The organism is Sphingopyxis macrogoltabida, from assembly GCF_001307295.1.
In the GTDB taxonomy this organism is placed as follows: domain Bacteria; phylum Pseudomonadota; class Alphaproteobacteria; order Sphingomonadales; family Sphingomonadaceae; genus Sphingopyxis; species Sphingopyxis macrogoltabida_B.
In genome coordinates this window covers 288,240-342,814 of sequence record NZ_CP012700.1, presented here as the reverse complement: position 1 = coordinate 342,814, position 54,575 = coordinate 288,240, and the positions used below count along the sequence as shown (strand labels likewise).

59 protein-coding genes (2 of these 59 cut by a window edge) are annotated in these 54,575 nt (G+C 65.1%); 22 read left to right on the top strand and 37 right to left on the bottom strand.

Annotation, left to right across the window (positions count from 1 at the left end; all coding sequences use genetic code 11):
• Nucleotides 1-159, top strand: the end of a protein-coding gene (locus tag AN936_RS01715) for an esterase/lipase family protein (protein ID WP_054586633.1). Its footprint begins 618 nt before the window's first position; 159 of the gene's 777 nt are visible here — the last part of the coding sequence; its start codon lies beyond the left edge, outside the window; the stop codon is at nucleotides 157-159.
• On the opposite strand, the gene AN936_RS01710 is transcribed toward AN936_RS01715, so the two are convergent.
• A complete protein-coding gene (locus tag AN936_RS01710) occupies nucleotides 138-656 on the bottom strand; it encodes a GNAT family N-acetyltransferase (protein WP_054586632.1) in 519 nt (172 codons plus the stop codon). The genes AN936_RS01715 and AN936_RS01710 overlap by 22 nt on opposite strands.
• A gap of 256 nt (nucleotides 657-912) precedes the next feature.
• Here AN936_RS01710 and AN936_RS01705 point away from each other — a divergent pair, with 256 nt between their 5' ends.
• The 3 genes from AN936_RS01705 to AN936_RS01695 are packed head-to-tail and all read left to right on the top strand — an operon-like array spanning nucleotide 913 to nucleotide 2,727.
• Nucleotides 913-1,548 carry a class I SAM-dependent methyltransferase gene (locus tag AN936_RS01705; RefSeq protein WP_054586631.1) on the top strand — a complete coding sequence of 212 codons (636 nt, stop codon included), beginning with the start codon at nucleotides 913-915 and terminating at the stop codon, nucleotides 1,546-1,548.
• A 32-nt stretch (nucleotides 1,549-1,580) separates the two neighbouring features.
• Nucleotides 1,581-2,039 (top strand): RrF2 family transcriptional regulator, encoded by a 459-nt coding sequence (locus AN936_RS01700; protein WP_054586630.1) that lies wholly within the window; start codon nucleotides 1,581-1,583, stop codon nucleotides 2,037-2,039.
• Nucleotides 2,032-2,727, top strand: a complete 696-nt coding sequence (locus tag AN936_RS01695; protein WP_054586629.1) for a class I SAM-dependent methyltransferase — start codon at nucleotides 2,032-2,034, stop codon at nucleotides 2,725-2,727. The genes AN936_RS01700 and AN936_RS01695 overlap by 8 nt, the downstream gene beginning before the upstream one ends.
• A gap of 8 nt (nucleotides 2,728-2,735) precedes the next feature.
• On the opposite strand, the gene AN936_RS01690 is transcribed toward AN936_RS01695, so the two are convergent.
• Nucleotides 2,736-2,942: a hypothetical protein gene (locus AN936_RS01690; RefSeq protein ID WP_082395376.1), complete on the bottom strand. Its 207-nt coding sequence runs from the start codon at nucleotides 2,940-2,942 to the stop codon at nucleotides 2,736-2,738.
• 145 nt (nucleotides 2,943-3,087) lie between these two features.
• Between AN936_RS01690 and AN936_RS01685 the strand changes: the two genes are divergently transcribed.
• Nucleotides 3,088-3,420, top strand: a complete 333-nt coding sequence (locus AN936_RS01685) for a hypothetical protein (protein WP_054586628.1) — start codon at nucleotides 3,088-3,090, stop codon at nucleotides 3,418-3,420.
• A gap of 27 nt (nucleotides 3,421-3,447) precedes the next feature.
• Here AN936_RS01685 and AN936_RS01680 read toward each other — a convergent pair whose 3' ends face one another.
• A complete protein-coding gene (locus AN936_RS01680; protein ID WP_054586627.1) occupies nucleotides 3,448-3,843 on the bottom strand; it encodes an acyl-CoA thioesterase in 396 nt (131 codons plus the stop codon).
• Nucleotides 3,840-5,090 (bottom strand): threonine ammonia-lyase, encoded by a 1,251-nt coding sequence (locus AN936_RS01675; RefSeq protein ID WP_054586626.1) that lies wholly within the window; start codon nucleotides 5,088-5,090, stop codon nucleotides 3,840-3,842. The genes AN936_RS01680 and AN936_RS01675 overlap by 4 nt, the downstream gene beginning before the upstream one ends.
• A gap of 122 nt (nucleotides 5,091-5,212) precedes the next feature.
• Here AN936_RS01675 and AN936_RS01670 point away from each other — a divergent pair, with 122 nt between their 5' ends.
• From AN936_RS01670 to AN936_RS01650, 5 genes are read left to right on the top strand one after another with little or no spacing between them, the layout of a single operon-like run.
• Complete coding sequence (locus tag AN936_RS01670) at nucleotides 5,213-6,091, top strand: NAD(P)-dependent oxidoreductase (protein WP_084758607.1); 879 nt, start codon at nucleotides 5,213-5,215, stop codon at nucleotides 6,089-6,091.
• Entirely contained in the window at nucleotides 6,088-7,734 is a 1,647-nt protein-coding gene (locus AN936_RS01665) for an amidohydrolase (protein WP_054586625.1), read from the top strand. Before AN936_RS01670 ends, AN936_RS01665 begins: the two co-directional genes overlap by 4 nt.
• Nucleotides 7,735-7,738: 4 nt before the next feature.
• Nucleotides 7,739-8,560, top strand: a complete 822-nt coding sequence (locus AN936_RS01660) for a class I mannose-6-phosphate isomerase (protein ID WP_054586624.1) — start codon at nucleotides 7,739-7,741, stop codon at nucleotides 8,558-8,560.
• Entirely contained in the window at nucleotides 8,557-9,828 is a 1,272-nt protein-coding gene (locus AN936_RS01655; protein WP_054586623.1) for an NAD(P)/FAD-dependent oxidoreductase, read from the top strand. The genes AN936_RS01660 and AN936_RS01655 overlap by 4 nt, the downstream gene beginning before the upstream one ends.
• 19 nt (nucleotides 9,829-9,847) lie before the next feature.
• A complete protein-coding gene (locus tag AN936_RS01650; protein ID WP_054586622.1) occupies nucleotides 9,848-10,996 on the top strand; it encodes an alpha-hydroxy acid oxidase in 1,149 nt (382 codons plus the stop codon).
• 162 nt (nucleotides 10,997-11,158) lie between these two features.
• Here the strand turns inward: AN936_RS01650 and creD are convergent, their stop codons facing one another.
• Nucleotides 11,159-12,640 carry a cell envelope integrity protein CreD gene (creD, locus tag AN936_RS01645; protein ID WP_084758101.1) on the bottom strand — a complete coding sequence of 494 codons (1,482 nt, stop codon included), beginning with the start codon at nucleotides 12,638-12,640 and terminating at the stop codon, nucleotides 11,159-11,161.
• Between the two features lie 179 nt (nucleotides 12,641-12,819).
• Between creD and AN936_RS01640 the strand changes: the two genes are divergently transcribed.
• Nucleotides 12,820-14,385, top strand: a complete 1,566-nt coding sequence (locus AN936_RS01640) for a toll/interleukin-1 receptor domain-containing protein (RefSeq protein ID WP_054586621.1) — start codon at nucleotides 12,820-12,822, stop codon at nucleotides 14,383-14,385.
• A gap of 60 nt (nucleotides 14,386-14,445) precedes the next feature.
• Here AN936_RS01640 and AN936_RS01635 read toward each other — a convergent pair whose 3' ends face one another.
• The 8 genes from AN936_RS01635 to AN936_RS01600 form a co-directional block, all read right to left on the bottom strand.
• Complete coding sequence (locus tag AN936_RS01635; protein ID WP_054586620.1) at nucleotides 14,446-15,180, bottom strand: TorF family putative porin; 735 nt, start codon at nucleotides 15,178-15,180, stop codon at nucleotides 14,446-14,448.
• Nucleotides 15,181-15,392: 212 nt separating this feature from the next.
• A complete protein-coding gene (gene xth / locus AN936_RS01630; RefSeq protein WP_054586619.1) occupies nucleotides 15,393-16,163 on the bottom strand; it encodes an exodeoxyribonuclease III in 771 nt (256 codons plus the stop codon).
• Nucleotides 16,164-16,202: 39 nt separating this feature from the next.
• Complete coding sequence (gene erpA, locus AN936_RS01625; protein WP_054586618.1) at nucleotides 16,203-16,544, bottom strand: iron-sulfur cluster insertion protein ErpA; 342 nt, start codon at nucleotides 16,542-16,544, stop codon at nucleotides 16,203-16,205.
• Between the two features lie 88 nt (nucleotides 16,545-16,632).
• A complete protein-coding gene (locus AN936_RS01620; RefSeq protein ID WP_234715708.1) occupies nucleotides 16,633-17,307 on the bottom strand; it encodes a M23 family metallopeptidase in 675 nt (224 codons plus the stop codon).
• A gap of 141 nt (nucleotides 17,308-17,448) precedes the next feature.
• Entirely contained in the window at nucleotides 17,449-18,240 is a 792-nt protein-coding gene (locus AN936_RS01615; protein WP_054586616.1) for a ferritin-like domain-containing protein, read from the bottom strand.
• A gap of 1 nt (nucleotide 18,241) precedes the next feature.
• Complete coding sequence (locus AN936_RS01610; RefSeq protein ID WP_054586615.1) at nucleotides 18,242-18,709, bottom strand: peroxiredoxin; 468 nt, start codon at nucleotides 18,707-18,709, stop codon at nucleotides 18,242-18,244.
• The gene (locus AN936_RS01605) at nucleotides 18,706-21,423 is read right to left on the bottom strand and encodes a bifunctional [glutamine synthetase] adenylyltransferase/[glutamine synthetase]-adenylyl-L-tyrosine phosphorylase (protein ID WP_054586614.1); all 2,718 of its coding nucleotides are present in this window, start codon (nucleotides 21,421-21,423) and stop codon (nucleotides 18,706-18,708) included. Before AN936_RS01605 ends, AN936_RS01610 begins: the two co-directional genes overlap by 4 nt.
• Nucleotides 21,424-21,556: 133 nt before the next feature.
• Nucleotides 21,557-22,351: a response regulator gene (locus AN936_RS01600; RefSeq protein WP_054586613.1), complete on the bottom strand. Its 795-nt coding sequence runs from the start codon at nucleotides 22,349-22,351 to the stop codon at nucleotides 21,557-21,559.
• A 211-nt stretch (nucleotides 22,352-22,562) separates the two neighbouring features.
• Here AN936_RS01600 and AN936_RS24965 point away from each other — a divergent pair, with 211 nt between their 5' ends.
• Nucleotides 22,563-22,733, top strand: a complete 171-nt coding sequence (locus AN936_RS24965; protein ID WP_158500030.1) for a NepR family anti-sigma factor — start codon at nucleotides 22,563-22,565, stop codon at nucleotides 22,731-22,733.
• Nucleotides 22,734-22,735: 2 nt separating this feature from the next.
• Here AN936_RS24965 and tgt read toward each other — a convergent pair whose 3' ends face one another.
• The 13 genes from tgt to AN936_RS01540 form a co-directional block, all read right to left on the bottom strand.
• Complete coding sequence (gene tgt, locus AN936_RS01595) at nucleotides 22,736-23,860, bottom strand: tRNA guanosine(34) transglycosylase Tgt (RefSeq protein ID WP_054586612.1); 1,125 nt, start codon at nucleotides 23,858-23,860, stop codon at nucleotides 22,736-22,738.
• Nucleotides 23,861-23,904: 44 nt separating this feature from the next.
• Nucleotides 23,905-24,393 carry a hemerythrin domain-containing protein gene (locus AN936_RS01590; protein WP_054586611.1) on the bottom strand — a complete coding sequence of 163 codons (489 nt, stop codon included), beginning with the start codon at nucleotides 24,391-24,393 and terminating at the stop codon, nucleotides 23,905-23,907.
• A gap of 49 nt (nucleotides 24,394-24,442) precedes the next feature.
• Complete coding sequence (locus AN936_RS01585) at nucleotides 24,443-26,629, bottom strand: putative bifunctional diguanylate cyclase/phosphodiesterase (protein ID WP_054586610.1); 2,187 nt, start codon at nucleotides 26,627-26,629, stop codon at nucleotides 24,443-24,445.
• Between the two features lie 151 nt (nucleotides 26,630-26,780).
• A complete protein-coding gene (locus AN936_RS01580; protein WP_054586609.1) occupies nucleotides 26,781-27,782 on the bottom strand; it encodes a FecR family protein in 1,002 nt (333 codons plus the stop codon).
• Entirely contained in the window at nucleotides 27,779-28,282 is a 504-nt protein-coding gene (locus AN936_RS01575) for an RNA polymerase sigma factor (protein WP_054586608.1), read from the bottom strand. Before AN936_RS01575 ends, AN936_RS01580 begins: the two co-directional genes overlap by 4 nt.
• A 143-nt stretch (nucleotides 28,283-28,425) precedes the next feature.
• The gene (locus tag AN936_RS23915) at nucleotides 28,426-28,581 is read right to left on the bottom strand and encodes a hypothetical protein (RefSeq protein WP_201782957.1); all 156 of its coding nucleotides are present in this window, start codon (nucleotides 28,579-28,581) and stop codon (nucleotides 28,426-28,428) included.
• A 572-nt stretch (nucleotides 28,582-29,153) separates the two neighbouring features.
• Nucleotides 29,154-33,494, bottom strand: coding sequence for an RHS repeat domain-containing protein (locus AN936_RS01570; RefSeq protein WP_054586607.1), 4,341 nt, complete (start codon nucleotides 33,492-33,494; stop codon nucleotides 29,154-29,156).
• 47 nt (nucleotides 33,495-33,541) lie between these two features.
• Entirely contained in the window at nucleotides 33,542-33,766 is a 225-nt protein-coding gene (locus AN936_RS01565; RefSeq protein WP_234715707.1) for a hypothetical protein, read from the bottom strand.
• Between the two features lie 143 nt (nucleotides 33,767-33,909).
• Nucleotides 33,910-34,947, bottom strand: a complete 1,038-nt coding sequence (queA, locus tag AN936_RS01560; RefSeq protein WP_054586606.1) for a tRNA preQ1(34) S-adenosylmethionine ribosyltransferase-isomerase QueA — start codon at nucleotides 34,945-34,947, stop codon at nucleotides 33,910-33,912.
• A 36-nt stretch (nucleotides 34,948-34,983) separates the two neighbouring features.
• Nucleotides 34,984-35,775, bottom strand: a complete 792-nt coding sequence (locus tag AN936_RS01555) for a peptidylprolyl isomerase (RefSeq protein ID WP_084758605.1) — start codon at nucleotides 35,773-35,775, stop codon at nucleotides 34,984-34,986.
• Between the two features lie 122 nt (nucleotides 35,776-35,897).
• Complete coding sequence (coaD, locus tag AN936_RS01550; RefSeq protein ID WP_054586604.1) at nucleotides 35,898-36,404, bottom strand: pantetheine-phosphate adenylyltransferase; 507 nt, start codon at nucleotides 36,402-36,404, stop codon at nucleotides 35,898-35,900.
• The gene (locus AN936_RS01545; RefSeq protein ID WP_420496841.1) at nucleotides 36,404-37,258 is read right to left on the bottom strand and encodes a polyprenyl synthetase family protein; all 855 of its coding nucleotides are present in this window, start codon (nucleotides 37,256-37,258) and stop codon (nucleotides 36,404-36,406) included. The genes coaD and AN936_RS01545 overlap by 1 nt, the downstream gene beginning before the upstream one ends.
• A 66-nt stretch (nucleotides 37,259-37,324) precedes the next feature.
• A complete protein-coding gene (locus tag AN936_RS01540; protein ID WP_054586603.1) occupies nucleotides 37,325-37,588 on the bottom strand; it encodes an exodeoxyribonuclease VII small subunit in 264 nt (87 codons plus the stop codon).
• Nucleotides 37,589-37,671: 83 nt separating this feature from the next.
• Between AN936_RS01540 and AN936_RS01535 the strand changes: the two genes are divergently transcribed.
• The 5 genes from AN936_RS01535 (at nucleotide 37,672) to AN936_RS01515 (ending at nucleotide 42,334) form a co-directional block, all read left to right on the top strand.
• Nucleotides 37,672-38,331 (top strand): hypothetical protein, encoded by a 660-nt coding sequence (locus tag AN936_RS01535; RefSeq protein ID WP_054590030.1) that lies wholly within the window; start codon nucleotides 37,672-37,674, stop codon nucleotides 38,329-38,331.
• A gap of 132 nt (nucleotides 38,332-38,463) precedes the next feature.
• Entirely contained in the window at nucleotides 38,464-38,754 is a 291-nt protein-coding gene (locus tag AN936_RS01530; RefSeq protein ID WP_054586602.1) for a hypothetical protein, read from the top strand.
• 84 nt (nucleotides 38,755-38,838) lie between these two features.
• Nucleotides 38,839-41,094 (top strand): phosphoribosylformylglycinamidine synthase subunit PurL, encoded by a 2,256-nt coding sequence (gene purL, locus AN936_RS01525; protein ID WP_054586601.1) that lies wholly within the window; start codon nucleotides 38,839-38,841, stop codon nucleotides 41,092-41,094.
• A 98-nt stretch (nucleotides 41,095-41,192) separates the two neighbouring features.
• Nucleotides 41,193-41,927 carry a DUF72 domain-containing protein gene (locus tag AN936_RS01520; protein WP_054586600.1) on the top strand — a complete coding sequence of 245 codons (735 nt, stop codon included), beginning with the start codon at nucleotides 41,193-41,195 and terminating at the stop codon, nucleotides 41,925-41,927.
• Nucleotides 41,924-42,334: a hypothetical protein gene (locus AN936_RS01515; protein WP_054586599.1), complete on the top strand. Its 411-nt coding sequence runs from the start codon at nucleotides 41,924-41,926 to the stop codon at nucleotides 42,332-42,334. The genes AN936_RS01520 and AN936_RS01515 overlap by 4 nt, the downstream gene beginning before the upstream one ends.
• 63 nt (nucleotides 42,335-42,397) lie before the next feature.
• On the opposite strand, the gene AN936_RS01510 is transcribed toward AN936_RS01515, so the two are convergent.
• Entirely contained in the window at nucleotides 42,398-43,177 is a 780-nt protein-coding gene (locus tag AN936_RS01510; RefSeq protein ID WP_054586598.1) for a Coq4 family protein, read from the bottom strand.
• A 131-nt stretch (nucleotides 43,178-43,308) separates the two neighbouring features.
• Between AN936_RS01510 and AN936_RS01505 the strand changes: the two genes are divergently transcribed.
• Nucleotides 43,309-44,559, top strand: coding sequence for a DUF418 domain-containing protein (locus AN936_RS01505; protein WP_054586597.1), 1,251 nt, complete (start codon nucleotides 43,309-43,311; stop codon nucleotides 44,557-44,559).
• On the opposite strand, the gene AN936_RS01500 is transcribed toward AN936_RS01505, so the two are convergent.
• The 6 genes from AN936_RS01500 to panB form a co-directional block, all read right to left on the bottom strand.
• A complete protein-coding gene (locus AN936_RS01500) occupies nucleotides 44,553-44,957 on the bottom strand; it encodes an Hpt domain-containing protein (protein WP_173585637.1) in 405 nt (134 codons plus the stop codon). The two genes, AN936_RS01505 and AN936_RS01500, sit on opposite strands and share 7 nt — an antisense overlap.
• Nucleotides 44,958-45,073: 116 nt before the next feature.
• Entirely contained in the window at nucleotides 45,074-45,301 is a 228-nt protein-coding gene (locus AN936_RS01495; protein ID WP_054586596.1) for a sulfurtransferase TusA family protein, read from the bottom strand.
• Nucleotides 45,291-46,679 carry a ribosome biogenesis GTPase Der gene (der, locus tag AN936_RS01490; RefSeq protein ID WP_054586595.1) on the bottom strand — a complete coding sequence of 463 codons (1,389 nt, stop codon included), beginning with the start codon at nucleotides 46,677-46,679 and terminating at the stop codon, nucleotides 45,291-45,293. The genes AN936_RS01495 and der overlap by 11 nt, the downstream gene beginning before the upstream one ends.
• Before the next feature lie 47 nt (nucleotides 46,680-46,726).
• Nucleotides 46,727-48,061 (bottom strand): PQQ-binding-like beta-propeller repeat protein, encoded by a 1,335-nt coding sequence (locus tag AN936_RS01485; protein ID WP_054586594.1) that lies wholly within the window; start codon nucleotides 48,059-48,061, stop codon nucleotides 46,727-46,729.
• A gap of 1 nt (nucleotide 48,062) precedes the next feature.
• Nucleotides 48,063-48,881 carry a tetratricopeptide repeat protein gene (locus AN936_RS01480; RefSeq protein WP_084758098.1) on the bottom strand — a complete coding sequence of 273 codons (819 nt, stop codon included), beginning with the start codon at nucleotides 48,879-48,881 and terminating at the stop codon, nucleotides 48,063-48,065.
• Between the two features lie 111 nt (nucleotides 48,882-48,992).
• Nucleotides 48,993-49,856 carry a 3-methyl-2-oxobutanoate hydroxymethyltransferase gene (panB, locus tag AN936_RS01475; protein ID WP_054586593.1) on the bottom strand — a complete coding sequence of 288 codons (864 nt, stop codon included), beginning with the start codon at nucleotides 49,854-49,856 and terminating at the stop codon, nucleotides 48,993-48,995.
• Between the two features lie 203 nt (nucleotides 49,857-50,059).
• Between panB and AN936_RS25280 the strand changes: the two genes are divergently transcribed.
• From AN936_RS25280 to AN936_RS01465, 3 genes are read left to right on the top strand one after another with little or no spacing between them, the layout of a single operon-like run.
• Entirely contained in the window at nucleotides 50,060-50,389 is a 330-nt protein-coding gene (locus tag AN936_RS25280; RefSeq protein WP_201782956.1) for a hypothetical protein, read from the top strand.
• Between the two features lie 10 nt (nucleotides 50,390-50,399).
• Complete coding sequence (locus AN936_RS25275; protein ID WP_201782955.1) at nucleotides 50,400-50,546, top strand: hypothetical protein; 147 nt, start codon at nucleotides 50,400-50,402, stop codon at nucleotides 50,544-50,546.
• On the top strand, nucleotides 50,539-50,760 hold the full coding sequence (locus tag AN936_RS01465; RefSeq protein ID WP_054586592.1) for a helix-turn-helix transcriptional regulator: 222 nt from the start codon (nucleotides 50,539-50,541) through the stop codon (nucleotides 50,758-50,760). Before AN936_RS25275 ends, AN936_RS01465 begins: the two co-directional genes overlap by 8 nt.
• 68 nt (nucleotides 50,761-50,828) lie before the next feature.
• Here the strand turns inward: AN936_RS01465 and AN936_RS01460 are convergent, their stop codons facing one another.
• Genes AN936_RS01460 through AN936_RS01445 form a run of 4 tightly spaced genes read right to left on the bottom strand, consistent with a single transcriptional unit; the run spans nucleotide 50,829 to nucleotide 53,866 of the window.
• Nucleotides 50,829-51,764 (bottom strand): aldo/keto reductase, encoded by a 936-nt coding sequence (locus AN936_RS01460; protein WP_054586591.1) that lies wholly within the window; start codon nucleotides 51,762-51,764, stop codon nucleotides 50,829-50,831.
• Entirely contained in the window at nucleotides 51,761-52,837 is a 1,077-nt protein-coding gene (locus tag AN936_RS01455) for a glycerophosphodiester phosphodiesterase (protein WP_054586590.1), read from the bottom strand. The genes AN936_RS01460 and AN936_RS01455 overlap by 4 nt, the downstream gene beginning before the upstream one ends.
• A complete protein-coding gene (locus tag AN936_RS01450) occupies nucleotides 52,834-53,184 on the bottom strand; it encodes an ArsC family reductase (protein ID WP_054590028.1) in 351 nt (116 codons plus the stop codon). The genes AN936_RS01455 and AN936_RS01450 overlap by 4 nt, the downstream gene beginning before the upstream one ends.
• 4 nt (nucleotides 53,185-53,188) lie before the next feature.
• The gene (locus AN936_RS01445) at nucleotides 53,189-53,866 is read right to left on the bottom strand and encodes a Crp/Fnr family transcriptional regulator (RefSeq protein WP_054586589.1); all 678 of its coding nucleotides are present in this window, start codon (nucleotides 53,864-53,866) and stop codon (nucleotides 53,189-53,191) included.
• A gap of 262 nt (nucleotides 53,867-54,128) precedes the next feature.
• Here AN936_RS01445 and AN936_RS01440 point away from each other — a divergent pair, with 262 nt between their 5' ends.
• Nucleotides 54,129-54,575: the start of a class II 3-deoxy-7-phosphoheptulonate synthase gene (locus tag AN936_RS01440; protein WP_054586588.1), read on the top strand. Its footprint extends 927 nt past the window's final position; 447 of the gene's 1,374 nt are visible here — the first part of the coding sequence; the start codon lies at nucleotides 54,129-54,131; the stop codon falls past the right edge of the window.

Sequence of the window (54,575 nt, the reverse complement as noted above, 5' to 3'; positions counted from 1 at the left end):
GCACGCGGCCTGCCGCACGAAAGCGACCGGCAGGTCGAGGTCGATTGCGGCCATATGGGCTTTGCCTATGCGCCGAACTCGGTGGCGGCGATCGTCAAGGCACTGACCGAAGAGGTCGAGGCCCCGGACGCCTCGGCTCAGCACACATCGATGCGATAGGCGGGCGCAGCGCGCCACGACAGCAGCATCCGTCCCGGCCGCCGTCCCGCCCGCCCGGTCGAGACGAAACCGACCCGGCGCAGCAGGGCACGCGAGCGTTCGTTGTCGGGATGGCATTCAGCGACGATCGAACAGCCCGGCCGCGACGAGGCGAGCGCCTCGACGACCGCACGCACCGCCTCGGTCGCAACGCCCTTGCTCCGCACCCGCGCGGCGAACCAGTAGCCGATCTCATATTCCTGTCCCAGACGCCGGTGGACACCGATCACGCCGTTGAGGTCGAGGCCGCTTTCGTCGCGCACGGCGTGGAACACGTCGCCGCCGCCCGATCCGGCAATCAGTGCGCGGGCGTCGGCCTCGGTGAACGGCGCGGGCAGGAAATGGATTCGCGAGGTCACCGTTTCGTCGGTGATCGCGGCAAGCGCGCGCGCATCATCGGCGGTGAGCGGGGTGATGCGGCAATGGTCGGTCGACAGGGCAAGCAAGGTATCGGTCATGTCGCGTCTTCTTCAAAAAGCGCACGCCGCGACCGAGGGGGTGATGATGTGATGACAACCATTCGCCTTCCGGACACGGCGGCGATGGTCATAGGGTGATGCCATGCCGCTCCTATGTAAAGGAGCGCCAATACGCCTTGAATCGAAGGGATCGGTCGTTGGTCATCGCCGCAGCGCCTATCAGCTTTATACGCGGCGATCAACGCTATCCGGGAAATACTGGCCGCGCGGCATCGGGACACGCTACCCTCCGCATATGACGCCCGCCGATAGAAGAGCTTTCATCCGCGACAATCTGCCGGTATCGCCGGTCCCGGCCATCCCCGAAATCCGCCTGCACAAGGCCGGGCCCGCCAGCGGCCTCGGCCGCCTCGCAACCCACGATACCGCAGGTTTCGCCGCGCCCTATTGGGCGCATTACTGGGCCGGCGGCCTCGCCCTCGCCCGCCATATCCTCGACCACCCCGAAAGCGTTGCCGGGCGCCGCGTCCTCGATCTGGGGGCCGGGTCGGGGCTGGTCGCGATCGCGGCGGCCAAAGCCGGGGCGCGGCAGGTGACGGCGATCGATACCGATCCCTATGCCGTCACGGCGCTCGAACTCAACGCAGCGCTCAACGGGGTCCAGCTCGATATCCGCGCCGGGGACGTCGCCGGCCTCGATACGCCCGATGCCGACCTCATCCTCGCCGGCGATCTCTTCTATTCGGAGGAACTCGCCAGTACGGTCGTCGCTTTCCTCGATCGCTGCCGCATCGACGCGCTGATCGGCGACCCGTGGCGCCGCTCGCGGCCCCTGACGCGCCTTCAGGAAATCGCGCGCTACGACGTCGCCGAATCGGGAAGCACGACGAAACCCGGCGGGGTCTTCCGTTTTCTCCACCGCGCCCCTTGAACCCGGGCCAGTCACGTAATATATAAAGTTACATGAAACGCGGCAGCCGATTGTCGGGCGTGCTCCACGTCCTCCTCCATATGGCCGAACAGGCGGAGCCGCTGACCTCCGACCAGCTCGCCAAGGCGATGCAGACGCACCCCGTCGTCATCCGCCGCATCCTTGCCGGACTGCGCGATGCCGGCTTCGTCCACAGCGAAAAGGGCCATGGCGGCGGCTGGACGATCGCGCGCGATCTTGCCTCGATCACGATGCGCGACGTTTATGAGGCGATCGGCCGCCCGCAGCTGATGGCGATGGGTAACCGCACCGACGCGCCGGGCTGCCTTGTCGAACAGGCGGTCAATGCCGCGCTCGACACCAGCTTCCGCGATGCCGAGGCCCTGCTGCTCGACCGCTTCGCCGGGGTCACGCTCGCCGAACTCTCCGCCGATTTTCACGAGCGGATGGCCGCGCGGCACATGACAGAACAGGAGCATATTCATGACTAAGGGCGCCCAGCATTTCCTCGACAGCTTCAAGGACCCGGCCGCAGTCGCAAATTATACCGAAGGGCCGCGGCGCTTCGTCCCCGGGCTCGACGGCCTGCACCGCATGACCGGACTTTTGCTCGCCGAACGCGTGCCAGAGGACGCCCATATCCTCGTCCTCGGCGCCGGCGGCGGCAGCGAGATGAAGGCGATGGCCGAGGCACATCCGGGCTGGCGCTTCACCGGCGTCGATCCGGCGGGGCCGATGCTCGACCTCGCGGCCAGGGTCATGGGGCCGCACGCGGCACGCGCCGAGTTCATTGAAGGCTATATCGACGACGCGCCTGCGGGCCCGTTCGACGGCGCCACCTGCCTCCTGACGTTGCATTTCCTCGAACGTGAGGAGCGTATCCGTACCGCGGCAGAGATCCGCGCCCGGCTAAAGCCCGGCGCGCCCTTCGTCGCCGCGCACGGCAGCTTTCCGCAAGGCGCGGGCGAACGCGACCGCTGGCTCGACCGCTACGCTTCTTATGCCATCGCCTCGGGCGGCGACCCCGATCAGGTCGCCAAGGGGCGCGAAGCCGTCGCGACCCACGTCGCGATGTTGAGCCCCGAAGCCGACGAAGCGGTGCTTCGCGCCGCGGGCTTCACGGGCGTCGAGCAATTCTACGCCGCCTTCACCTGGCGCGGCTGGGTGGGCTATGCCTAGGGCCGGCGTCAGCCGCGCGGTTTCACCGTCACCCACACGCTGACCGGCGCCACGAATTTTCCGGGCGCCGGCTTGCCGACGTCGATCCGTTCGGCGGTCACCAACTCGCCCGTCTCGAGCGTGAAGCTCGCCCATGGTTTCGGCATGCGGCCAAAGCTCATCTTCTGGATCGGCTGGCCGGTGGCGGTGTTCATGATTGTCGCAACGATACCCATGACGCGCCCGGTAGCGATGCGCCGCCGACATTGTCCAGCCCAAAGCGCGATCCCGGATCGCTTCGCGCTGGTGCAACGCCGCGCACCCGCATAGGATGACCGGCGTTGCAGTATCGGACCTGCGACGAGACAGGAAAGCACGCCCATGATCCTCGCTCCCCTCGCCCTCTTGTTCGCGGCACAAAGCGGCGCGGCCACGCCGGCGGGTGTCTGTTCCTATGCGGTGATCGCCGGCGATACGAGCAGCCGCAAGACGAACGTTCACCGCACCCCGACGATCGCCTCGGGGAAGGTCGGCAAGCTCGGCCGCGGCACGCCGGTGTTCGTCTGCGGCGCGCGCGGCAACTGGCTGTGGGTGCATTTCGCACAGGGGCGCCACAGCTGTCGCGGGACGGCAAACGGCCTCGATGTCCGCTATGCGTCGACCTGCGCCAAAGGCTGGGTCGAACTGCACCGCGTGACGATCGCGGCGCGCTGATCGCGGCGTGCACCGCGCAACTGTCCGCTAGTCGTCGAGGAAAGGCGCCACAATCTCGTCGGTTACCCGGAGCGGACGGCCGCTCGCCTTGTCGAGCAAAGCCCACACCGTTCGCGCCCGGACATGGACCTTGCCGTCGGCCCCGGTGAATTCCATGAAGCGGTCGAACTTGGCCCCCTGCGGCTTGTCGGCCACCCATGTTCGTGCGGTCACCGTCTCGCCGGGGCCGAGCGCGCGTAGATAGTCGATCTCGTGCCGCACCACGACCCAGATATAGGCGAGCTTGTGGCTTTCCGGCGCCGCCGCGTCCCAATGACCCGTCGCGACCTGCTGGATCCACTGCACCCAGACGGCATTGTTGACATGGCCAAGCTCGTCGATGCTCTCGGGCGTCGCGATGAACTCGCGCGTAAACGCCCTCATGCGAGTTCGACGGTCGTCACCATATAGCCCGCCTCGCGGAGCGAGGCGACGAGGCTGTCGAGATGCTCGCGGTCGCGCGCTTCACATTCGATGTCGGTGATCAGGCCCTTGGCGGGTAGCGTGGTGAAAATGCGCTGGTGATAGATTTCGATGATGTTGACCTGTTTCTCGTCGAACAGCTTCATCACCTTGAACAAGGCGCCGGGGCGATCTTGCAACCGGATGCGCAGCCGCGCGATGCGGCCCGAGCGCGCGAGGTCGCGAAGCAGCACATTGGCGAGGAGCCGCGTGTCGATATTGCCGCCGGTCAGTACCAGCCCGACCTTGCGCCCCGCAAATTCCTCGGGATGCGCGAGCATCGCCGCAAGGCCCGCGGCCCCCGCACCCTCGACCACCGTTTTCTCGATCTGCAGCAGCAGGCTGACCGCGCGCTCGAGATGGCGTTCGGCGACCAGCACGATATCGTCGTTGAGTTCGGCGACCAGCTTGCGCGTATAGGACCCCGGTTCCTTCACCGCGATACCCTCGGCCAGCGTGTCGCCTTCGCACGCCATATCGACGCCGTTGAGTTCGGCGTACATCGACGGATACAGCTCGGCCTGCACGCCGACGAGGCGCACATCGTTCTTGATCCCGCGCGCCGCGGTGCCCATTCCCGCAAGCAGCCCGCCGCCGCCGATCGGCACGATCAGCGTATCGAGTTCGGGGACATCCTCGAGCATTTCGAGCGCCACCGTCCCCTGCCCCGCCGCGACATTGGGATGGTCGAACGGATGGACAAAGGTCAGCCCGCGCTCGACTTCCAGTTCGCGGGCATGGGCATAGGCGTCATCGAACTTCTCGCCGAACAGCACGATCGTCGCGCCATGGCCCGCGGTCTGCGACACCTTCACCTGCGGCGTCGTGCTCGGCATCACGATGGTGACCGGCACGCCGAGCCGTTTGCCATGATAGGCAAGACCCTGCGCATGGTTGCCCGCCGACGCCGCGATCACGCCGCGCGCCTTCGCCGCATCGTCGAGCAGCAACAGCGCGTTGAGCGCGCCGCGCTCCTTATACGCCGCGGTAAATTGCAGATTCTCGAATTTCAGCCACACCTCGGCGCCGACCAGTTCGGACAGGGTCTGCGAATGCAGCGTCGGCGTCCGGACGACCGCCCCGTTAATTCGCCCCGCCGCCGCACGCACATCTTCCAACGTGATGGCCGGTAAATCGGCAGCGGGGGTCAGGGTGAGTTGATCTGTCATGGTGCGCTGGCCCTAACGACAAGCGGAGCTAAGGGGAAGGGCGAGAATTAATCGAGCGCCGCACGATGATTGCTTCGGCGCATGTCTGGCGCCCGGCGCGAACCATGGTTATGGACCGGTATATGAGCGAACAAAAATTGCGTATCAGCTTCATCGGCACCGGCGTCATGGGCGGACCGATGGCGGGCCATCTCGTCAAGGCGGGGCATGACCTCACTGTCTACAACCGCACCCGTGCCAAGGCGGACGCCTGGGTGGCACAGCATGGCGGCGCGGCGGCATCGACGCCGGCCGAAGCCGCGAAAGACGCCGACGTCATACTCTCGTGCGTCGGCAATGACGACGACCTCGCGCAGGTCACGCTGGGCCGCGACGGCGCCTTTGCGGCGATGCGCAAGGGCGCGCTGTTCGTCGACCACACCACCGTTTCGGCCCGCATCGCCCGCCAGCTCTCGGTCGAGGCCGAATCGCTCGGGCTGCTCGCCCTCGACGCCCCCGTCTCGGGCGGCGAAGCCGGCGCCCAGAACGGCACCTTGTCGATCATGTGCGGCGGCACGCCCGAAGCCTTCGCCGCAGCCGAACCGGTGATGCGCGCCTATGCTGCGCGCATGGTCCATATCGGTGGGCCCGGCGCCGGACAGACGACAAAGATGGTCAACCAGATCGCGATCGCCGGCGTGTTGCAGGGGCTGTCCGAGGCGCTCCGCTTTGCGCAGGCGTCGGACCTCGACACCGACAAGGTGTTCGAAGCGGTGTCGGGCGGCGCCGCGGCAAGCTGGCAGATGCTCAACCGCTGGGGCACGATGGCGAAGGACGAATTCGATTTCGGCTTCGCGGTCGACTGGATGCGCAAGGACCTCGGCCTCGCGCTCGAAGAAGCGCGCCTCAACGGCGCGACCTTGCCGGTCGCGAGCCTCGTCGACCAATTTTATGCCGACGTTCAAAAGGCCGGTCATGGCCGCCGCGACACGAGTTCGCTGGTGACGAGGCTGCCGAAGTGAAACGCCTCGCCCTTGCCGCGCTGCTGCCGCTGGTCGCCGTACCGGCACAGGCCGATACGCTCGTCGACAATGTCAACGGCATCACGCTCGACAAGGACGGCAAGCTCGTCCGCTTCACCGGACTGGTCATCGCGTCCGACGGCAAGGTCAAACAGCTCCTCGACCGCAAGGACAAGCGCCCCGAACGTCCCGATTTCAAGGAGGACGGCAAAGGCCGCACGCTGATTCCGGGCATGATCGACGCCCACGGCCACGTCATGGGCTTTGGCTTCTCGCTGATGCTGCTCGACCTGTCGGAGACGAAATCGCTCGCCGAGGCGCAGGCGGCGATCCGCAAATATGCCGCGGCGAACCCCGAAATGCCGTGGATCATCGGGTCGGGCTGGAATCAGGAAAAATGGGGTCTCGGCCGTTTCCCGACCGCCGCCGACCTCGACGCCGCGGTTCCCGACCGTCCCGTCTGGCTCGAACGCATCGACGGCCATGCCGGCTGGGCGAACAGCGCGGCGATGGCAGCGGCGAAGGTCAGCGCGACCAGCAAATCGCCCGATGGCGGCCGCATCGAGATGGCGGACGGCAAGCCGAGCGGCGTGTTCGTCGATGCGGCGATGGCGCTGGTCAACAATGCCAAGCCCAAGCCGCTGGCGCGCGACCTCGACCGCGCCCTCTATCTGGCGCAGCAAAAGCTGCTCGAACAGGGCATCACCAGCATCGCCGACATGGGCACGACGATCGCCGACTGGCAGGCGTTTCGCCGCGCCGGCGACAAGAAGCAGCTCGCGATCCGCATCCTCAGCTACGGCGCCGACATCGACAATATGGCGATCATCGCCGGACAGGAACCGACGCCCTGGCTGTACGACGACCGGCTGCGCATGGTGGGGGTCAAGCTCTATCTCGACGGCGCGCTCGGTTCGCGCGGCGCGTGGCTGAAACAGCCCTATAGCGACGCGCCGGGGCAGAAGGGCCTGCCGCTGCTGACCCCCGCGCAGCTCCGCAACAAGATGGTGCGCGCATCGATGGACAATTTCCAGGTCGCGATCCACGCGATCGGAGATGCCGCCAACGCCGAAGCGCTCGCCGCAATCGGCGACCTGACCGCCGACCTGCCCGGCGAGCGGCGCTGGCGGATCGAACATGCGCAGGTCATCGACCTCGCCGACATTGCACGTTTCGCGCAATTGAAGGTCATCGCCTCGATGCAGCCGATCCACCAGCCGTCGGACCGCCTGATGGCCGAGGCGCGGCTGGGCCCCGACCGGCTCAAGGGCGCCTATGCGTGGCGCAGCCTCGAAAACGCCGGCGTCCGCCTCGCCTTCGGCTCCGACGTGCCTGTCGAAAGTTCGAACCCCTTCCCCGGCATCGCCGCCGCCATTTCGCGCACCGATGCCGCGGGCCAGCCGTTCGGCGGCTGGCATCCCGAAGAAGCGGTGACACGCGAAACCGCGCTCGACGGCTTCACCCGCACCGCCGCCTTCGCCGCCTTCGCCGAAGACCGGCTCGGCACGCTGATGCCAGGGATGCGCGCCGACTTCCTGATCGTCGACGGCGATCCGCTGATGGCGAGCCCCGACGAGATCCGCCGCATGGCGCCGCTCGAAACCTGGATCGGGGGATATCGGTATTACAAGCGGAAGGAGTGACCCGATGCCTGTAACCCGCCTCACCCCCCGCCGCGTCGCCAAGCCGTGGGGCCGCACCGACATCGGCCCGCTGTTCGATGCCGGCGGCGAGCGTATCGGCGAAATCTGGTTCGAACTCCCCGACGGACGCCCCGAACCGGCGCTGCTGATCAAATATCTCTTCACCTCCGAAGCGCTGTCGGTGCAGGTCCACCCCGACGACGCCGGGGCACAAGCGGTCGGCGCGCGGCAGGGCAAGGAAGAGGCGTGGGTGATCCTCGACGCCGACGACGACGCGGCGATCGGCCTCGGCCTCGAACAGCGCATCGCGCCCGAAGAACTGCGCGACGCCGCGCTCGACGGCAGCATCGAGGAACTGATCGACTGGAAACCGGTCGCGCCGGGCGATCATTTCCACGTCACGCCCGGCACGATCCACGCGATCGGCGGTGGCCTGACCTTGGTCGAGGTCCAGCAATATGCCGACATTACCTATCGCCTCTACGACTATGGCCGCCCGCGCGACCTGCATCTCGAGGAGGCGATGGCCTGCGCCGACCCCGGCCCCTATCTGACGCCGAACCTTCGGACGCCGATCGCGGTCGGCGTCGACCGCCTCGTCGACGGCCCGAAATTCGGCCTTGTCGATGCGCACCTCGACGATTTCGCCGCGCTTCCCGATCTCGGCGCCTCTGGCCCCGTCTGGTTCATCCCCGTCGACGGTTCGGGAGAGATCGACGGCGAGCCGTGGCGGCCCGGCGAATGCTGGCTGTTCGACGATGCCGCGAACCTCGCCGCACTCGCCGGCAGCGGCAGGGCGCTGATCGCCTGGGCGACCGCCGCATGAGCCTCGATCGCCGCAAGCTGCTCGCATCGCTCGCCGCCGTCCCTGCCGCACTCGCGGTCGGCGCCGCGGCAAGGGAGAAGAAGGAACCGAAGCCGAAGGATCCACCCGAGCCGCGCAAATCACGCAAGCGCAAGGGCGCCAAGGCACCGGAGAGTCATGTCGACGTCGCGGTCGTCGGCGCCGGCGCGCTCGGTGCGTGGACCGTGTGGCACATTGTCCGGCAGGGCAAAAGCGTCCGGCTGTTCGACGCCTATGGCGCGGGCAACGGCCGCGCCGCGTCGAACCTGCCGTCGATGCTGCTCGACCCGGCGCAGGGCGGCGACGCGCTTTACGCCAGCCTCGTCTCCGACAGCTATGCGGCGTGGGACAGGCTTTCCGACACCGCCAGCTTGCCGATCCTGACGCCGTGCCAGGCGCTGACGACGCTCGCCGCAACCGACCCGGCCGCTGCACCGCGCGGCAGCGAGCGCGAAAGCGGCGACAAGCTCAGGAACCGCTTCACCCAGATCGCCTGGCACGCGGGCGAAGCGGCCTATATCGCCGACAAGGCCGCCATGCTGGCCGGGCGCCGCGGCGTCCTCGAAACCTTGCTCGACGCACAGGTAGAGCCCGAGGCGGTGGTGATGCCCGCCCCGCTCCGCGACAAGCGCCGCGATGTCTATGCCCTCCCCGACGGCGGCACGGCAGGCAGCATCGTCTATGCCTGCGGCGCGTGGCTGACCGAACTCTTCCCGCAGTTGCTGACGCCGCAGCGGCTTTCGGCGGTGCGCAGCCAGGTCTTCCAATTCGGCCCCGGACAGGGCGACCTGCAATATCGCCCGCCCGCCATGCCCGCCTTTATCGACCGCGCCTATGGCTTTACCGCGCTTCCCGACATCGAGGGCGAGGGCGTGCGCTGCTGGCGCAGCACGGGCGATGCCAGCGTCGATCCCGACAGCTTCGACCGGCGCGCCGACGAACGCGCGCTCGCCGATGTCCGCCAGTGGCTTGCCAGCCGACTGCCGCGCATCGGCACCGCACCGGTCGTCGCCAGCGCCGCGGTGCACGATTGCCGCACCGCCACCGGCGACCTGCTGCTCGACCGTCTGCCCGACCATCCGCGCGCGTGGGTCGTCGGCGGCGGCGCGGGACGCGCCTTCGCGCTGGCCCCCGCGATCGGCGCGCGCGTCGCGGCGCATGTCGCCGACGCCGGACGCCCGGTCGAGCCGCGCTGGGCGCTCGCCCGGTTGACGGGCGGCATCGTCACGCCGCCCCCGCCGCCATCCTGATTTCGCTCCGGGGGGAAGCATGCGCCTGACCGACTGCCACAATATCGAAGACTTTCGCGCGCTGGCGAAACGCCGCCTGCCCTGGCCGGTGTTCGACTATATCGACGGGGCGGCCGACGACGAGGTGACCCGCCGCCGTAACCGCGATGCGTTCGACCGCTGCGACCTGATCCCGCGCGTCCTCGCCGGGGTCGAAAGCATCGACATGCGCACGACGCTGTTCGGGCGCGAGATGGCGATGCCGCTGTTCCTGTCGCCGACCGCGCTCCAGCGTCTCTTTCACTGGCAGGGCGAACGCGCCGTCCTCCGCGCCGCCGCGAACGCCGGGACCGTCGCGGGCATCTCCAGCCTCGCGACGATCGGCCTCGCCGATGCGGGGGCGCTCACCGACGGGCCCAAGCTGTTCCAGCTCTACGTCCACCACGACGAAGGCCTCAACAAGGCGATGCTCGACGCCGCGCGCGCTGCGAAGTTCGACGCCGTCGCGCTGACCGTCGACACGATCGTCGGCGGCAACCGCGAGCGCTGCCTGCGGTCGGGATTCACGTCGCCGCCGCGCTTTACCGCGCGCAACATGCTGAGCTACGCGATCAAGCCCGGCTGGGGGCTGAACTATGTCCTCCGCGAGAAATTCAGCCTGCCCAATCTCGCGACGCATGTCTCCGAAGGATCAAGCGTCCCCAAGTCGGTCGCCGAATATTTTACCTCGATGCTCGACCAGAGCCTCGACTGGCGGCGCGCGGAGGCGATCCGCAAGGAATGGGACGGCCCCTTCTGCCTCAAGGGCATCGCTGCTGTCGAAGACGCGAAGCGCGCGGTCGATATCGGCGCCACGGCGATCATGGTGTCGAACCACGGCGGGCGCCAGCTCGACGGCAGTATTTCGCCCTTCGACGCGCTCGCCGAAATCGTCGACGCGGTCGGCGACCGGATCGAGGTGATCTGCGACGGCGGCATCACGCGCGGCACCCATGTCCTGAAGGCGCTGTCGGTCGGCGCGAAAGCCTGCTCGGGCGGCCGGCTCTATCTCTACGCGCTCGCCGCGGCGGGCGAAGACGGCGTCAGCCGCGCGGTCGGGCTGCTCCGCGCCGAGATCGAACGCGGGATGAAGCTGATGGGGGCCAAGACCCTCGCGGATCTCGGCCCCCACAATCTGCGCTGGCGGTAGAAAATATCCTCCCCATCGACTTGCGAGGGGGAGGGGGACCGCCGCGAAGCGGCGGTGGAGGGGCCGAAGCCGTACGCTAAGCTACGAGGTCATAACCCCTCCGTCAGCCTCGTTGAGGCTGCCACCTCCCCATCACAAGTCGATGGGGAGGATCGCGAAATGCTAGGCCGCCACCGGCTCCTCCTTCTTCCCCAATCCGCCCCAGTCGATGTTGCGCGTCATGTACATCACGCCCGCGAGCGCAAAGAACATCAGCACCGAACCGATCAGCAGCGAATAGGCCTCGAGGTTGAGCAGGACATAGAGCAAGGCATAGAGTCCGATCAGCATCGCGGCGAGGAAGCGGGCGCGCTTCCAGCTCTTGAGTACCGCCGCGCTATACGCCGCGAGCAGCCCGATGATCGCCGCCGACGCCAGCAAATAGGCGGGCGTGAAGCCGATCACTTCGGCAAAGGCGAGCAACAGTACGAAGAACAGCACCAGCGCGACGCCGGTGAGCAGATATTCGGCCGCCGCGACCCGCGCTCCCGCGATGATGTCGAACATCAGGAAGGCGACGAAGGTGAAGCCGATGAACAGGAAGCCATATTTGATGCTGCGGTCGACCTGGCTGTAGAGGTCGACGGGCTCGATCAAGCTGATCGCGACCGCCTTTGCGGTGCCGCCCGACGCCTCGGCGGCGGTGTCGGCAGCGACGGCGACCTCGACCGGCACCGGCTCCATATAACCGCGTCCGCCATAATTGGTCGTCACCGGCGGCGACAGGTCGCCGGTCAGCACCTGCGCCTGCCCCAGCGCGAGGTTGGGGATCGCATAGGTCGCGGTGAAGCCGCTGCCCGTCACATTGCGCTTCGCGGGCAGGAAATCGCCGCCGAAGCTCGGGTTGGGCCAGCTCGACTTGACCGTCCAGCGCGTGTCGACCCCGCGCGGGATCAGCTTGAAATCGCCGAGCCCGCGGACGCCGACCCGGTAATCGACCTTCATCGGCGCCGCGGCGCTCCAGTCGACGAAAGCAAAGGTCCCCGAATTTCCGGTCGATAGCAGCCCCTTGCCCGGCTGGAGCGCCAGCGGCGTGCCGTCGATGCTCAGGCTGTTGCCATCGACAAGCCCGCGCGCGTCGCTGACCCCCAGCCGCACCTCGGCGCGGTCGAGCATCAGTGCGTCGCGCGTCACGCCATAGCGCGCAATATCGGCGGGCAGGACGAATTCGGCGCTGCCCGCGATCTGGCTTTCATAGACGACGGTTTCGTAAATCGCCTTTTTCCGCTTCTCGGGCTTGATCGTCACCTCGGCCGTGTTGCTCTGCGGCGAGAGATAGAGGTTGCGGATCATGTTGACCGAACGCGTCACATCACGGCCGTTTTCGGTGACCGTCTGCGTTTCGGTGGCGCGATAGGGAATGACGATCACCGGCCCGGCGATCGTCTGCTGCCCGCCCCACCCCTGCCCGATCGAGGCTTGCGCGGTTTCGGCCTGCTGCTGGCGGTCCCAGAGCAGGCCATAGACCATCAGCAAGGGAACCATCAGCGCAACCGCGATGAACACCGCAATGACCAGCTTGACGCCGGGACTGCGTTCGCCGCGCGCCGGAGGATTGGGCGGCGCGGCGGCGGGAACGGAGGCATTTCGGGGGGCTTGAGCCATGGGAATGAGTTCTCCTATCGGTTCAATTCGTCGATGGATTTGCACGCTTCATCGACATGGTCAAGCGGCTTGCGGTGGATTGCGCCTGTGATTGCCGATGCTTGCCAACATCGGCGGGGCTGCTATCGCTGAAGGCAGATTTCGCGGCACAAGCGAAAATTTGCGGGATTGCAGTGACGATGACGGAAAATGCAGCGGGCGATGCGACCGAACGCCCCTATGATATTTTCATCAGCTACAGCCGCGCCGACGCCGTCAAGGCGTCGCAGATTCGCGACCTGCTGACCGCGCGCGGCCACCATGTCTTTTTCGACGCCGAGGGAATCGACGCCGGGGCAGAATTTCCCGACGTCATCGACCGCGCGGTCAAGGGCGCCAAGGTCGTGCTAGGGTGCTGGACGCCCGCCGCGATCCAGCGCCGCTGGGTCCGCATCGAAAGCCGCATCGGCCTCGATCGCGGTTCGCTCGTCGCGATCGGGCTGGAGAAGATGGACCCGGAGGCGCTGCCCGCCGAATTTTACAACGTCAACGTCGTCGATCTGTCGAAATTCGACGGCAATGCGGCCCATCCGGCTTGGCAACGCGTACTCGCGGCAATCGACCGGCGCCTCGGCGGCGGCGCTCCGCTCGCGACCCCGGCCGATGCGGCAGGACGCGCGCCCGTATCCCGGCGGCGCTTCCCGTCCCTCGCACTCGGTGCCGCCGCCGCGCTGGCGGTTGCAGCGCTGGCCGGCGGGGGCTGGTATTATAGCGCGCAGGCGGTCGCATTCGACCAGGCGGCGGTCGAGGCGGGCTTCGACAAGACGGTGACGGCAACCGAACCGGTGATCGCCAACGCCGTCGTCAGCGCGCTGGGCGACACCGAAAAGGCGACCAACGGCAAGATTTTCTGGGGACTCGCGCAGTTGATCGCGGTCGACAAGGCCACGGCCGCCGACAAATTGTCGCGCTTCGACGCGATGGTCGCCAAGTTCATGGGCGGCGGCTGCCATTGCGTCATGGTCGAAGGCGCGCCCTTTACCGTCGTGTCGCTGTGGACGCTCAAGGCCTATGGTGCCGCGGACCGGACGCCACCCGTGCCCGTCGTCGAGGCGCTGCTCGCGGCGCAAAATCGCGAAGGCTGGTGGTCGAGCGCGATGGACGCCGCCGACCGGCCCGACAATGCCGCGACCTATGTCACCGCCTTCGCGGTCATCGCGCTGCGCGAGATCGATGCCGCACTGAAAGGCGAACCGGCGTTGCAGGAAAAGGTGCGTACGGCGCGGAGCCGGGCGGTCGAATGGCTGATGCGGCGGCGGCCGAAAGCGGGGGTCAACTGGGCCGACTATCCCGACAACAGCCTGCGCACCGAAACGCCTTCGATCTCCGCCATGGCGACGCTCGCGCTGATCCCGGAGGTCGGCGATGCCGAAGCGAAGGGCCTCGCCGCCGACTTCGTCGCGGGCATCGACAGGCTGTCGCCGATCCAGACCAATTTCTCGACCGACATCATGGTGACGCGTGCCGACGGCGAGACCTATGTCGATACCTATCGCCATGTTCCGGCGGGGTGGGAGGTCCACGCACTCGCAAAGAGCTACCCGCTTCTCGCGGGCGATGCGGCGGCCAAGGCGGGGCGCCTGCTCGATCAAGCCGGAGCGATCAGCCTCTCCGACCCGCAGCTCGCGCGGCAGGACTGGATGCTCGCCGAACAATATATGGGTTGGCGCGGCGCCCGCGATGCGCTCGCGTCCGGAAAACCCTAAGATCCTGACCCTGGAATTGGTGGAGGCGACCTCCCCCCAGAGGCCGCCTCCGGCCCGGCGTCAGAACGCTGCGCCGAGCGAGAAGACGACCGCGCCGTCGGCGCCGACCGCTTCCTTGTAACCGCCGAACTTCGGGGCGTCGGTATTCACATAGGCGACCCCGAGGGTGAGCACCTTCCACGTGACATCGACGCCGACCGAATAGTCGAACACTTCGCCGTCGAGCCCGCCGAGGAAGCTGTCGCTCTTGGCATAGCCGACATGGCCCTTCAGCTTGAACGGGGTGTCGGGGATTTGCACGCCGACGTCGCTGTAGATGTAGACGCCGCTCGCGTCGCCGAGCGAATTCTGGCCACCGGGAGCCCAGGCGATGCCGCCCTTGACCGTCGCCGGGCCGATCGCGCCGGTCAGCGAGGCATAGGGTTCGATCACCGTCGTGTTGTTGGCGCCGGGGTAAAGATAGACGGTCGCGCCGATGTCGGCGGTCAGGCCGGGCGTGACCTCCTTGGCGAAGCCCGCAAAGACGTCGATTTCGGTGCCGTTGTTGAAGCCGATGCTCGATCCCCAGGTACCGACATACAGGCCGCTGTCGTGGCCAATGGTAAAGCCACCCTGGATCGCGGCTTCTTCGTTCGACTGGCTGAAGCCGCGGAAACGATAGTCGCTGACGACGGTGGCGCTGCCGGTGATGGTGATGCCGTCGCTATCTTCTTCGGCGTCCTGCGCGAAAGCGGGGGTCGAGAGGGCCGAAGCGGCGAGAAGCACGCCGAAGCATGCACGGGAGAGATTTTTCATGGACAGATCCCTGACTGGTTAAACGGATCGTCCCTGCCTGCCGCGCGACGGCCAGCCTCTTTTCGGGCCAGTCCGGTCTCGCGTGATCAACCTGTCAGCGAATTTGTTGCGGCGCACAAACGAAAAGTCGATGCGCGCCGTGTAAAACGACGCGCTGCGACTTTTTTGCAACAGTCGATGCAACCGCCGGCACTTGCCAGCGCGCGTGGATATCAGGAAAGCACCGCCCAGGTCGGCGCATGGTCGCTCGCCTTTTCGCGGCCGCGATGATCCTTGTCGACCCCGGCATCGACCAGCCGGTCGGCCAGCGCCGGGCTGAGCAGCAGGTGATCAATCCGGAAACCATGATCGCGTTGCCATCCGCCGGCTTGATAGTCCCAGAAGGTCCACACGCCGCCCGCCGGATGCCGGCTCCGGATGGCATCGGTCCAGCCGTCGCCGAGCAGGCGGAACCACGCATCGCGCGATTCGGGCTGCATCAGCGCGTCGGTCGCCATCGCGCGCGGGTCCCACACATCGTCGTCGTGCGGAATGACATTATAGTCGCCGGTCAGGATCGTCGGAATTTCGGCCGCCAGCAATGCTCTGGCGCGTTCGCGCAGCCGCGCCATCCAGCGCAGCTTGTAATCGAATTTCGGTCCCGGCTGGGGATTGCCGTTGGGAAGATAGATCGACGCGACGCGCAGACCATGGACTTCGGCTTCCAGATAGCGCGACTGCTCGTCTTCCGCTTCGCCGGCCAGCCCGCGCTGCACCTCGACAGGCTGCGTGCCCTTGGCGAGGATCGCGACGCCGTTGAAGCCCTTTTGCCCATGATAGAGGAAGCCGTAACCCGCGGCTTCGATCTCCTTGGTCGGCATCGTCTCGTCGCTCGACTTCAGTTCCTGCAGGCAGGCGATATCGGGCTGCGTTTCCTCGAGCCATTCGACGAGGCGCGGCAGACGGGCCTTGATCCCGTTGATATTGAAGGTCGCGATTTTCATGGCGCACCTATGCCAGCAAGCTGGCAGCTTAGAAAGGCGTCAGATCGAGAAGCTGGACCCGCAACCGCAGCCCGAGGCGGCGTTCGGATTTTCGACCTTGAAGGACGACCCGCCGAGCGAATCGACGAAATCGACGACGCAGCCGCGCACAAGGTCGATGCTGACCGGATCGACGACCAGTTTCACGCCGTCGGTTTCGGTGACGATATCATCGCCCTCGATGCTCTCGGCCAAGCCGAAACGATAGGTGAAGCCCGAACAGCCGCCGCCATCGACGGCGAGGCGCAGCGCCGGGGCGGCCCCGCCCTTGCGTTCCGCAATCCAGCGGACGCGCGCAGCGGCGGCGGGCGACAGGGTGATATCGGAAAGCTGGGTGGCCATGGGGCTTAGATAGGCGCTTTATCGCAAATGAAAAGGGCGCCCCGGCCTAAGGCCGGCGGACGCCCCCTCCTCTCCGACCCTGAATTTCTTACTCGGGACCGCCCATTGCGAGCTTGTCGCCCGTCAGCGCGGCGATCGCCATCGAATCCGAACGAACGAAGGGCATCGGATTGACCGGCGCGCCTTCGATGCGGACTTCATAATGGAGGTGGTTGCCCGTCGAACGCCCGGTCGAGCCGACATAGCCGACGATCTGGCCCTTCTTGACCGACTGTCCGGGGGTGACGATGTACGAAGACATATGGCCGTAGCGCGTCTGGATCGCGTTGCCATGTTCGATTTCGACATAATTACCATAGCCGCCCAGACGCTGGGCGCGGCCGACGATGCCGTCGGCGGTGGCATAGATGGGGGTGCCATGCGGCGCCGGAATGTCGATGCCGTTGTGGCGCGCGACCTTGCCCGTGATCGGGTGAACGCGCATGCCGTAGGACGAGGAGAGCGACATCTGCTCGATCGGGCGGCGCGACGGCACGGCAACGCCGATCGACGCGGTCAGGCCGGTGTCGAGACGCTTCCAAGCCTGGAAAATGGCGCGCGCCTCGGTGTCCTCGCTCGGCGAAACGCGGCCGGCGGTGAAGCTGTCGTCATCGGGTTCGTCGGGAACGTTGATGCTGGCATCGGCGCTGGTGTCGGCGGCGTGGACGGCCGGGGCGGCCAGTCCGAAACATGCTGCCGCGCAGATGATTGCGACTTGGTGCAACTTCTGCGCCAGAAGAGTGTTTATCAAAACGACGACCCCGCATTTGCCATGTCGCCAAAGTCACAAAAGAGCTTTGGCGCCGGTGTTTGTTGGTTTGGATGATTGCTCATCCCCCGCGAAGCCTGTGTGCTGTTCCAATCCTTACGAAGCAATAACGGCGTAGAATTCTTGCGTTAAACCGGCATCACGGCGCGCCGAGTCGTTGAACGGCGGTTTGAGCGCGCCCCGGAATCGCGATTTTACGAGGCTTTGCCACGTTTCGACGACGTTGAATCCCCGTTCGTCGCACAGCCAGCCGAACCAGACTGTGCCCGCGCTCACATGGCGAATCTCATCGCTATAGATTCGCGCCAATATCCGCGCCGAAACCTCGTCGCCGACGCCCTGGAAGCGGTCGATCGTCGCCGGTGTGACGTCGAGCCCGCGCGCTTCGAGCACCATCGGCACGATGGCCAGCCGGGCCAGCGCATCGTCTACGGTCAACTGCGCCGCTTCCCATAAGCCGGCATGTGCGGGCAGCGCGCCATAGTGGCTGCCGAGGCCGCGCAAACGACGGTCGAGCAGAGCGAAATGCATCGCTTCGTCGGCGGCGACGCCGATCCAGTCGTCGACGAACTGGCGCGGAAATTCACCGCCGAAGCGTCCGATCAGGTCGACCGCCAGATCGATCGCAACGAATTCGATGTGCGCGAGGGCGTGGAGTAGCGCGATCCGACCGCGCTCCGACCCGCCCTTGCGCCGCCGCGGCATCTGGTTCGGCGGCAGCAGTTCGGGCGTCGCCGGCCAGGCGGGCTGGTAGGGCATCGCGACGTCGCAGCGATGGTCGAGCCGCCCCTGCCGCCACGCGCGCGCTAGGCTGCGCGCGGCGCGGCGCTTGTCGTGCGGGTCGGGCGTCAGCAGCACGGCCCGTGCGGCTTCACCCAAACTCGTCATGTCAGAGCGCCTTCGCCGCCTCCAGCACCGCCTCGGCATGGCCTTTCACGCGGACCTTGCGCCATTCCTTCGCCAGCTTGCCGTCGGCACCGAACAGGAAGGTCGAGCGTTCGATCCCCATATAGGTGCGGCCGTAATTCTGCTTTTCGACCCATGTGCCGAACGCTTCGCACACCGCGCCGTCCTCGTCCGAAGCGAGGCGGACGGTCAGCCCGTATTTGTCGCGGAACTTGCAGAGCTTCGCCGGCGCGTCGCGCGACACCGCGAGCACCTGCGCCTTCAGATGCGCGAATTCGGGCGCGAGACGCGTGAAATCCTGCGCCTCGACCGTACAGCCGGGCGTATCGGCCTTGGGGTAGAAATAGACGACCAGCGGCGCGCCCTTCATCGCGGCGACGTCGATCGTCGCGCCGTCGGCATCGAGAAGTTTGACCGCCGGAATGGCATCTCCGATTTGCGGGCCGCTCATGATCCTGTCTCCTGCTGTACCGGCATTTGCGGGCGAATCGATGCCCACCAGCTCGCGACCTCCTGCCGTGCCGCGTCGTGCGCGGCAAGCAGTTGCGGCCAGCCCGGCTCGCCGCACGCACTCGCGACAAGTTGCCGCGCTGCGGCGGTGGCTGGCTCGCCCTCGGGCGCGGTGAGACGCAGCATCACGAGCATTCGCGCCAGCAGCCCGTGCGCGTCACACACCTCCGCCGGCGCAAGTCCGGCTGCCTTCAGGCACGCCAGCGCGGCGGCGATATTGGGGTCGTGACATTGCCCGCTGGCAAGCTGCGTCACCTGCATCGCGAATTCGAGGTCGACGAGCCCGCCGGGTCCGCCCTTGATATCGAGCGTCCCTTTGGGGGGCTTATGCGCCGCTATCCTGTCGCGCATTTCTGCCGCGTCCTGTGCCAGCTTCGCAGGATCGCGCGGCATCGAGAGCAGTTCGGCGATGATCCGGCCGACATCGGCCCGGGGCCCGGCCGATCCATAGACGGGACGCGCGCGAAGCAGCGCCATATGCTCCCACGTCCACGCCTCCTCGCGCTGGTAGCGTTCGAAGCTGTCGAGCGTGACGACGAGCGGCCCCTGCTCCCCCGACGGGCGGAGCCGCGTATCGACGTCATACAGCTTGCCTGCCGCGGTCGGCACCGACATCGCTGCGGTCACCCGCTGCGCAAGGCGGTTGTAATAGGTCGTCGCACCCAGCGGCCGCGGTCCGTCCGATTCGGCGAGATGGTCGCCGGTGAACAGATAGATGAGATCGAGGTCCGACGCGTGGGTCAGCGCCCGCCCGCCCAGCCGGCCGAGCGCCAGCACGATCAGTTCGCTGTCCGCAATGCGTCCGTGCGCCGCGACGAATTCGGCAACGGTCGCGTCGCCAAGCACCCCGAGCGCCGCCTCGGCGAGATCGGCGTAACCGCGCGCGATGATCAAAGGATCGGTCGCTCCGGCGATCAATTGCACGCCATAGGCGAAGCGCCGCTCGCCGACGCGATCGCGTACGCGATCGAGCAGCCGCTCATAATCGAGCCCCGCCAGCCCCGGTGCCCATTCGGCGCGCAAGGCTTCGGTGTCGGCGGGCGCATCGAAGGCACGGCTGTCGATCAGACCCTCGATCAGTTCGACCCGCGTCGCCAGCGCATCGGCGAGCGTCGGCGCGAGCGACAGGACGCGCGTCGCGACCTTCGCAAGCGCCGGCTGAGCCGCGAGCAGGTGGAAGAAATTGACCGCGCTCGGCAGGCCGGCGACAAGTTTGTCGAAGCGCAGCAACGCGCCATCGGGATCCGGCGCGGCGCCGAGTGCCTTCACCAGTTCGGGCAGCAACGTTTCCAGCGCATCGAGCGCCGCCGGACTGCGCAGCGCGCGCTGTTTGCCGCCGCGCCATTCGGCAATCGTGCGCAGCGCCGCATCGGGCGGGTCGAACCCGGCACCCATGAGCTGCGCCGCCAGTTCACCTTCGCCCTTCGGCAGGCCAGCGGTCACCGCACGTTCGGCGACGAGCCGGTCGTAGCAGGCGCCGACATCGGTCACGACGGGCTCCAGCATCGCGAGCAGCGCCGCACCGTCGGCATGCCCGTCGAGCCGGGCGACGCAATCGAGCGCCGCCGGCTGCACCGGCAGACTATGCGTCTGTTGATCCTCGATCATCTGCAGCCGATGCTCGACACGGCGTAGCGTCGCGTAATGGCCCGACAGGCGCTTGGCGATTTCAGCCTCGATCCGCCCCGCCTCGGCAAGCGCCGCGAGCGCATCGACCGTGGCGGGCGGGCGCAGCGACGGATCGCGCCCGCCGTAGATGAGCTGGTGGACCTGCGCGAAAAACTCGATCTCGCGAATTCCGCCGCGACCGCGCTTCAGGTCGTAACCCGGACCGAACGCCTGCCCCTGCGCGAAATGGTCGCGGATGCGATCGCTCATCGCGCCGATTTCCTTGAGCTGGCGGAAATCGAGACTGCGGCGCCAGATAAAGGGCTGGATCGCGCCCAGGAAACGCTCGCCAAGCACCCGGTCGCCGGCCGACGCGCGCGAGCGGATAAACGCCGCCTGCTCCCACGCCAGCGCCTCCGATTCATAATAGGAAATCGCGGCATTCACCGGCAACACGATCGGCGTGACTTCGGGATGCGGCCGCAAACGCAGATCGACGCGCAGCACATGGCCGTCGCCCGTGCGCGCCGACAAGATTTCGACCATCCGCCGCGCGATCCGCACCGCTGCTTCGTCGGGGTCGTCGCGCTGGCGCCGCGGCATGGCGTCGGGGTCGAAGATGAGGATCGGATCGATGTCCGACGAATAGTTGAGTTCGTAACTGCCGAGCTTGCCGAGCGCGATCACCGCGAGCCCGCGCGGTTCTTCGCCCGGCACGCGTTCGGCAAAAGCTGCAGCAAGCGCCGCATCGCAGGCTTCATCGGCAAAGTCCGTCAGCAACCGCGTCGTCGTCGCCACATCATGCTCGCCCGACAGGTCGCCCAGCGCGAGGAGCAGCGCCATCCGCCCGCGCCACTGGCGAAGCGTGCGCATGATATCGTCGTCGACCGGCGGGGCGGTCACGGCCGCTAGCGCGGCGTCGGTGCCTTCGGCAAGGAAACGCGCGACATCATCGGGGTTGAGATCGGCTAGACGCGCGAGAAACGGGGCGTGCGCAGTCAGTCGATCGAGCGCCGACTGGCGGGCGGAAGCGTGAAGTGCGGTCATCGACAGCCGCTATCGCTTGCCATCTGCAAGGTCGCAACCCCCACCTCGTCATTGCGAGCGCAGCGAAACAATCCAGAGCGGCTTGTCACGCCTTGGATTGCTTCGCTACGTTCGCAATGATGATAGGGCTAATTCAGGCCGGCACCGTGCTTTCGTCGAAGAACAGCACCTGCGAAATCGCCGCGCGCAGCGTCGCGGGCTGATAGGGCTTGGTCAGCAGGAACGCCGGCTCGGGGCGGTCGCCGGTCAGCAGCCGTTCGGGAAAAGCGGTGATGAAGATGACCGGCAACTTCACATCGGAAAGGATTTCCTGCACCGCTTCGATGCCCGAGCTGTTGTCGGCGAGCTGGATGTCCGCGAGCACCAGCCCCGGCTGATGCTTTTGCGCTTCGTCGACGGCCTCGCGGTGCGTTGTCGCGACCGCGACAACGTCGTGCCCCAGATCGCGGACGATCATTTCGATATCCATTGCGATGATCGGCTCATCCTCGATGATCAGGATGCGCGCGCGCGTCTGGCGATCGATCTCGTCGGTTGCTTCGGCGATCAGCGCATCGACCGATTCGGCGTCGCGACCGATGATCCGGCCAGTATCTTCGGCGCTGAATCCCTCGACCGCGGTTAGGAGCAATGCCTGCCGCGCAAGCGACGGAATACGGCGCAGCCGTGCGTCGGCGATTGCGATTTCGGAAAGCGCCTTCTGATCGTCATTCGCTGCCTGTTGGTTCATCAAGCCGAAATTATCGTGAACCATACGATAAAGCTGGATGCGAAGGTCGCTGCCGGTGTCGACCGAGCCGGGATTTGTGACCAGCGTCTCGAGCAGGCGCGCGACCAGCGCATCGCCGCTCTGCTGGCTCCCCGAAATGGCGCGGCCATAGCGCCTCAGATAGGGAAGATGCGGCGCAATCGCCTGACCCAATGACATGATATACCTCCTGATACAGGCCAGAGCCTGCCCCGAAACCCGCACGAAACCAAGCGAAACCCGGCCGTGGCACGTTCTGCGCCGGACAAATTACGCCGTAACGGAACGATTTAGCCGCAAAATAGTTTCCTGCGGAAGGAGCAAACGCGCCATTGCAGTTTGACGAACGCACGTTTAGCACAAGGCCCCATGTCCAGCGGATGCTTCGATAATGCCATCTGAACCCCGTTCGTCGCCTGAAAAGCCGGCCGGGAAAGATGCCGAAAAGAAAAGTCCCCGCAAGGCGCAGGATGTAAACCTCGCGCTGCGCCGGGCCTATGATTCTGCGGTCGATGAATCGATCCCGCAGTCGATGCTCGACCTTCTCAACAAGCTGAGCTGATCTCAGCGCCGATAGCGCGCTTCGAAGTCCTGCCGGAACGCCGCAAAGCTTCCCGCCGCGATCGCATCGCGCATCCGCTGCATCAGCGCCTGATAGAAATGCAGGTTGTGCTGCGTCATCAGCATCGCGCCGAGCATCTCGCCGGCGCGGACAAGGTGGTGGAGATAGGCGCGCGACCAGGTCATGCAGACCGGACAGTAACAGTCGGCGTCAAGCGGCGCCATGTCCTCGGCATGCTTCGCATTGCGGATATTGACCGGGCCGTCCCACGTGAAGGCCTGCCCGTTGCGCCCCGACCGCGTCGGCAACACGCAATCGAACATATCGACCCCGCGCGCGACCGCGCCGACAAGGTCGTCGGGCTTGCCGACGCCCATCAGATAGCGCGGCTTGTCGGCGGGTAGCTGGCCGGGCGCATAATCGAGTACGCCGAACATCGCCTCCTGTCCCTCACCAACGGCAAGTCCGCCGATCGCATAACCGTCGAAGCCAATGTCGGTCAGTGCCGCCGCCGAACGGGCGCGCAATGTCTCATCCAGCGATCCCTGCTGGATGCCGAACAGCGCCGCCCGCTCCGCATGCTCGACGCCCGCATCGAAGCCCGCACGGCTGCGCGCCGCCCAGCGCATCGAACGTTCCATGCTCGCTTCGGCGCGTTTCGCATCGACGCCGTTCGGCGGGCATTCGTCGAACGCCATCACGATGTCGCTGCCGAGCAGCCGCTGGATCTCCATCGAGCGTTCGGGGGTCAGCATATGCCGCGAGCCGTCGAGGTGGCTCTTGAACGCGACGCCTTCCTCGCTCTGCTTGGTCAGCGCCGACAGACTCATCACCTGATAGCCGCCGCTGTCGGTCAGGATCGGGCGGTCCCAGCCCATGAAATTGTGGAGACCGCCGAGCCGCGCCATCCGCTCGGCGCCGGGCCGCAGCATCAGATGATAGGTGTTGCCGAGGATGATGTCGGCGCCGGTTGCGCGCACTTCGGCGGGGCGCATCGCCTTCACCGTCGCGGCGGTGCCGACGGGCATGAAAGCGGGGGTACGGATCTCGCCGCGCCGCATGGCAATGACGCCGGTGCGCGCGGCGCCGTCGGTCGCGGCGACCCGAAAGGCGAATCTGTCGGTCATGGCGCGCGCCTATGACGGGGAAGACGCGGAAAGTCGAGGCGGGGTTAGTCCCGCGCCTCTTCGCTCGACGGCTCCTCGGCCGCCGCCTTTGCCTTTTCCTTCGGCTTTTCCTTTTCGAAAATCTTGATCAGTTCCTTCTTCCGCGCGTCGGACAGCTCCTTCTCGGCGGCAGGGAACATCTCTTCCTCCTCCTCGTCGATATGGTGGAGATAGCGGTGCTTCATCGTGCGAAAACGCGTCAGCCAGCCGGTCGAGGCAAAATCCATCTCATAGAGTTCAGTGAGCATGTCGTCGATTTCCTTATGCTCCGACACGCTGTGCTGCGCCTCTTCGCGGAGGTCGGGATCGGCGAGCATCGTCGCGTAAAGCGACATCTCTTCGGACGCCGCATGCGCGGTCACCTCGATGCGAAACGCCTCGAACAGCTTTTCGCGGTCGTCGCTGTCGCCCTGCGTCGCATCGATCTGGTCGAGCAATTTGCGGTGCCGGTCGTGGTCGGCCTTCAGCCGGGCGAAGATTTTCGTTTCTGCCATTCTTCTTCTCCGTCGATAAAACGTCGAAGACGAAACGGGCGGCGGACGATCAGGTTCCGGTATAGTCGCTGGTTGTCGAAAACAGCGGAACCGACAAACCACCCGATTGCTGGGTGGCTGCGGCAATCAGATAGGGCGAGACGCGGTGGCGCGTGCACAGCCCGCCATTGCCGTCGCTGACCAGCGATTGTTCGAATTCGACGCCCTGCTGGTGCTTCATCGACCGCCGCACCGTCGCGGTCGCCAGTTGGCCTTCCCCGAAATCGATGACGAACCGGGTGCCGGTCGGCACATCGATAATGCCTTCGATAAAGGCGCCCGTTGCCGACAGGTTGCGGATGACCACGGCATAGCGATGATTGTCGTGGATCGCGCCCGCCTTGCGGAACATCTGGAAACGGTCGTTGCGCTGCTTGGCCGGGCCGGCCGGCTTGATGGTCCACGATCGCGCCTCGGCATGTTCGAGCAGTTCGGCATGCGCCACCGCCTTGCTGTAAACATAGCCCTGCACATGGCTGACCCCCAGCTTGCGGACGAGGTCGAGCTGGTCGAGCGATTCGATGCCCTCGGCGGTCGTTTCCATCTCGAGCGCCTCGGCGAGCGCGACGATCGCGGCGATGATCGCCGCATTGCGCGACCCCGGCACCGTCGCGCCGCGCACGAAGCTCTGGTCGATCTTGATCTTGTCGAACGGCGCCGACTGCAGATAGCCGAGCGAGGAATAGCCGGTGCCGAAATCGTCGAGCGCCAGCCGGACACCCAGACCCTTCAGCGCCTTGAACATGCGCGCCGTCTCGGCCGAATCGCCAAGGAAGACGCTTTCGGTGATTTCGAGTTCGAGCCGGTCGGGCGGCAGGCCGGTCGAGGCGAGCGCGCTCGCGACGATCTTCGGCAATTCCTCGTTCGCGAACTGGATCGGCGAGACATTCACCGCGACGCGCATGTCGCCGGGCCAGCTTGCCGCGTCCTCGCATGCCTTGCGCAACACCCATTCGCCGAGCGACCAGATCATATTCGCCTCTTCGGCGATCGGCACGAAGGCCGCAGGCGAAATCATCCCCCGCTCCGGATGGTTCCAGCGGACCAGCGCTTCGACCCCGGTCACCATGTTCGATTTGGACTGGACGACGGGTTGATAACCGAGCTGCATCTCGCCGCGCGAGAGTGCGTCGCGCAGATCTTCCTCGAGCGCGCGGCGATCCTCGGCCGCCTGATGCAGGTCGTTCGAATAGAAGCGGAAACGGCCGCGGCCGTTGCCCTTCGCGGCATAGAGGGCAAGATCGGCGTTCCGCACCAGATCGTCGCGGCTCGTACCGTCGAACGGCGCGATTGCGACGCCGACCGACGCGCCAATGATGCATCGGCTGCCTTCGACCGAATAGGGCTGCGACAGGCTGGCGATGATGTCGGCGGCCAGATCGCCCAGCTTGCCGCGGTCCTCCTGATCGGGGAGGATGATCTGGAATTCGTCGCCGCCCAGCCGGCTGACCATTTCCTTGTCGCCGACGATCTTGAGCAGGCGCTCCGCGACCTGTTTGAGCAAGGCGTCGCCCGCCGGATGGCCGAGCGTGTCGTTGACCTGCTTGAAGCGGTCGAGGTCGAGCAGCATGATCGCGCACGAACGCTGCTGGGTGGCAAAGGCGGACAGCGTCGTTTCGAGCGTTTTCGAGATGTTGAAACGGTTGGCGAGCCCCGTCAGCGAGTCGTAGAGCGCGAGCCGCGAGGCGTCTTCGGCCGACCGGCGCTGCGCCGTGATGTCCATGCCGCTGCCGCGATAGCCGGCGAAATTGCCGGCGCCATCGAACTGCGGCCGCCCCGACACCGCCCACCAGCGATCGTCGCCCTCGAACGCGCTGCGTAGCGGCAGCTCTTCGAACTTCGACTGTTTGGTGAGTAGGAAGGGCAAGGTCCGCTGCCGCTCGCCCTGACTGTCGACCGGCAGGAACAATTCGGTAAAGGCGGTGCCGAGCAACTGCCTTCCCGTTCGCCCCATCAGCGCCGCTGTCGCATCGGTGATATAGGTGATGCGGCCCTGCGCGTCGGTCGACCAGAACCAGCCCTGTCCGCTTTCCTCGTAATTCCGAAGGAGGAGCAGCGCATCTTGGGTCGCCAGAGTCGCGGTCGCGGCACCTTGGGACGCCTTGCGCGCGCCCAGCTTGCCGAAAAAGCCGCGCGACACACTCTCGTTGACGACGTTCCCTCCGTCGTCGGATTCGATCCGCGCTGGCATTTCCATCGAATACGGTCTCTTGCTGGCCCCACTCCTGCTTTCGCTATGGCGATAATGAATTGCGATTAGGTAAATTTGACGATCTGCCAGTTTCCCGTTCGTAAACTTTCTTGACCATCGCGCTGCCTGTCCCGTCCGGCACTGGCCACCGCATTTGTCATTTGCCCTGCAGAATGATCTCTTCGCCCAAGGTATTCTGCCGTACCGGGTGCAGCGCGGTAATCCCTTCCACGAAGGCGTCGAGATCGCCGGCGCGATAGACGCCGTCGACCCGGATCGCGCCGAGCGCCGGATCGGCGATGCGGATGCGCTTGGCCGAATAGCGATTCATCCGTTCGACCGCGCTTGCCAGCGGCTCGCCCTCGAAATTGACCAGCCCCTGCTCCCAGCTCAGCGACTGCGACAGGTCGGGCCGCGTGAGCTGTGCGGGCTCGCTGGAGCCGACCGCCCCGACCAGCTCGCTGCCCGGCCGCATTACCAGCCGCCGCGCCGCAGCCCCCGCCACGCGCGCCGTATCGGCGCGGTCGCGAACCTCGACCTGCCCTTCGTACAGAACAACGCGCACCTGTCCGCCGATCAGCTCGACGCTGAACGAAGTGCCGACCGCGACGATCAGCTTGTCGCCCGCGGCGACGGTGAACGGGCGCAGCGGATCCTTCGCGACATCGAATTTGGCGCGCCCTTCGACGAGTTCGACCTGCCGCCCCTCGTCCTTCATCCGCACTTTCATCGCGGTCACCGCGTCGAGCGAGACGTGCGATCCGTCGGCAAGCACCGCGACCTGCCGCTCGCCGATCCCCGTTTCATATTGCCGCGGCCGGTTGCCATACCAGAACAACGTCACCGTCACGACGAGCAGCAGCGCCGCAGCATAGCCCGTCGCCCATTTGAGCCGCCCCGGCGAGGCGACGGGCCAGCGCCGCTGCTTTGCGTTGCCGAAGCGATTGAGCGCCCTGGTCCGCAGCGCGATGACCTCAGGCCAGTCGCCAACCGCCCCCGACGCCTGCCAGACGGCGGCCGCATCCTGGAACAGGCCGGCGTGGCCGGGAGTTTCGAGCCACGCCTCGAACCGGCGCCATTCCTGCTCGCCCAGTTCGCCCTCGGACAGTTGCACGCACCACAGCGCCGCGGCTTCGATCGCGTCGTCGCCGGCGCTCATGGCGCGCTCCTCATGGCTTTCATCAGCCCCGCCATCGCGCGCGCGACATGTTTCTTCACCGCGCTCACCGAAATACCGAAGGTTTCGGCAATCCGGTCCTGCGACAGGTTTTCGAGCCGGTAGAGGATGAAGATCGTCTGCGTCCGTTCGGGCAGCGCGCCCAGCGCGCGCGCCAGGTCGGCCAGTTCGGCGCGCCCCGCCGCGATGCGGAACGGATCGATCGGATCGATCCCCGCATCCTCGCTGCGGCCGACGAACTCGCGATATTGCGCGCGCACCTTCTGCCGCCGCGCGCGGTCCGCGAGCAGGTTGGACGCCATCTGGAAGATATAGGCTTCGGGCGAGGCGAAATCGTCGCCGTCATGCTTCAGCAGCTTCGCAAGCAGTTCCTGCGTCAGATCCTCGGCCTCGGCATGGTCGCGCACGCGCCGGAGGAAGTAGGACAGAAGCGCGGGACGCCAGCGGCGCCCCAGATCGAGCTGGTCTCTTGAGGGCTGCATGGCCGGCCGGCATGTCCTGCGAATTTAGAAGCATGAGCCTATAGACGCACCACCCCACGCGACGGACATTAGAAATTTTCCGGCTTAGGCTTAGGATGGCGGGGGCTGGCGATTGCGGACGGTTACGCCACAGATTAGCGGCCTCACATGCCTACCGCCGCCCTGCTCGCCGCGTCCGCGAGAAGATCGAGGTAAAGCGCATAATCGCCATCCTCGCAGAAGACGCGCTCGCGGCGATTGCCCCGCTGGTTCACATGATGCGGAATGCCGGGAAGCACGATGCGGGGAAGCCGGGCCATGCCATCGATTGGCGAAGCAGCCGGGCAAACTCAACCGGTCAAGCCGGCGTTGTCGCCGGATCGGATCAATCGAGGGGCTGACGCGGGTATCGAAGTAAGGCGACAGGTACCACAATCTCCCTGCATTTGGGAGTTATTGCACCTGTCACCGTAACCCCCGACAACTAGATCCGAGATGGGCTGGCCGGTATCAGACCAACCTTCGGCCAACTTAATCCAATTTCTATCTGAACCCAGGCTTTGGCCCTATCCATCCGATGATTCTCAAAAATAAATATACAGAAGAAACTATAACGCATGATACCATTAATACAGAAATCAATGATGACCCGATCCCATCATAATATTTAACTAACGAAAAAATCAAATAAAACATAGAAAAGCTATTAACAGCAAGAATATCAGCAACAGGAAATTTTATCTTTCTTCCAATTGCCAAAGATATTACTACGCAGAATAGTATTACTGCATAATAGACCATGCCGAAGCCATCACCGGAAACCTCATCAAAAATCAGACTCAATGCCGCCAAGAGAAGAATAGAGAATAGAAAATAGCCTAGAATTCGCATGTTAACACTGACTTTCTGGGTCGAACGCCTGACCGGTCACAGCCGAGAAAGCTCCATCTACCACAGCATCGAATACGGTGTTGACGTTTTTAAGTGTTTCCGAATCGAGATAATGACCGACCTTCGAAATGGCGTTCGCGGCCCCTCGACCAAGGCGCCCTACGGAACCAGTTCCAGCTCGAAAAGCCGCCACACCGACGTCTCGTGGAGAACGGGCCGTCACCATATCTTGGACAAATTGCCCTGCAGTTCCCACCTCTGTGACTGCGCCAGCCATCGCAAGACCAGCCACTGCTCCGCCAGGAGCCGTCGCAGTGCTGCCAGGGCCACCGGCCATGGCTCCAACTGCAGCACCTGCAACAGCCGCCTCAAGCATATTGTCTTCGGCCAGTTCACCCAGTGTTTCACCAGCCCAGCCCAAACCGCAAATTACTTTGGCTACCGACGGCCTGCCATGCGGCACTGTTTTTTGACCAACATTGTAAAAGTCGAGCATGCGAAATTCCATCTCAAGCAAGGGAGACTGGAACCCCTCTTTTGGGCAATTTTCTGGAGGATAGGGAGCGCCGCCGTCTGGCCCTTCTCCGCCAACCAACTGTGTACAAAGACCGAGCGGATCGACAAAGTTCACCGGATCACTACCAACGTAGTTATACCAGTTCATCCCATCCCGATACCCAATCGGATCGGTCTGCAAGAACCGTCCCAACCCCGGCGAATAGATCCGCGCCTTGTAATACCAGAGCTTCGCCTCGGGCAGCCACGCTTGCCCGGTGTAGCCGAACCGCCCGACATTGCCCGACGCCGGAATCCCATATTCGTCGTAGCTGTTGAGCCCCACCGTCGCACCGGTGCTGTCGGTCACGCTCACCACGCTACCGCGCTCGTCGGCCATCAGGAAGCGCCGCGTGGCATTGCTGATCGCGCTGCCTTCGTACCAGACGATCGGGTTGTCGATGCCGGGGCCGTGGACATAGCGGCGCTGCACCGCGTTCGCCGCGTCATATTCGCCGATCATGTCGATGCCGTCGTAAAGGAAGCGCGTCGTCGTGGGCGACTTCACCGTCTGATACAGCCGGCCGAGCGGGTCATAGGCGAGCGTGGTACTGCCCGGCGCGGTCTTGAGCAGATTCTCCGCTGTATAGGTATAGGCGTTGGTCCCGTCGTTGGTCAGGTTGCCGCGCGTGTCATAGGTGAAGCCCGCGCTCGCGATGCGATTGAGCCCGTCGATCGTGTGGGGACGGTCGACGTTGTAATGCGCACCCCAGGCATAGGCGTCGTTGCTGCGCACCACGCTCTGGATCTGCCCCGCCGGATTATAGACGAAGGTCTGCGTCAGGTCGTGCGTCGTCGCCGCACCGCCGAGGTTGTTGACGATCGTCTCGACCCGCCCGTTGGTCTGCGTCGTCGTGCTCGTCCCATAGGTCAGGCTCTGCACCGATCCGTTGCCGAAGGTGACGCCCGTCGGCCGCCCCTGATTGTCGAAGGCATAGGCGGCGAGCACGCCGACGCCGCTCGTCGCGCCATTTTCGCGGATCTTCGTGACGTTGCCGACCGTGTCATAATCATAATTGATCGTCAGCGTCCCGCCCGGATAGCTCATCGTCAGCCGCCGTCCCGCCGCGTCATAGCTGTAACCGACGGTACCGAGCGGCCCCGTCTGACCGGTCACTTGCCCGAGCGCGTTAAGCGCAAAGCTGTGCGTCTGCGTCCCCTGCGTCACCCCGGTCGCGCGGCTCATATAGTCATAGGCGTAGGTAACGTCGGGCTCGGTCCCCGGCAGGTTCTTCGTCGTCAACCGGCCAAGATCGTCATAGCTGTAGTCGATCGCCGTGCCGTCGCGCAGGCGGCGCTGGGTGACGCTGCTGCGCGCGTCATAGGTCAGCCCCTCATAATCGCTCGCATTGCTCGCGTTCGCCCCCTTGGTCGTCGATGGATAGCGCGTCTGCGACAACCGGTCGTGGCCGTCATAGACATAGGTGGTGCGATTGCTTTCGGCGTCGATCACATAATCGACCTGCCCGTTCGCGGTATAGGCGCTGCGCACCTCGTCGGCCGCCGCGGTCGTGCCGACGGCGTTTTCGACCTTGGTCGGACGGTCGTTAGCGTCATAGCTGGTGCGCGTGATCCGGTCGGGGCCATAGGCGGTCGACGTCGTCGCCGCGGTGCACGCGCTCGCCGGCAGCGACGCCCAGGTCGCCGGGTTCATCCGCACCGCGGTGCATTGCAGCCGCTTCTTGCTGTCATAGCTGTACTGGGTGATGCCGACGGTGCCCGACGGGGTCGATGTGGTTTCCTTGATAAGCTTCTTGTTGGCGTCGTAGGCATAGGTAACCGTCTGCAACGCCGTCATACCGGTGAGGTCGGTCCACGTCGTCCCGGTGACGGTGCCCGTCGAGATTGACTGCGGCGTCGAACCGTCCGAATAGGTGCGCCGCTCCGCCCGGCGCGGGCGCGTACCTGCACCGTCGGGGTCGGGCTCGATCATCCCAAAATAGAGATTGTTGGGGCCGTAAAAATAATAGGTCGTGTCGGCCGTGCCAGCCAAGGGCCCGTCAACGCTCGCGATATTGCCGCGCGCGTCATAAGTGTAAGCGGTGGTCGACGTCACCGACCCGTCGCCGGCCGCGGTCGTCACGCTGCTCGGCAGCAGATTGTTGTTATAAGCGATCGTGACCTTGGTCTCGTTCGCGGTGCCGGCACAGGTCGCCGCGGTCGCGCAGGTCGTGATCTGCGTAACCTTGTATTGCGTGTCGGGCGCGTCGACGAGCACCCCGCCCTGCAGGATCTTCGCCTTTTTGGGCGTGTAGGTGTAGTTGATTTCGGGCCGCACGCCGGTTTCGGTTCCCGCCGCATCGGCGGTCGGCGACGGCAACTGGACCCTGGTCACCTGTCCGTGCGTCGTATCGTAGGTATAGTTGGTGCGGTTGCCGAGCGCGTCCTGCGTCCAGTTCGGCTTGTTGCACTTCGCCGCATTGGCACAACTTGCGTCGAAATTGGCCGTCGTCACGACGTCGGCGAGCCCGCTGCCCGACTTGGCGACCGCGCGCGTCTCGGTGACATTGCCGCGCGTATCATATGTCGTCTGGACATAATTGCCCTCGGGCATCGTCGTCCGCGTGCGGCGATTGTTCGCATCATATTGATAGGTGACCGTCTGCGACGTGCCGTTGGTGACCGTCGTCGGCCGGCCGACCACGGGGTTGGACACCGCCTGGCCGGTATCGGTCCCGGCTTCGGTCGTATCGACAACCGTGTTGGCGCCCAACGTGCCCCAGCTATAGGTTTTCGTCACTCCGTCGTCGGTGATCGATGTGACGCGGCCGCTGCTGTCATAGGCGATCGTGGTGGTATCGCTCGTCGCGCCGGGGCGCTGGATGCCGACGATCCGGCCGTTCCCCGTGCCGCTGGTGCCCTTGGTGAAGCGCCAGACATCGCCGTCCGCGGTCGTCACTTCGAGGATGTTCGATGCGGGGTAGGTGTAGGTTGCGACCGGCTTATCCGCCGGATTCATCGCCTGCGCCTGATCGGAGAATGTAGCGCCCGATCGTACATACCATCCCGCCGGCGGCGTGTTCAGGAAGGGTGCGTTGGATTGATAACTGACACCGAAGCCATAACTCGACGCGGACGAGACACCCGCAAAACGGATGTAAACGTCATAATTCGCCTGATTGGCAGGCATCCAGACCCCACCTACCGGGCGGGCGAGTTTTACAGCATTCCACGAGAGCGCATATTTCTGGCCATCGGGGCGCTTTACCGAAACCGGAAGCGCGCAATTGGACGAAAGCGGCCCGCCTTCTTCGCAACGATAGGTGACCGAACCCGATGTCTCTGTCACCGACGCAATCAGCGGGGGGGACTTGAAGACGATTTCTGTCCCGTCGGCCGCCCTGTATAGATACTCCTTGTTGTAGATGTCAGGATGGGCCGTTTCAGTCAGAGTCGCGCCATTCGCTTTCGCTGGCACCCAAGCACTGCCGACCAAGTTGAACTTTTCGGAAATATTGCCAAAGTTGACAGTGGTCTGAGGCTGTCCGCTTAAACTGTTCCGGTTCAAAACGCCCGACCAGTTATCCTCATAGCCGCTCTTGCCGTGGTAGCGCACCATCGACACGCCGCCATCGGCCGGTCCGATGGCAGCTTCGAGCAGCTTCACATTGAAGCTGCCGGTCGTCAGATCGACGCCATAGACGTCGTCGTTGCGATAGGGTTCGGGCGCATCCTGCGCCTGAACGGGCGATGTCAGGCCACAGGCCAGCATCGCGAGCGGCATCCATGCCGCGGACGCAAGCAAGCGGCGGGCGCGGCGCGCGCCCGTTTTATTGATCGGTTTCATGTCGGATTATCCCTTGAAAATAGTGATTTCGTCGAGGGAGGCGCGCCCTACGGGGGCGGATTGGGCGAGTTCGTCGTCTTCAATCGCGTGCGATTGTCGGCCTTGTCGTGGGTATATTCGACGGTGACATTGTTGTTCACCGTTCCGGTGCGGACGACCTTCACCACACGCCCCTTGCCGTCATAGGTGTAGGTGATTGTCTCGGCCGCCGTCGCCGGCCACCCGGTTGCCAGTACCGCCAGCGCCAGCGCCGGCCCGCAAATCTTCTTCATGAGCATTCCCCTGATTCGCGCCCGAGAGGCGCCGTTTCGCGTCAGAATGGGGAAAAGCTATGGTGCTGGAATAATGTAGGAAAGAGAAAATGTTCTCTTTATGTTCCTATTTCGTCATATGACCGCGCAAGCACGCGCCACGCTCAGACGGACCGCTCGGGCAGCAACAGGCTGGCGTCGCCATAGCTGTAAAAGCGATAGCCTCCGGCAATGGCATGTGCATAGGCCGCCTGCATCGTTTCCAACCCCATCAACGCGCTGACCAGCATGAAGAGGGTCGAGCGCGGCAGGTGGAAATTGGTCATCAACCCGTCGATCGCCCTGAAACGATAGCCAGGGGTGATGAAGATCGACGTATCGCCGGCGAAGGGTTCGATCGTGCCGTCGGCGCGGGCAGCGCTTTCGAGCAAGCGCAGGCTGGTGGTGCCGACCGCGATCACGCGCCCGCCCGCGGCACGCACGGCGTTGAGCCGCTCCGCCGTATCGGCTTCGATCCGTCCCCATTCGGCGTGCATGACATGATCTTCGGTGTCGTCGGCCTTCACTGGCAGGAAGGTACCGGCGCCGACATGCAGGGTCAGCGTTTCGCTGGCGACGCCCGCCGCCGCCAGCGCGTCGAGTAGCCCGGGCGTGAAGTGCAACGCTGCCGTGGGCGCGGCAACCGCCCCGTCCTCGCGCGCGAACATCGTCTGGTAATCGGCACGATCCTCCTCGTCGGTCGTGCGCTTACCCGCAATATAGGGCGGCAGCGGCATCGTGCCCGCGCGTTCGAGCAGCACCTCGACCGGTTCGTCACCGCCGAAGGCGAGGATGAAACTGCCGTCAGCCAGCCGCTCTTCGGCGACCGCGTCGACCCCGGCGCCGAAATCCACGCTCTCGCCGACGCGCAGCCGCTTCGCATTGCGTACGAACGCCTGCCAGCGGCGGAGGTCGATGCGCTTGTGCAGCGTCGCGCCAATCTTCGCCTCACCGCGTCGCCCTTCGAGCTGCGCCGGGATCACGCGCGTGTCGTTGAAAACGAGGCAATCGCCGGGACGCAGCCATTTCGGCAGCTCCGCGACGCCGGCGTCGGCCATCTCGTTCCCGGCGACGACCAGCATCCGCGCCGCATCGCGCGGCCGCGCCGGGCGTAGCGCGATACGCTCGCCAGGCAGTTCGAAATCGAAGGCGTCGACGCGCATAGCCCGGAATCCGACCTGCTTCGCGCGTCCCCGCGCTTACTGCTTGATCGGCGCGTTGAGCTCGTCGACGCTGACCTCGGGCGCCGGCGGGGCCGGCGGCGTTTCGGTCAGCATCGAGGGCGGCGGCACGGGCTTGTTGTCGGCGGCGACCGACACCTGCACCATCCGCGACATCACCGCGGGCGGTTCGCCCTTCGCGATCGCATCGACATATTGCATGCCCGAAACGACGCGGCCGAAGGCGGTGTAACGGCGGTCGAGCGCAAAACGCGGCTGCAGCATGATGAAAAACTGGCTGTTCGCGCTGTCCTCGCTCTCGGCGCGCGCCATCGACACCGTACCGCGCAGGTGTGGGGTCGGGTTGAATTCGGCCTTGAGGTCGGGAAGCTGCGAGCCGCCCTGCCCGGTCGCGGTCGGATCGCCCGTCTGCGCCATGAAGCCGTCGATCACGCGGTGGAACTTCACCCCGTCATAGAAACCCGCGCGCGCGAGCTGCTTGATCCGCTCGACATGGTTAGGCGCCACGTTCGGATAAAGCTGGATCACCACCCGGCCGCCGGTCGAAAGATCGATGTTCAACATATATTCGGGGACGCCCATATATTGCTCGGGCTGCATCGCGGGAATCGCCGGCGGCTCGACTGCAGCCGTCGCGTCGGTCGTTGCTTCCGCGGCCGGAGCAGGTGCTTCGGCAGGCGGCGCGGGTGGCGTTTCGACGGGCGGCGGCGGGGCCGGCACTTCGGTCGGCGCCGGCGTTTCTTCGGGCGTCGGCCCCGGCGGGGGCGGTGCTTCCTGCGCAACGGCCGCAGCCGCAAGACCGAGCGCCATCGCCGTCAAAACCAGGGGGCGGAAGGTGAATTTCATGCTGGATCGGCCCTTGTCATAAATTGCGGTTTGCGCCCCGTCAGGCGCGCCCTAGCGGGAAAAAGCTGAACGCTCAATGATTGGGATCAGCCTTCGCCCTGACGGAGGCCCCGCTCGGCGATTCGGCTCACCACCGCCTCGCACACCGCGGGAGTGACGAATTTGTGGATATCGCCGCCGAAAATCGCGATTTCCTTGACCAACCGCGACGCGATCGGCTGTAGCCCGACGTCAGCCATCAGGAAGACGGTCTCGATGCGGTCGTTGAGCTGCTGGTTCATCCCCGCCATCTGATATTCATATTCGAAATCGGCGACCGCACGCAGCCCGCGCACGATGACGCCGGCGCCCTCACGTTCGGCGAAATCCATGAGCAATGAATTGAACCCGACAACGCGAATATCCCCATCGATCCCGGCCACTTCGTTGCGGACCATTTCGATCCGTTCGTCATCGTCGAACAGCGGCGACTTGGTGATGTTGGTGGTGACCCCGATCACCAGCCGATCGACCAGCTTCGCGCCGCGGCGAATGATGTCCATATGCCCGAGCGTGATCGGATCGAATGTTCCGGGATAAACCCCAATGCGCATCAATGGTCCCTTTCCACCACATAACGTGCGATAGCGCGCAGCAATGCCGCCTCTTCGCCATAAGCCGACAGATGCCCGATCGCCTGGTCGACCAGCGCGGTTGCCTGTTCGCGCGCGCGCTCCAGCCCCATCAGCGTGACAAAGGTCGCCTTGCCCGCGGCATCGTCCTTGTGCAGCGCCTTGCCGGCAAGCGCTTCGTCGCCCTCGACGTCCATGATGTCGTCGGCGATCTGGAAGGCGAGCCCGATGTCGCGCGCATAACCGCGCAGCGGCGTGCGGCCTTCGGGCGGGATGCGCGCCAGGATCGCCCCCGCCTCGACCGAAAAGGCGATCAGCGCCCCGGTCTTGAGCTGCTGAAGCCGCGTCACGGTGCGCAGGTCGAAGTCCGACGTCTCGGCGGCGAGGTCCATCATCTGACCGCCCGCCATGCCAGCCGGCCCGGCAGAGCGCGCCAGCTCGCAGCACAGCTCGCTGCGGATGAACGGGTCGGCGCTGGTCGCCGGATCGCAAAGCCATTCGAATGCCAGCGCATGGAGCGAATCGCCCGCGAGCACTGCGGTGGCCTCGTCGAACGCTTTGTGCACGGTCGGCTTGCCGCGGCGGATGTCGTCATTGTCCATGCACGGCAGATCGTCGTGGATCAGCGAATACACGTGCATCGCCTCGACCGCAGCGCCGACACGCAGCGAAAGCCGGTGATCGACGTGAAACAGGTCGCCCGCCGCGCGGACGAGCAGCGGCCGGAGCCGCTTGCCACCCGCGATCGCGGCGTGGCGCATCGCCTGATAAAGCCGCTCGCGCGGATCGACGGGCACGGGGAGCAACTGGTCGAACAGGCGATCGATTCCGGCCACGACCTCGGCCTGCGTGGCAAGGAGCAACCGGGTCTCGCCCGAATCGCTGTCGACGCTCGCCACCGGTCAGCTTTCGCCGAAAGGCGTGGTTCCCGCCGGCTGACCGTCCGCACCGAGACTGACCTGTTCGATCCGCGCTTGCGCCGCAGCAAGCCGCGCCTCGCAATGCGTGCGCAGCGCATGGCCGCGCTCGTACAGCGTCACCGATTCCTCGAGGCTGACGTCGCCGCTTTCGAGCCGCCGCACGATCGTCTCCAGTTCGCCCATCGCGGCCTCGAACGAAAGCGAGGCGATAGCCGGTTCGGCGGAAGGTTCGGGAATGTCCGTCATGGCGCCTGCTTTGGCCCTTTCGCCCCCCGATGGTCAAGTGCGTCGAGCTTGACGAGGCGGTCCGCATCGATAGCATCGTACGCATGTTCATCGGCCATTTCGCTCCGGCGCTGGTCGCCGCCGCCCGCCCGAAAGCCGCCGGGCTCGGGACGCTGTTCGTCGCCGCTCAGCTCGTCGATATCGGCTTTGCCGCGCTGCTCGTGCCCGGCATCGAGAAGATGCGGATCGTGCCGGGTATCGCCGCGATGAACCCGATGGACCTCTATCATATGCCCTACACCCACAGCCTGCTCGGCGCGCTGCTGTGGGGCGCCATCTTCGGCGGGCTGATCTGGCTCGCCACCAAACGGCGCGAGGCCGCGATCGGCGCCGCATTGGTCGTCGTTTCGCACTGGTTCGTCGACCTGCTCGTCCATGTCCCCGACCTGACGCTCGCCGGGGCGCCGCCGAAGCTCGGCTTCGGCCTCTGGAACCATCCCGCCCTCGCAATGCCGCTCGAAATCGCGCTGATCGGCGGGGCACTAGTCTATTATGCCCGGCGCACGGCGGCGCCCACGGGCAACCGGCGCCTGTGGGTGCTCGCGACGCTGCTCGCCTTTGCACAGGCGGTCGACTGGTTCGGGCCGAAGGAGGCAAGCTATTCGCTTGCCATTCCGGCAACAATGCTCGGCGCTTATGCGCTGCTCTGCCTTGTCGCATGCTGGGCGGGCTGGAACCGCCGGTCGAGCTTCGCGGCCGCTTGAAGGTCTGCGCTGCGGCGCAATCGCAATTCGGGTTTTTGCAATTGCCGCTGCCCGGCATGCCAGTCATGCTGCACCGCACAAGAGAGAGGGGCGTAAAGGCAAGTTTTGTTCATTCAGACAAGGACTTGCGCTATGAAAAATGTCATTCTTCCTGTCTTCGGCCTGTTTGCGCTGGTGCCAGTTGCGGCGCATGCCGAAGAAACGCACCGCTTCGAACATCGCGGCGTGACCTACAGCTATACCGTCACCAAGGTCGGCGAGCATCGCATCATCAGCGGTGTCGAGGAACGCACCGGCAAGCCCTTCAGGCTGCGCGTCGGCGAACATCGCGTTCGCGGTACCGTCGGGTCGCAACAGGTCAGCTTTCCGCTCCGCGAAGTCGAGCCGCTGGCCGCACCCGCCACCACTGTCGCCTCACGCTGATAATCGGCTCCGGCCACAGACCCCATGGTGCAAAATGCATCATGGGGTCTGTTCGTTTTGCGCCTGTGTCGCTAAAGGCGCGCCATGACTCAGACCGCAACCGCGCCCGCCTCCGTCATCACCCCCGAGATCGTTGCCGAACACGGCCTGTCTCCGGAAGAATATGAGCGCGTCCTGCACGCGCTCGGGCGCGAGCCGAACCTCGTCGAGCTCGGCATCTTCTCGGTCATGTGGTCGGAACATTGCAGCTACAAAAGCTCGCGCATCCATTTGAAGAAACTGCCCACCGAGGCGCCTTGGGTGATCTGCGGCCCCGGCGAAAATGCCGGCGTCATCGACATCGGCGAAGGCCCGGATGGCAAGAAGCTCGCCGCGATCTTCAAGATGGAGAGCCACAACCACCCGTCGTATATAGAACCCTATCAGGGCGCGGCGACCGGCGTCGGCGGCATCCTGCGCGACGTCTTCACCATGGGCGCGCGCCCGGTCGCGAACCTCAACGCGCTGCGCTTCGGCCGCCCCGACCATCCGAAGATGAAGCATCTCATCTCGGGCGTCGTCCACGGCATCGGCGGCTATGGCAATTGCGTCGGCGTCCCCACGGTCGGCGGCGAGGTTAATTTCCACAAGGCCTATGACGGCAATATCCTCGTCAACGCGATGACCGTCGGCGTCGCCGAGCAGGACAAGATCTTCTATTCGGCCGCCAGCGGCGTCGGCAATCCGATCGTCTATGTCGGCTCGAAAACCGGCCGCGACGGCATCCACGGCGCCACAATGGCATCGGCCGACTTCGGCGAGGATGCCGAGGAAAAACGCCCGACCGTGCAGGTCGGCGACCCCTTCACCGAAAAGCTGCTGATCGAAGCCTGCCTCGAGCTGATGGCATCAGACGCAATCGTCGCGATCCAGGACATGGGCGCAGCCGGCCTCACTTCCTCTTCGGTCGAAATGGCGTCGAAGGGCGGCGTCGGCCTTCACCTCAAGATGGATGACGTGCCGCAGCGCGAAACCGGCATGACGGCATACGAAATGATGCTGTCGGAATCGCAGGAACGCATGCTGATGGTCCTGAAGCCCGGCAAGGAAGAGTTTGCGAAAGCGATCTTCCACAAATGGGAGCTCGACTTCGCGGTCATCGGCACCGTTACCGACACCGGCCGCATGGTGCTGGAGCATCATGGCGAGATCGTCTGCGACATCCCGCTCGCCCCGCTCGCCGACGATGCGCCGCTCTACGACCGCCCGCACGTCCCGACCCCGAAGCAACCCGAGCTGGCAAACGTTCCCGAGACGACCGACGTCGCCGCGGACCTCAAGACGCTGATGGGCACCCCCGATATCGCCAGCCGCCGCTGGATCTGGGAGCAATATGACAGCCAGGTCGGCGCCGACACGGTGCAGACCGGCGGCGACGCTGCGCTCGTCCGCATCCACGGCACCAACCGCGCGCTCGCGATGTCGACCGACTGCACCCCGCGCTATTGCTACGCCGACCCCGTCGAGGGCGGCAAGCAGGCGGTCGCCGAAACCTGGCGCAACATCAGCGCGGTCGGCGCGACTCCGCTCGCGATCACCAACTGCCTCAACTTCGCCAACCCGCAGCGCCCCGAAATCATGGGCCAGATCGTGGGCTGCCTCGACGGCATGGCGCAGGCGTGCCGCGCGCTCGACTATCCGATCGTTTCGGGCAACGTCAGCCTCTATAACGAGAGCAAGGCGACCGGCGGCGGCAGCGCGATCCTGCCCACCCCCGCGATTGGCGGCGTCGGCGTGATCGAGGATTTGAACCGCGCCGTCGGTATCGGCTTCAAGCGCACCGGCGACATCGTGCTCGCGGTCGGCGAACGCGCCGGCCACCTCGGCCAGTCGGTGTGGCTGCGCGAAATCCTCGGCCGCGAGGAAGGCCCCCCGCCGCCCGTCGACCTGCGCGCCGAAAAGCGCACCGGCGACTTCATCCGCGGCGCGATCAACGCCGGCTGGATCACCGCCTGCCACGACGTGTCAGACGGCGGCATCGCGGTGACGCTCGCCGAAATGGCGCTGAAGTCGAACATCGGCGTGCTCGTCAGCGAAGAACAGCCCTTCGGCGTCGCCGAAAGCTTCTTCGGCGAAGATCAGGGCCTCTATCTCGTCACCGTTTGCGACACCTGCCTCGCCGACTTCCTCGACGCCGCCGGCCGCGCCGACGTGCCGGTCGATCCCGTCGGCCGCACGATCAAGGACCGCATCGTCTTCGAACTCGAGGGCAGCGACCATCAGGTAACGCTCGCCGAACTGCGCGAAGCACATGAAGGCTTCTTCCCGACACTGATGGGGGCCGACGCGGCGCTCGCATAACCCGCTCACCCGTCATCCCGGAGAAGGCCGGGATCTCGCCGGTGCGGCGAAACGCAACGATGCGATCCCGGCCTTCGCCGGGATGACGGAGGTAATGCATGAGCATCCATGTCGGAATCGGCGGTTGGACCTTCGAACCATGGCGCGGCCCTTTCTATCCCGCCGGCTTCGCGCAAAAGCGCGAGCTCGAATATGCCGGGCAGCATCTGACCGGCATCGAGATCAACGGCACCTATTATGGCAGCCAGAAACCCGAAACCTTTGCCAATTGGGCAGCATCGGTCCCGGACGGTTTCAAGTTCAGCGTCAAGGCGTCACGCTTTACGACCAACCGCAAGGTGCTGGCCGAGGGCGCGGGATCCATCGAGAAATTCCTGACGCAAGGCCTCACCCGGCTCGGCGACCGCCTTGGCCCGATCCACTGGCAGTTCATGGCGACGAAGAAGTTCGACCGTGACGACTTCGCAGGCTTCCTCGACCTGCTCCCCGACACGCAGGACGGCCTGCCGCTGCGCCATGCGATCGAGGTTCGCCATGAAAGCTTTCGCGATCAGGCGTTCATCGACATGCTGCGCGAACGCAACATGGCGGTCGTCTATGCCGACAGCGACGAATTTCCCTGCATCGACGAACAGACCGCCGACTTCACCTACGCCCGCCTTCAACGGTCGCAGGAGGATGTCGAAACCGGCTACACAGACGCGGCGCTGGACGGTTGGGCAAAGCAGGCGAAGGATTGGGCGAAGGGCGACCGCGACGTCTTCCTCTTCTTCATCGCCGGCGCGAAAGTGCGCAACCCAGCGGCTGCGCAGGCGCTGATCGCGCGGCTATGACCGCGGGCTATTCGGGCACCCCGCTCATAAAGAAGCTGTCGTTGAAGGACGGCATGCGGGCGTGGTTCCACGCGATGCCGGAGTGCGTACGCACCGAAATCGGTGAAGTCACCCTCGATGAACGCCCCGCACCCGAACCGGGATTGCAGGTCGCGCATATCTTTACGACCGACCACGCCGAACTCGAACGCCCGCTCGCCGATTTGCGCACGCTGATCGACCCCGCCGGTTTCCTCTGGGTCAGTTGGCCCAAAAAGGCATCAAAGGTTCCGACCGACATCACCGAGGACGTCATTCGCGAAATCTGTCTGCCCATGGGATGGGTCGATGTGAAAGTCTGTGCGATCCACGCGACTTGGTCCGGCCTCAAATTGATGATCCGGAAAGAGCTGCGCCGAATAAGGTGAACCCCGGCGAAAGCCGGGGCCCATGCAACTGTGAAACGGACCCCGGCCTTCGCCGGGGAACAATCACGCCATCGCGGCCTCTGCCGCGAGGAAGTTGTACGGATCGATGCCACGGCTGCGGTACGCCCGGTGCGCTTCCTTGTAGAGCGTCGGTTTCCCGATTCCCAACCGCGCCCGTGCCGCTTCGAGCGGTTCGGCGAGCAGCGCGCGGATGTCCTGCTCGATGATCGCCTTCGACGCCCTGCCGTGGCGCTGGCCCTGACGGATCGCGCCCATCACCGGGGCATCGCTCTTGATGCTACGCTTCACCTCGTAACCCCCGGCATAGGCGATGAACGCATTGCCGTAATTGCCCGTCTGGCCATAGGTGAACCCGAGCACGCACTGTTCGCCGAGCGCATCGCGACCATAGCCGGTTAGAATGTGGAACAGGTCGTGGGTATCGCGCAGGCGGTTCGCATACCATTGGAGTTGATCGTCGAACTTTGGGCGTCCCATCTTGTCGCTTTCGGCGACGAGCCCGGCGGCCGAAAGGCCTTCGCGGCGCATGAAGGTCACATAGGCATGGCCGACGCTCCCCTCGGGCAGTTCGTCGATCCAGGCATGGTCGTCGAGCAGGTCGGGCAGATAGGGCTCGCTGGCCATCAGCCGCTTGCCGAGATCGCTTTCGACAAAGGCGCGGGCGTCGTCGAGGAAACCCTTGCGCGGCAGGTTCTCGAAGATGTGGAAGACCTGTTCGGTGTCTTCCTTGTCCTTGATGAGCTTGCGGAAGTGCCCCAGCGCCTTGAACGGGCGGAACTTCGCGGGCTGGCGGTCGGGATGGGAGAAGATGGTCGGCGTCATAGTCGCTCTCGTTCGAATCAGTTGATGCTGCCCATCTAGCATTACTGACAGTGATGTCAATAGTGATTTACAGCATCGGCTGCGGGACCGTACTTGACTGTTATATATTAATAATACAGTGAGCGGAAGCGATGCGCGAAGATCAGGAAATTGCGCCGGCCCGGCTCGTCACCCTCGACGCGTTACGCGGCTTTGCGGTGATGGGCATCCTCGCGTTGAACATCGTCGCCTTCGCGATGCCCGAAATGGCCTATGTCTCGCCCAAGGCCTATGGCGGCGAAACCGCCGCTGATATCGCGGCGTGGCTGTTCGGTTTCATCCTCGTCGACGGCAAGATGCGCGGGCTGTTCTCGATCCTGTTCGGCGCCAGCATGCTCCTGATCGTCGACCGCGCTGAAGCCGCCGGACAGGACGCCGGCGCCGTTCATTACCGGCGCATGGTCTGGCTCGCGATCTTCGGCCTCTGCCATTATTTCTTTCTCTGGTGGGGCGACATCCTGTTTCTCTACGCCGCCGTCGGCTGCGTCGCCTTCGGCTTTCGCCATTGGGAAGCGCGCCGGCTGATCAAATGGGCGATCGGGCTGTTCACGCTGGGCACGCTGCTGACGTCGCTCCTCTTCGGCGGCCAGCTCGCTCTCGCCAGCTTTGCGGACGATCCCGCGTCGCCCTTTGCGGCAGCGGGAAGCGATCTGCGCGACGATTATGGCGCGATCGACGACGAAGTGACCGAAGAACTGGCGCTCTATCGCGGCCCCTACCTGCCGATGCTCGAAGAGCGGCTGGATAGCGCCGCCAATCCCTTCGTCGGAGTGCTGATATCGATGCTCGAAACGCTGCCGCTGATGATGCTCGGCATGGCGCTGTTCCGGAACGGCTTCCTGACCGGCCGCTGGGCGGCCGACGATTACCGGCGGGTCGCGTGGCGGTGGTTGCCGCCGGGGCTGCTGCTCACCATCGCCATTGCCTGGCTCCAATGGCGGTCGGGCTTCGACTATATTGTCGGGGTAAATGCCTTCATGGCGTGGGCGGGACCGGGACGGCTGATGATGACCATCGCCTATGCCGCGCTCCTCCTGCTCCTGATCCGGCACGCGCACGCCAGTGCATGGCTTGCCCGCGTCGCGGCGGCGGGCCGCGCCGCCTTCTCCAACTATCTCGGCACCAGCATCGCGATGACGACTTTGTTCTACGGCTATGGTCTTGGATTGTTCGGCGACGTCGGGCGCTGGCCGCTCTATCTGGTCTGCATCGGCGTGTGGGGGCTCATGCTGCTCTGGTCGAAGCCGTGGCTCGAACGCTTCCATTATGGCCCGCTCGAATGGCTATGGCGCAGCCTCGCGCGTGGAAAGTGGCAGCCGATGCGGCTCCGGCCAACTCAGTAACCGGCGGCGCGTCCGAAGCCCGGCGCGCGGCGCTGGACGAGCGGATTGGCCTCGCGCTCGAGCGCGGCAAGCGTTTCCTCGAACAGCGGACGCAGCGTGACGACGCGCGGAAGATATTCTTCGGGGCTGATCTGGCTTTCCAGACAATGGCGCGCAAAAATTTCGATATCTTCTGACAGCGCGCCCAGCCTTTCGGCGCCGAACTGCCGCGCTTCGCTTTTCAGCGTGTGGGCCGGCATGACGAGTCCGCGCGCATCGCGGGCGCGCATCGCGTCCTCGATCGCCGCGACCGACTTGATGCCGTCTTCCCGAAAATAGCCGAGAATCCGCACGAACGCGGCCCCCAGCTGGGTACGCGTGGCGCGAAATTCATCCCAATCGACCAGGATTTCGTCCACTGCTTTCGTTCCTTGGCAAATATTCGGCCCGTGGTCCCGGACATCCCATGCGCCAAGGCCGGTAAAAAAGAGGTTACGCCGGCGCCCCGCAGCGACGAATGCCGTCCCTATTCGGATCAGTCGCGACAGATGCGCCATTGCTCCGCATCGGCCGAACCGGTTTCGGGGCTCCACCGCCAGCCCTGCTCGGCAGCAAGCGCGGCAACTTCGCGGCCCGCCTGCGGATCGTCGGCAATCAGCAGCACCTCGGTCGCCGTGCGCATCGCCCGCGCCAGCCGCAAGGCCGGCCACGGGCAACGCATACCGCGCGCATCGACGATCACCGCCGCCGCGTCACTCGTCATAGGGATTGCGCGAATTGCGGAAATTGAGCCGGACGGGCACGCCCTGAAAACCCAGTTCCTTGCGCATACCGTTGACCAGATAACGCTCGTAGCTGCCAGGCAGCGCATCGGTGCGGGTCCCGAAGACGACGAACGTCGGCGGCCGCGTCCGCGCCTGCGTGATATAGCGGAGCTTGATCCGCTTGCCGCCGGGCGCCGGCGGCGGATTGCTCTCGACCGCACCTTCGAACCAGCGATTGAGCCGCGCGGTCGAAACGCGATTGGTCCAGATCGCGCGCTGTTCGAAGGCAACGCGGACAAGCGTATCGATCCCCTTGCCCGTCGCCCCCGAAATGCTGAGCACGGGGACGCCCTTGACCTGCGACAGCCCGTCGTCGAGCGCATTCCGTACGCCGTTGAACAGCGAAGAAGGATCTTCGGCGATATCCCACTTGTTGAGGGCGACGATCAGCGCCCGGCCTTCCTGCAGCACCTTGTCGGCGATGCGCAGGTCCTGCGCCTCAAGACCCTTGGTCGCATCCAGGAGCAACACCACCACCTCGGCGAAGTCGACCGCATGGAGCGCGTCGGCGACCGACAGTTTCTCGAGCTTGTCGACCACCTTCGCGCGCTTGCGCATCCCTGCGGTGTCGAACAGCTGGATTTCGTGAACCTCGCCATCCTGTTCCCACTGCCAGTCGACGCGAATCGAATCGCGCGTGATCCCGGCTTCGGGCCCGGTGATCAGCCGATCCTCGCCGATCATGCGGTTGATCAGCGTCGACTTGCCGGCGTTCGGACGGCCGACAATGGCGAGCTTCATCGGGCCAAGCGGCGCATCCTCATCCTCTTCGCCTTCCGCCAGCGGCGGCAGGGCCTCGGCTTCCGCCGCGTCATAGGCCTCGATGATCGGACGTAGCGCGTCGAACAGGTCGACGACGCCTTCGCCATGCTCGGCGCTCAGCGCGATCGGATTGTCGAAGCCGAGCGAATAGCTTTCCATCAGGCCGTTTTCGCCCTGCTTCCCCTCGGCCTTGTTGACCAGCAGGATGATCGGCGTGTCCTCGCTGCGCAGCCAGCGGGCGATTTCCTCGTCGAGCGGCGTGACCCCGGCGCGGCCGTCGATCATGAACAGCGCCGCATCGGCTTCGCGCACCGCCTTTTCGGTCTGCACCCGCATCCGGCCGGGCAGCGTCGCCGCGTCATAATCCTCGAATCCCGCGGTATCGACGATCGTGAATTTCAGGCCCAACAGTTCGCCGTCGCCTTCGCGCCGGTCGCGCGTCACCCCCGGCTGATCGTCGACCAGCGCCAAGCGCTTGCCGACCAGCCGGTTGAACAGCGTCGATTTGCCCACATTGGGGCGGCCCACAATGGCGATCGTCGCGAATCGCGACATTTGCTTATCCTATCATTCGCCGGAACCGCCTGCGCGCTTCCGCCTTGTTACCGCCAGGCGGTGATACGCCCGTCGTCCGCCAAGATGTACAGCATGTTGTTCGCGACCACCGGCGACTGCGACAGCGGCGACTTGAAATCGGTCGTCGCGAGAGTCGACCCGTCGGTCGGCGAAAATTCGACGAGCTGTCCTTCGCTGTTCACCGCGAGCAGACGGCCACCCGCCAGGACCGGACCGGTCCAGCGGATCGGGTCCTTCTTCTTCTTTTCGGTCTCGACCCGGAAACGCGCGAGTTGCTGCAGCCAGCGCACCTTGCCGGTCCCGCGCGCAACGCACAGCAGCTTGCCGTCGTCGGTCATCGCATAGACCCACTCGCCGACCACATACGGCGTCGAAATGCCGGCGATCGAGATTTCCCACGTGCGCTGGCCGGTCACGAGCTCATAGCTCGCCATGCGCCCACCCTGGCCCAGCGCGAAGACGCGGCCGCGGTCGACCACCGGGTCGGCATCGACGTCGGAGAGGGTCGACACCGACAGGGCCATCGACGTGCGCGCCAGCGCATCTTCCCAGAGGTCGCGGCCGTTTTCGTAACGATAGGCCTGCACCTCGCCCGACGAGAAGCCGGCGACGATCGTCCCCTGCCCCGCCGCGGGCGAGCCAGCGCCGAAGATGCTGCCCGCTTCGAGCGACGCCGTCGCCTGCCACTGCACCGCGCCATTGGCCGCGTTCAACGCGAAAATCTGGTTGTCCTGGCTGATTACATAGACGCCGCCGAAGGCAATGGTCGGAGCACCGCGCAGCGGCCCCGCAGGTTTGACATTCCAGATCACCGAGCCGTCGGCGACATTGAGCGCCGCGACGTCGCCGGCCCCGCTCGTCGCGTAAACGACATTGCCATCGACGCCAGCGCCGCCGCCGAACAGCGAATCCTTGTAATCCTTGCCGGTGCTGCCGATCGCCGTCCGCCACAGCGGCGCGCCCGTGTCGGCCGACAGTGCCGTGACCACCGCATCCGTATCGACAACGAACAGGCGGTTGTCGGCAATCACCGGCGACGAGGCGAGGCGCTGCTTCTTGTTGCTTCCGGCGATGCTCGCCTGCCAGACTTGGCTACGAGTCGCGCCGAGTGCGGGATGCCCCATCGATTTAGAGGCATTGCCGCCCGACTGGCTCCAGTTGGCGTTGACGGCCGGTTCGGGCAGCACGACGGCGATGGCCGCGGTTGCATCATCGACCTTGACGCTGTTGTCATTCGACAGGATCGACACGCGATCGCCGACCGTCGGCGTCTTCGGGCCGCCATCACCCTTGAACACGCCGCAACCGGCGAGCGGCAGCGCGAACAGCGCCGCGCAAAGTACGTACTGCCTCTTCAGCATATTATCTGGCTTCCTCAGTGTTTCCGGCGGCCTCTGCTTTCGGCGCGGCGCCTTTCTGGTCCCCGGCGGCGGCCTGCGCCGCATTCTTTTCGACCCCGGCGGCTTCCGCCGCCCCTTTCTTCTCGGCGGCGACGCTGTCTGCCGCCCGGTCGGCGACTGCATCGACCCCCAGCATACCCGCCATCTGGACGCTCCGCGATTGCAGCGTCTTGGTGGCGTCGGGCAGCTTGGCGATACGGCCGTAAAGCGCGCCTGCCTGATCATATTGCCCGAGCTGGTAATGCGCGATGGCTGAAAGTTCGGCCGCGCTCGCAAACCAGCTCGACGCCGGGTCCTTGGCATCGACCATCGGCTTCATCCGTGCGATCACCGTTTCGGGTTTCAGCGTGTCGAATTCGAACGCGGTCTGGCGGATCAGCGCGAGATCGCGCAGCGTCTTGTCGACGCCGGTGTCGGCCGCGACCTTTGCCATCAGCGCGGCGGCACCCTTGAGGTCGCCCGTGCCGGCCTTCATATTCGCCTGCTGCATCATGGCTGCGGCGCGATAGGCCGGCGCCTTTCCGTCCTCGAGCTGCTTGAGGTCCTTCGTTCCTGCCGCCGCCTTGTCGAGCGCGCCGAGGAGGACTTCGGCATTTTCACCGCGTGCGAGGTCCTGCCGGTGCGACCAGTAGAGATAGCCGCCGAATGCCAGCAGGCCGGCGAGCACCGCGCCGATGATCCAGCGGCCATAGCGCTGCATGATCGTATCGAGCCGGTCCTTGCGGACAGCTTCGTCGACTTCCTGCAACAGCGCGGCGTCGTTCGTCGGGCTCAGGGCCAATCAAACCTCCATAAACTCTGTTCGTGGCCCCGGGCCGGTCGCTTCCTTTAGCGACGACGCCGAAAAAGGCCAAGCGAAACGCTTGGCCCGCCGGGACGGCGCTGCCGGGCTTCAACCGGCGTAAATCTGATCGTCTGTCGGAAATGAACGGGACCTGACCTCGTCGGCATAATCCTTGACCGCGCCGTTGACGACGCTCGCCATGTCGCCGAAGCGCTTCACGAACTTCGGCACGCGTTCGAACATGCCCAGCATGTCGTCGGTCACCAGCACCTGGCCGTCGCATTGCGCCGACGCGCCGATGCCGATCGTCGGACAGGCGACCTTCTCGGTAATCTCGATCGCGATCGATTCGAGCACGCCCTCGATGACGATCGAAAAGGCCCCGGCCTGCGCCACCGCGACCGCGTCCTCGACGATCGAGCGCGCTTCTTCCTCGCTCTTGCCGCGCACGCCATAGCCGCCGAGAATGTTGACCGCCTGTGGCGTCAGACCGACGTGGCCCATCACCGGAATCCCGCGCTGGGTCAGAAACTCGATCGTCGGCGCCAGCACCTTGCCGCCTTCGACCTTCACCGCCGCAGCGCCGGTTTCCTTGAGCAGCCGTGCCGCATTGTCGAACGCCTGCTGCGGGCTGCCTTCATAGCTGCCGAACGGCATGTCGACGATCACCGCGGCATGATAGCTGCCGCGAACGACCGCCGCGCCGTGCAGCGCCATCATGTCCATCGTCACCCCGACCGTGTGCGGCAGGCCGTAGATCACCTGCGCCAGCGAATCGCCGACGAGCAGCATGTCGCAATGCGGGTCGAGCAACTGCGCCATGCGCACGGTGTAAGCCGTCAGCATGACGATCGGCTCGCCGCCCTTGCGCTGGCGGATGCGCGGCACGGTAAGCCGCTTCATCGGCTGCGGCGTAGGGTTAGCACGGCTCGTCGAGGTGTCGAGGGTGAGCGTTTTGGGGAGCGTAGACATAGGGCGGGGGCTTAGCCGCTAAAGCCCGAACGCGAAAGCGGCAAAGGCTATGCAATGTTAGCCATTCTTGACTCTATGTTAAAAACACATAACATAAAGTTCGAATCACCCAACATGGAGCTCAAAATGACATTTCGGGAAGCGATTGGTCGGATCACCGGAAAACATCAAAGGGCGTTCGCATTCGCCGCGGCGGGCGACCGATGACTCCCGCCCCGTTCATTTCCGACCCGCTTGCCGAGGCCGATTCCGGAGATCTGTCGATGAACTTCCGTGAAAAAACCGCCTGGCTGAACGTCATCGCCATGCTCGCCGCCTACACCCTCTATTTCGGACTGATCCTCTCCGGCCATCCCGCCGGCCGCGAGGTCTTCCCGATGCTGTGGCTGTTCGGATCGATCGCGGTGGCGCATGCGGCTATCGTCATCGTCGGCACGATCATCCTGTCGGCACGTGCGCCCAAGTCCGAACGCGTGCGCGCCGACGAGCGCGACCGCGCCATCCGTCGCCGTGGCGCCACCATGGCCTATTAACGTCCTCCTGGTGGGAATGATGGTCGTCGGCGTTTATTTGCCCTTTGTCGAGAGCGGGGTACCGCTGGCGAACACCGGCCTGTTCGCGATCGTCGTCGCCGAACTGGTGAACAGCTTTGTCGTGCTGATGAGCTACCGGAGGGGCTGGCATGGCTAGCCTCTCCTTCACCAACGATATCCGCACCTTTCGCTTTCTTGCGGGCGAGATGACGCAGGGCGAACTCGGCGACCGGGTCGGGGTGACACGCCAGACGATCGCGGCGATCGAGCAGGGAAAATATTCCCCGTCGCTCGAAGTCGCCTTCCGCATCGCCCGCTGCTTCGACAAGCCGCTGGAAGCGGTGTTCCAGTGGAGCGACGGGACGAATTGAGACCGCGCGGCCGCGCCGGCCCGGCATCAGGCATCTCCCCGGGGCAGATGCCGGGCCGATATGCCGCCCTAGGCCCCGGCCGCCGTCAGCGCCGCGAGTTGGTCACTCGTCAGCGCCAGATTTTCGCTGGCGAGGATATCGTCGAGTTGTTCGACCGATGTCGCACTCGCGATCGGCGCCGTAACGCCCGGCTGCCCCGCGACCCACGCCAGCGCGATCTGCGACAGGCTCGCTCCGGTTTCGGCGGCAATCCGGTCCATCACCGCCAGCACCGCGGGCCCCTTGCCGTCCAGATAGGCTTTCGCCCGCGCCCCGCGCGGGCTTTTTCCGAGATCGTCGGCGCTGCGATATTTCCCCGACAAATAACCCGAAGCGAGACTGAAATAGGTGACGACGCCCAGCCCCTCGTCGATGCACAGCCGCTGCAATGCGCCTTCATATTGATCGCGGTCGAGCAGGTTGAGCTCGGGCTGCATCGCGGTGAAGCGCGGCAGCCCCTTGGCGTCGGCGATGCGCAGTGCCTCGGCAAGCCGCTCGGCCGAATAATTGGACGCGCCGATCGCGCGCACCGTGCCGGCATCGACCAGTTCGCCGAACGCACCGAGCACCTCGTCGAGCGGCACGTCGGGATCGTCTTTGTGCGTGAAATAAAGGTCGATGACATCGGTGCCGAGCCGATCGAGCGAACCCTGCGCCGCCTTGCGGATGCTGTCCGGCTGCAGCCCGCCGGGCATCATTCCGACCTTCGTCGCGATCAACACACTGTCGCGGGCGCCGCTTTCCTTGAGCCAGGCGCCCATCATCGTTTCGGACTCGCCGCCCTTGTGTCCCGGCACCCATGCCGAATAGACGTCGGCGGTATCGATCATGCCACCGCCGCGCTCGACGAAGCGGTCGAGGATTGCGAAACTCGCCGCCCGATCGGCGGTCATCCCGAAGACATTGCCACCCAGGACGAAAGGCCTGATCGAAAGGCCGCTTCGGCCCAGCGCGCGTTCGGTCATCGTACAGATCCTTTCTTCACGGTCGCGACGGCCTCGCGCGGATTGTCGCTGAACAAACCGTCGATGCCTGTCGCCAGATAGGTCTCGATCTCGGCCGCGAGATCGCCGTGTCCGGCCGGGTTGATCCCGCCCTTGTCGGCGAGCGGCAGGAAATAATTTTCGCGGCGAAAGGTCCACGGATGGACCTTGAGCCCCGCGGCGTGGGCGTCTCGCACCAGCGACGTCGGTTCGCTGAGCGTTCCGAGCGCGCCGCGCGGGATTACCATCGCCTTGTTCGGGCCGATACCATCGGCATAAGCGGCAACGGCCTTCAGCCCCGCCGGGCTCGCCATGGCGGCATAGGTCTGCTTCGGATCGTCGGCGGGACCGCCCTCCCCGTCCATCAACTGGATCAGCGGCAGATCGCTCTTCGCACGCAACGTCTTGAGGTTTGCGACCTCGAAACTTTGGATGAAGACGGCCGCATCGGCACCGCGATAGCCATATCGGTCGAGCAGCGCGAGCAAAGGCGTTTCGTGCGGCAGGCCAATCGACGCGAAATAGCTTGGGTGCTTGGTTTCGGGATATACGCCGACAGGCTTGGCGCGACCCTTATTCACCTCGGCAAGAAGCGCCAGGATTTCCTGGAACGTCGGGATCTCATATTGACCGTCATATGCGGTGCTCCGCAGTTTCGGCAGTCGCTCGCGCGCGCGCAGCGTCTTCAACTCGGCAAGGGTGAAGTCCTCGGTGAACCACCCGGTCACCGCCTGCCCGTCGATCGTCTTCGTTGTTTTCCGCCCCGCAAACTCCGCATGATCGGCAACATCGGTCGTTTCCGAAATCTCGTTCTCGTGCCTTGCGACGAGCACCCCGTCCTTGGTCAGCACCAGATCGGGTTCGATATAATCGGCGCCCAGCTCGATCGCGAGCCGATAGCTGGCCAGCGTATGTTCCGGGCGTTCGCCCGACGCTCCCCGGTGCGCGATGACAATCGGCGGCTGGCCGTCAAGGGTCGGCTGCGCGGTCACGGCATCAGCGCTGCAACCGGCGGACAACAAAGCCGCCAGCAGCGCCGCGAGCCTGCGCGTCATGCCGCAAAGCGCGATTGCCAGTCATCGGCCGAAAAGCCGACCGACACGTCGCCGCCGGCTTCCAGAACCGGGCGGCGAATCATCGCAGGCTGCTCGAGCATCAACGCCTTGGCCTTTGCCGCATCGAGCCCGTCCTTCTGCGCGTCGGGAAGCTTGCGGAAGGTCGTGCCGCTCCGGTTGAGCAGCTTTTCCCAGCCAAGCGCGTCGATCCAGCCTTGCAGACGGCCGGGATCGAGCCCGTCCTTGCGGAAATCGTGGAACCGGTGCGCGACACCCTGCTCGTCGAGCCAGCGTCGCGCTTTTTTCACCGTATCGCAGTTCGGGATACCATAGAGAATCAGCGTCATGCCATCAGGATAGCGGCGGCATGTCGGCAATGCGAGCATTCGCATTCGCGAGCTTGCCGCGCAGCGCACGGGCAAAGCCCTCGTGGAGCGCGCCGGCGATATCGGGATTGGCCGCAAGGAACGCCCGCAGCGCCGCCGCAGGCACGAACCACAGCCGCGAATTGGTCGCGAGCGATACCGTGCCCGTCGCATGGGCACCGTCGAGCACCGTCGCCTCGCCGATCAAGGTGCCCCCGGAGACGGTGCCGACCTCGATCCCGTCACGCTGGATCAGCGCCTCGCCCTCGGCGAGGTAGAACAGGCTCGGCGCCGCCTGGTTCTCGCGGATCAGGACTTCGCCGCGGCGCGCTGAAATCCAGTGGCCCTGATCGATCAGACGGCGGGCGGTCGTCGGACTCAATCCCTCGAAATGCTGGCGGCGAAGCGACTGCTCCTCGATCGAAAAGCGGATCGCGGCATCGCTAAGCCAGACGCGCGCCGCCATGCCGAGATTGACGATCAGGATAACCAGCAAAAACGCCGCATAACCCACGCCTCCGGGAGTGAATACAGCGACCGGCAGCGCAAGCAAGGCGGCGGCAGCCAACCCGAGGCGAAAATGATCCAGGCGTGCGACAAAAGAAGCCGCAAGCAGCAGCAGCAACGCCCCATAACCGAACAGAGCCGGATTGAAATTCGCCATAACCAAGTCGTTTCGCGTCGCGGTCCCGCAGCTGGGACACTTAGGTATATAACGTTACCGATTACCAAACGCCTTGGGCGCGCTCCCGGCTACACCCTCCCGAAGCATCGCAAACTACCAGTTTTCGCAGGTGAAGAAAAGCAGGGGGTGCGCAAATCGCACCGCGATGCTAATTTCCGGTTCCTTGCTTCCAGGGTGCATTCGCGCCATGGCGGCGCGCGAGTCGATTTTGGCGCTCGGAAACACAGAAGACTTGGGAAAGATGACGCAACAATGGCAGCCGCATAGCTGGCGCTCGCACGAAGCTCGCCAGCTTCCGACCTACTCCGACGATGCCGCGCTCGCGGCCGCCGAGCGCGAGCTCGCGGGCTATCCTCCGCTTGTCTTTGCCGGCGAAGCGCGCGATCTGACGACGGAGCTTGGCCGCGTCGCCGAGGGCAAGGCCTTCCTGCTGCAGGGCGGCGACTGCGCCGAAAGCTTTGCCGAATTCCATCCGAACAATATCCGCGACACCTTCCGCGTCCTGCTTCAGATGGCGGTGGTCCTGACCTTTGCATCGAAGATGCCCGTGGTGAAGCTCGGCCGCATGGCGGGCCAGTTCGCCAAGCCGCGCTCGGCCGACATGGAAGATGTCGATGGCGTCTCGCTGCCGAGCTATCGCGGCGACATCATCAACGACATCGCGTTCGAAGCCGAAGGTCGCGCGCCC

What these genes read in the sequence shown, in the direction of transcription:
- AN936_RS25280 (WP_201782956.1), top strand. Translation starts at nt 50,060, where the DNA reads ATGACTCCCGCCCCGTTCATTTCCGACCCGCTTGCCGAGGCCGATTCC.
- AN936_RS01615 (WP_054586616.1), bottom strand. Translation starts at nt 18,240, where the DNA reads ATGACGAGTTTGGGTGAAGCCGCACGGGCCGTGCTGCTGACGCCCGAC.
- purL (WP_054586601.1), top strand. Translation starts at nt 38,839, where the DNA reads ATGACTCAGACCGCAACCGCGCCCGCCTCCGTCATCACCCCCGAGATC.
- AN936_RS01570 (WP_054586607.1), bottom strand. Translation starts at nt 33,494, where the DNA reads ATGAAACCGATCAATAAAACGGGCGCGCGCCGCGCCCGCCGCTTGCTT.
- AN936_RS01465 (WP_054586592.1), top strand. Translation starts at nt 50,539, where the DNA reads ATGGCTAGCCTCTCCTTCACCAACGATATCCGCACCTTTCGCTTTCTT.
- AN936_RS01495 (WP_054586596.1), bottom strand. Translation starts at nt 45,301, where the DNA reads ATGACGAGTGACGCGGCGGCGGTGATCGTCGATGCGCGCGGTATGCGT.
- AN936_RS01685 (WP_054586628.1), top strand. Translation starts at nt 3,088, where the DNA reads ATGATCCTCGCTCCCCTCGCCCTCTTGTTCGCGGCACAAAGCGGCGCG.
- coaD (WP_054586604.1), bottom strand. Translation starts at nt 36,404, where the DNA reads ATGCGCATTGGGGTTTATCCCGGAACATTCGATCCGATCACGCTCGGG.
- AN936_RS01585 (WP_054586610.1), bottom strand. Translation starts at nt 26,629, where the DNA reads ATGGAAATGCCAGCGCGGATCGAATCCGACGACGGAGGGAACGTCGTC.
- AN936_RS01635 (WP_054586620.1), bottom strand. Translation starts at nt 15,180, where the DNA reads ATGAAAAATCTCTCCCGTGCATGCTTCGGCGTGCTTCTCGCCGCTTCG.
- tgt (WP_054586612.1), bottom strand. Translation starts at nt 23,860, where the DNA reads ATGACCGACAGATTCGCCTTTCGGGTCGCCGCGACCGACGGCGCCGCG.
- AN936_RS01610 (WP_054586615.1), bottom strand. Translation starts at nt 18,709, where the DNA reads ATGAGCGGCCCGCAAATCGGAGATGCCATTCCGGCGGTCAAACTTCTC.
- AN936_RS01445 (WP_054586589.1), bottom strand. Translation starts at nt 53,866, where the DNA reads ATGGCGAATTTCAATCCGGCTCTGTTCGGTTATGGGGCGTTGCTGCTG.
- erpA (WP_054586618.1), bottom strand. Translation starts at nt 16,544, where the DNA reads ATGGCCACCCAGCTTTCCGATATCACCCTGTCGCCCGCCGCCGCTGCG.
- AN936_RS01690 (WP_082395376.1), bottom strand. Translation starts at nt 2,942, where the DNA reads ATGGGTATCGTTGCGACAATCATGAACACCGCCACCGGCCAGCCGATC.
- AN936_RS01605 (WP_054586614.1), bottom strand. Translation starts at nt 21,423, where the DNA reads ATGACCGCACTTCACGCTTCCGCCCGCCAGTCGGCGCTCGATCGACTG.
- AN936_RS01710 (WP_054586632.1), bottom strand. Translation starts at nt 656, where the DNA reads ATGACCGATACCTTGCTTGCCCTGTCGACCGACCATTGCCGCATCACC.
- AN936_RS01705 (WP_054586631.1), top strand. Translation starts at nt 913, where the DNA reads ATGACGCCCGCCGATAGAAGAGCTTTCATCCGCGACAATCTGCCGGTA.
- AN936_RS01695 (WP_054586629.1), top strand. Translation starts at nt 2,032, where the DNA reads ATGACTAAGGGCGCCCAGCATTTCCTCGACAGCTTCAAGGACCCGGCC.
- AN936_RS23915 (WP_201782957.1), bottom strand. Translation starts at nt 28,581, where the DNA reads ATGGCCCGGCTTCCCCGCATCGTGCTTCCCGGCATTCCGCATCATGTG.
- der (WP_054586595.1), bottom strand. Translation starts at nt 46,679, where the DNA reads ATGTCGCGATTCGCGACGATCGCCATTGTGGGCCGCCCCAATGTGGGC.
- AN936_RS01505 (WP_054586597.1), top strand. Translation starts at nt 43,309, where the DNA reads ATGCGCGAAGATCAGGAAATTGCGCCGGCCCGGCTCGTCACCCTCGAC.
- AN936_RS01640 (WP_054586621.1), top strand. Translation starts at nt 12,820, where the DNA reads ATGACGGAAAATGCAGCGGGCGATGCGACCGAACGCCCCTATGATATT.
- AN936_RS01520 (WP_054586600.1), top strand. Translation starts at nt 41,193, where the DNA reads ATGAGCATCCATGTCGGAATCGGCGGTTGGACCTTCGAACCATGGCGC.
- AN936_RS01655 (WP_054586623.1), top strand. Translation starts at nt 8,557, where the DNA reads ATGAGCCTCGATCGCCGCAAGCTGCTCGCATCGCTCGCCGCCGTCCCT.
- queA (WP_054586606.1), bottom strand. Translation starts at nt 34,947, where the DNA reads ATGCGCGTCGACGCCTTCGATTTCGAACTGCCTGGCGAGCGTATCGCG.
- AN936_RS01530 (WP_054586602.1), top strand. Translation starts at nt 38,464, where the DNA reads ATGAAAAATGTCATTCTTCCTGTCTTCGGCCTGTTTGCGCTGGTGCCA.
- AN936_RS01510 (WP_054586598.1), bottom strand. Translation starts at nt 43,177, where the DNA reads ATGACGCCGACCATCTTCTCCCATCCCGACCGCCAGCCCGCGAAGTTC.
- AN936_RS01700 (WP_054586630.1), top strand. Translation starts at nt 1,581, where the DNA reads ATGAAACGCGGCAGCCGATTGTCGGGCGTGCTCCACGTCCTCCTCCAT.
- AN936_RS01600 (WP_054586613.1), bottom strand. Translation starts at nt 22,351, where the DNA reads ATGTCATTGGGTCAGGCGATTGCGCCGCATCTTCCCTATCTGAGGCGC.
- AN936_RS01660 (WP_054586624.1), top strand. Translation starts at nt 7,739, where the DNA reads ATGCCTGTAACCCGCCTCACCCCCCGCCGCGTCGCCAAGCCGTGGGGC.
- AN936_RS01485 (WP_054586594.1), bottom strand. Translation starts at nt 48,061, where the DNA reads ATGCTGAAGAGGCAGTACGTACTTTGCGCGGCGCTGTTCGCGCTGCCG.
- panB (WP_054586593.1), bottom strand. Translation starts at nt 49,856, where the DNA reads ATGTCTACGCTCCCCAAAACGCTCACCCTCGACACCTCGACGAGCCGT.
- AN936_RS01580 (WP_054586609.1), bottom strand. Translation starts at nt 27,782, where the DNA reads ATGAGCGCCGGCGACGACGCGATCGAAGCCGCGGCGCTGTGGTGCGTG.
- AN936_RS01535 (WP_054590030.1), top strand. Translation starts at nt 37,672, where the DNA reads ATGTTCATCGGCCATTTCGCTCCGGCGCTGGTCGCCGCCGCCCGCCCG.
- AN936_RS01670 (WP_084758607.1), top strand. Translation starts at nt 5,213, where the DNA reads ATGAGCGAACAAAAATTGCGTATCAGCTTCATCGGCACCGGCGTCATG.
- AN936_RS01575 (WP_054586608.1), bottom strand. Translation starts at nt 28,282, where the DNA reads ATGCAGCCCTCAAGAGACCAGCTCGATCTGGGGCGCCGCTGGCGTCCC.
- AN936_RS01555 (WP_084758605.1), bottom strand. Translation starts at nt 35,775, where the DNA reads ATGGCGCTCGGTCTTGCGGCTGCGGCCGTTGCGCAGGAAGCACCGCCC.
- creD (WP_084758101.1), bottom strand. Translation starts at nt 12,640, where the DNA reads ATGGCTCAAGCCCCCCGAAATGCCTCCGTTCCCGCCGCCGCGCCGCCC.
- AN936_RS01460 (WP_054586591.1), bottom strand. Translation starts at nt 51,764, where the DNA reads ATGACCGAACGCGCGCTGGGCCGAAGCGGCCTTTCGATCAGGCCTTTC.
- AN936_RS24965 (WP_158500030.1), top strand. Translation starts at nt 22,563, where the DNA reads ATGCCATCTGAACCCCGTTCGTCGCCTGAAAAGCCGGCCGGGAAAGAT.
- xth (WP_054586619.1), bottom strand. Translation starts at nt 16,163, where the DNA reads ATGAAAATCGCGACCTTCAATATCAACGGGATCAAGGCCCGTCTGCCG.
- AN936_RS01650 (WP_054586622.1), top strand. Translation starts at nt 9,848, where the DNA reads ATGCGCCTGACCGACTGCCACAATATCGAAGACTTTCGCGCGCTGGCG.
- AN936_RS01540 (WP_054586603.1), bottom strand. Translation starts at nt 37,588, where the DNA reads ATGACGGACATTCCCGAACCTTCCGCCGAACCGGCTATCGCCTCGCTT.
- AN936_RS01590 (WP_054586611.1), bottom strand. Translation starts at nt 24,393, where the DNA reads ATGGCAGAAACGAAAATCTTCGCCCGGCTGAAGGCCGACCACGACCGG.
- AN936_RS01680 (WP_054586627.1), bottom strand. Translation starts at nt 3,843, where the DNA reads ATGAGGGCGTTTACGCGCGAGTTCATCGCGACGCCCGAGAGCATCGAC.
- AN936_RS01455 (WP_054586590.1), bottom strand. Translation starts at nt 52,837, where the DNA reads ATGACGCGCAGGCTCGCGGCGCTGCTGGCGGCTTTGTTGTCCGCCGGT.
- AN936_RS01515 (WP_054586599.1), top strand. Translation starts at nt 41,924, where the DNA reads ATGACCGCGGGCTATTCGGGCACCCCGCTCATAAAGAAGCTGTCGTTG.
- AN936_RS01450 (WP_054590028.1), bottom strand. Translation starts at nt 53,184, where the DNA reads ATGACGCTGATTCTCTATGGTATCCCGAACTGCGATACGGTGAAAAAA.
- AN936_RS01675 (WP_054586626.1), bottom strand. Translation starts at nt 5,090, where the DNA reads ATGACAGATCAACTCACCCTGACCCCCGCTGCCGATTTACCGGCCATC.
- AN936_RS01565 (WP_234715707.1), bottom strand. Translation starts at nt 33,766, where the DNA reads ATGAAGAAGATTTGCGGGCCGGCGCTGGCGCTGGCGGTACTGGCAACC.